52 protein-coding genes and 2 pseudogenes (1 of these 54 running past the window's edge) are annotated in these 57,671 nt (G+C 57.7%); 29 read left to right on the forward strand and 25 right to left on the reverse strand.

Annotated elements, in window-relative coordinates:
* The 5 genes from NDO75_RS06345 to NDO75_RS06365 form a co-directional block, all read left to right on the forward strand.
* A protein-coding gene (locus NDO75_RS06345; RefSeq protein ID WP_310905301.1) for a DUF4011 domain-containing protein crosses the window boundary here: on the forward strand, positions 1 to 3,134 show its 3' portion. 1,525 nt of this gene lie to the left of the window's left edge; only the last 3,134 of its 4,659 coding nucleotides appear in the window; the start codon falls outside the window, past its left edge; it ends in the stop codon at positions 3,132 to 3,134.
* 141 nt (positions 3,135 to 3,275) lie between these two features.
* The gene (locus tag NDO75_RS06350) at positions 3,276 to 3,638 is read left to right on the forward strand and encodes a hypothetical protein (protein WP_310905302.1); all 363 of its coding nucleotides are present in this window, start codon (positions 3,276 to 3,278) and stop codon (positions 3,636 to 3,638) included.
* Between the two features lie 286 nt (positions 3,639 to 3,924).
* Positions 3,925 to 6,585: a PD-(D/E)XK nuclease family protein gene (locus tag NDO75_RS06355; RefSeq protein ID WP_310905303.1), complete on the forward strand. Its 2,661-nt coding sequence runs from the start codon at positions 3,925 to 3,927 to the stop codon at positions 6,583 to 6,585.
* Complete coding sequence (locus NDO75_RS06360) at positions 6,582 to 9,461, forward strand: ATP-dependent DNA helicase (protein ID WP_310905304.1); 2,880 nt, start codon at positions 6,582 to 6,584, stop codon at positions 9,459 to 9,461. The genes NDO75_RS06355 and NDO75_RS06360 overlap by 4 nt, the downstream gene beginning before the upstream one ends.
* A 343-nt stretch (positions 9,462 to 9,804) precedes the next feature.
* A complete protein-coding gene (locus tag NDO75_RS06365; protein WP_310905305.1) occupies positions 9,805 to 11,454 on the forward strand; it encodes a multicopper oxidase family protein in 1,650 nt (549 codons plus the stop codon).
* Between the two features lie 919 nt (positions 11,455 to 12,373).
* Here the strand turns inward: NDO75_RS06365 and NDO75_RS06370 are convergent.
* Positions 12,374 to 13,162, reverse strand: coding sequence for a hypothetical protein (locus tag NDO75_RS06370; RefSeq protein ID WP_310905306.1), 789 nt, complete (start codon positions 13,160 to 13,162; stop codon positions 12,374 to 12,376).
* 97 nt (positions 13,163 to 13,259) lie between these two features.
* Here NDO75_RS06370 and NDO75_RS06375 point away from each other — a divergent pair, with 97 nt between their 5' ends.
* A complete protein-coding gene (locus NDO75_RS06375) occupies positions 13,260 to 14,246 on the forward strand; it encodes a sulfite exporter TauE/SafE family protein (RefSeq protein WP_310905307.1) in 987 nt (328 codons plus the stop codon).
* Between the two features lie 93 nt (positions 14,247 to 14,339).
* On the opposite strand, the gene NDO75_RS06380 is transcribed toward NDO75_RS06375, so the two are convergent.
* Both NDO75_RS06380 and NDO75_RS06385 read right to left on the reverse strand, forming a co-directional pair.
* Positions 14,340 to 14,924, reverse strand: coding sequence for a winged-helix domain-containing protein (locus NDO75_RS06380; RefSeq protein WP_310905308.1), 585 nt, complete (start codon positions 14,922 to 14,924; stop codon positions 14,340 to 14,342).
* Positions 14,921 to 15,232 (reverse strand): hypothetical protein, encoded by a 312-nt coding sequence (locus NDO75_RS06385; protein ID WP_310905309.1) that lies wholly within the window; start codon positions 15,230 to 15,232, stop codon positions 14,921 to 14,923. The genes NDO75_RS06380 and NDO75_RS06385 overlap by 4 nt, the downstream gene beginning before the upstream one ends.
* Before the next feature lie 278 nt (positions 15,233 to 15,510).
* On the opposite strand from NDO75_RS06385, the gene NDO75_RS06390 reads away from it, so the two are divergent.
* The 4 genes from NDO75_RS06390 (at position 15,511) to NDO75_RS06405 (ending at position 21,360) form a co-directional block, all read left to right on the forward strand.
* Positions 15,511 to 15,864 (forward strand): four-helix bundle copper-binding protein, encoded by a 354-nt coding sequence (locus NDO75_RS06390; RefSeq protein WP_310905310.1) that lies wholly within the window; start codon positions 15,511 to 15,513, stop codon positions 15,862 to 15,864.
* 390 nt (positions 15,865 to 16,254) lie between these two features.
* Positions 16,255 to 18,150, forward strand: a complete 1,896-nt coding sequence (locus tag NDO75_RS06395) for a glycoside hydrolase family 15 protein (RefSeq protein ID WP_310905311.1) — start codon at positions 16,255 to 16,257, stop codon at positions 18,148 to 18,150.
* Positions 18,151 to 18,160: 10 nt separating this feature from the next.
* Entirely contained in the window at positions 18,161 to 19,672 is a 1,512-nt protein-coding gene (locus tag NDO75_RS06400; RefSeq protein ID WP_310905312.1) for a vitamin K epoxide reductase family protein, read from the forward strand.
* 335 nt (positions 19,673 to 20,007) lie between these two features.
* Positions 20,008 to 21,360, forward strand: coding sequence for a sulfatase (locus tag NDO75_RS06405; protein WP_310905880.1), 1,353 nt, complete (start codon positions 20,008 to 20,010; stop codon positions 21,358 to 21,360).
* 594 nt (positions 21,361 to 21,954) lie between these two features.
* Here NDO75_RS06405 and NDO75_RS06410 read toward each other — a convergent pair.
* The 3 genes from NDO75_RS06410 to NDO75_RS06420 all read right to left on the reverse strand — a co-directional run bounded on the left by NDO75_RS06410 (position 21,955) and on the right by NDO75_RS06420 (position 24,635).
* Positions 21,955 to 22,884, reverse strand: coding sequence for a complex I NDUFA9 subunit family protein (locus tag NDO75_RS06410; RefSeq protein WP_310905313.1), 930 nt, complete (start codon positions 22,882 to 22,884; stop codon positions 21,955 to 21,957).
* A 330-nt stretch (positions 22,885 to 23,214) separates the two neighbouring features.
* Positions 23,215 to 24,207 (reverse strand): phosphogluconate dehydrogenase (NAD(+)-dependent, decarboxylating), encoded by a 993-nt coding sequence (gene gnd, locus NDO75_RS06415; RefSeq protein ID WP_310905315.1) that lies wholly within the window; start codon positions 24,205 to 24,207, stop codon positions 23,215 to 23,217.
* 56 nt (positions 24,208 to 24,263) lie between these two features.
* Positions 24,264 to 24,635, reverse strand: coding sequence for a DCC1-like thiol-disulfide oxidoreductase family protein (locus NDO75_RS06420; RefSeq protein WP_310905316.1), 372 nt, complete (start codon positions 24,633 to 24,635; stop codon positions 24,264 to 24,266).
* Positions 24,636 to 25,162: 527 nt separating this feature from the next.
* Here NDO75_RS06420 and NDO75_RS06425 point away from each other — a divergent pair.
* From NDO75_RS06425 to NDO75_RS06475, 11 genes and pseudogenes are all read left to right on the forward strand, one after another.
* Positions 25,163 to 25,540: an SPW repeat protein gene (locus NDO75_RS06425; RefSeq protein ID WP_310905317.1), complete on the forward strand. Its 378-nt coding sequence runs from the start codon at positions 25,163 to 25,165 to the stop codon at positions 25,538 to 25,540.
* A gap of 880 nt (positions 25,541 to 26,420) precedes the next feature.
* The gene (locus NDO75_RS06430) at positions 26,421 to 26,906 is read left to right on the forward strand and encodes a YeeE/YedE thiosulfate transporter family protein (protein WP_310905881.1); all 486 of its coding nucleotides are present in this window, start codon (positions 26,421 to 26,423) and stop codon (positions 26,904 to 26,906) included.
* Positions 26,906 to 27,373 carry a DUF6691 family protein gene (locus NDO75_RS06435; RefSeq protein ID WP_310905318.1) on the forward strand — a complete coding sequence of 156 codons (468 nt, stop codon included), beginning with the start codon at positions 26,906 to 26,908 and terminating at the stop codon, positions 27,371 to 27,373. Before NDO75_RS06430 ends, NDO75_RS06435 begins: the two co-directional genes overlap by 1 nt.
* A 281-nt stretch (positions 27,374 to 27,654) precedes the next feature.
* On the forward strand, positions 27,655 to 28,803 hold the full coding sequence (locus NDO75_RS06440) for a rhodanese-like domain-containing protein (RefSeq protein ID WP_310905320.1): 1,149 nt from the start codon (positions 27,655 to 27,657) through the stop codon (positions 28,801 to 28,803).
* Positions 28,804 to 29,212: 409 nt separating this feature from the next.
* Positions 29,213 to 29,528: pseudogene (locus NDO75_RS06445) on the forward strand (metal ion permease); the annotation flags it as partial.
* Between the two features lie 131 nt (positions 29,529 to 29,659).
* Positions 29,660 to 30,250: a MarR family transcriptional regulator gene (locus NDO75_RS06450; protein WP_345784894.1), complete on the forward strand. Its 591-nt coding sequence runs from the start codon at positions 29,660 to 29,662 to the stop codon at positions 30,248 to 30,250.
* 627 nt (positions 30,251 to 30,877) lie between these two features.
* Positions 30,878 to 31,174, forward strand: a complete 297-nt coding sequence (locus tag NDO75_RS06455; RefSeq protein WP_310905322.1) for a hypothetical protein — start codon at positions 30,878 to 30,880, stop codon at positions 31,172 to 31,174.
* A 56-nt stretch (positions 31,175 to 31,230) separates the two neighbouring features.
* Positions 31,231 to 31,581 carry an SHOCT domain-containing protein gene (locus NDO75_RS06460; protein ID WP_310905324.1) on the forward strand — a complete coding sequence of 117 codons (351 nt, stop codon included), beginning with the start codon at positions 31,231 to 31,233 and terminating at the stop codon, positions 31,579 to 31,581.
* Between the two features lie 132 nt (positions 31,582 to 31,713).
* Complete coding sequence (locus NDO75_RS06465) at positions 31,714 to 32,073, forward strand: DUF302 domain-containing protein (RefSeq protein ID WP_310905325.1); 360 nt, start codon at positions 31,714 to 31,716, stop codon at positions 32,071 to 32,073.
* A gap of 5 nt (positions 32,074 to 32,078) precedes the next feature.
* Positions 32,079 to 32,435, forward strand: coding sequence for an SHOCT domain-containing protein (locus NDO75_RS06470; RefSeq protein WP_310905326.1), 357 nt, complete (start codon positions 32,079 to 32,081; stop codon positions 32,433 to 32,435).
* Positions 32,436 to 32,599: 164 nt separating this feature from the next.
* Positions 32,600 to 32,908: a thioredoxin family protein gene (locus tag NDO75_RS06475; protein WP_310905327.1), complete on the forward strand. Its 309-nt coding sequence runs from the start codon at positions 32,600 to 32,602 to the stop codon at positions 32,906 to 32,908.
* A 792-nt stretch (positions 32,909 to 33,700) separates the two neighbouring features.
* On the opposite strand, the gene NDO75_RS06480 is transcribed toward NDO75_RS06475, so the two are convergent.
* The 3 genes from NDO75_RS06480 to NDO75_RS06490 are packed head-to-tail and all read right to left on the reverse strand — an operon-like array spanning position 33,701 to position 35,908.
* A complete protein-coding gene (locus NDO75_RS06480; protein ID WP_310905328.1) occupies positions 33,701 to 34,453 on the reverse strand; it encodes an ABC transporter permease in 753 nt (250 codons plus the stop codon).
* Positions 34,450 to 35,187 carry an ABC transporter permease gene (locus tag NDO75_RS06485; protein ID WP_310905330.1) on the reverse strand — a complete coding sequence of 246 codons (738 nt, stop codon included), beginning with the start codon at positions 35,185 to 35,187 and terminating at the stop codon, positions 34,450 to 34,452. Before NDO75_RS06485 ends, NDO75_RS06480 begins: the two co-directional genes overlap by 4 nt.
* A complete protein-coding gene (locus NDO75_RS06490) occupies positions 35,180 to 35,908 on the reverse strand; it encodes an ABC transporter ATP-binding protein (RefSeq protein WP_310905331.1) in 729 nt (242 codons plus the stop codon). Before NDO75_RS06490 ends, NDO75_RS06485 begins: the two co-directional genes overlap by 8 nt.
* A gap of 491 nt (positions 35,909 to 36,399) precedes the next feature.
* On the opposite strand from NDO75_RS06490, the gene NDO75_RS06495 reads away from it, so the two are divergent.
* Positions 36,400 to 36,621 carry a hypothetical protein gene (locus NDO75_RS06495; protein WP_310905332.1) on the forward strand — a complete coding sequence of 74 codons (222 nt, stop codon included), beginning with the start codon at positions 36,400 to 36,402 and terminating at the stop codon, positions 36,619 to 36,621.
* Positions 36,622 to 36,750: 129 nt separating this feature from the next.
* Positions 36,751 to 37,119: an SHOCT domain-containing protein gene (locus NDO75_RS06500; protein ID WP_310905333.1), complete on the forward strand. Its 369-nt coding sequence runs from the start codon at positions 36,751 to 36,753 to the stop codon at positions 37,117 to 37,119.
* A gap of 11 nt (positions 37,120 to 37,130) precedes the next feature.
* Here NDO75_RS06500 and NDO75_RS06505 read toward each other — a convergent pair whose 3' ends face one another.
* The 4 genes from NDO75_RS06505 to NDO75_RS06520 all read right to left on the reverse strand — a co-directional run bounded on the left by NDO75_RS06505 (position 37,131) and on the right by NDO75_RS06520 (position 42,429).
* Complete coding sequence (locus NDO75_RS06505) at positions 37,131 to 37,667, reverse strand: alpha/beta fold hydrolase (protein WP_310905334.1); 537 nt, start codon at positions 37,665 to 37,667, stop codon at positions 37,131 to 37,133.
* A gap of 27 nt (positions 37,668 to 37,694) precedes the next feature.
* Positions 37,695 to 38,330 carry a MaoC/PaaZ C-terminal domain-containing protein gene (locus tag NDO75_RS06510; RefSeq protein WP_310905335.1) on the reverse strand — a complete coding sequence of 212 codons (636 nt, stop codon included), beginning with the start codon at positions 38,328 to 38,330 and terminating at the stop codon, positions 37,695 to 37,697.
* A gap of 244 nt (positions 38,331 to 38,574) precedes the next feature.
* On the reverse strand, positions 38,575 to 39,780 hold the full coding sequence (locus NDO75_RS06515) for an NAD(P)/FAD-dependent oxidoreductase (RefSeq protein WP_310905336.1): 1,206 nt from the start codon (positions 39,778 to 39,780) through the stop codon (positions 38,575 to 38,577).
* 351 nt (positions 39,781 to 40,131) lie between these two features.
* Positions 40,132 to 42,429, reverse strand: a complete 2,298-nt coding sequence (locus tag NDO75_RS06520) for a copper-translocating P-type ATPase (RefSeq protein WP_310905337.1) — start codon at positions 42,427 to 42,429, stop codon at positions 40,132 to 40,134.
* A 195-nt stretch (positions 42,430 to 42,624) separates the two neighbouring features.
* On the opposite strand from NDO75_RS06520, the gene NDO75_RS06525 reads away from it, so the two are divergent.
* The gene (locus NDO75_RS06525; protein ID WP_310905338.1) at positions 42,625 to 43,119 is read left to right on the forward strand and encodes a DUF411 domain-containing protein; all 495 of its coding nucleotides are present in this window, start codon (positions 42,625 to 42,627) and stop codon (positions 43,117 to 43,119) included.
* Between the two features lie 137 nt (positions 43,120 to 43,256).
* Here the strand turns inward: NDO75_RS06525 and NDO75_RS06530 are convergent, their stop codons facing one another.
* Entirely contained in the window at positions 43,257 to 45,230 is a 1,974-nt protein-coding gene (locus tag NDO75_RS06530; RefSeq protein ID WP_310905340.1) for a PAS domain S-box protein, read from the reverse strand.
* A gap of 511 nt (positions 45,231 to 45,741) precedes the next feature.
* On the opposite strand from NDO75_RS06530, the gene NDO75_RS06535 reads away from it, so the two are divergent.
* Together NDO75_RS06535 and NDO75_RS06540 are read left to right on the forward strand one after the other, a co-directional pair.
* A complete protein-coding gene (locus NDO75_RS06535) occupies positions 45,742 to 45,882 on the forward strand; it encodes a hypothetical protein (RefSeq protein WP_310905341.1) in 141 nt (46 codons plus the stop codon).
* Between the two features lie 4 nt (positions 45,883 to 45,886).
* A complete protein-coding gene (locus NDO75_RS06540) occupies positions 45,887 to 46,870 on the forward strand; it encodes a putative sulfate exporter family transporter (protein WP_310905342.1) in 984 nt (327 codons plus the stop codon).
* A gap of 527 nt (positions 46,871 to 47,397) precedes the next feature.
* Here the strand turns inward: NDO75_RS06540 and NDO75_RS06545 are convergent.
* Complete coding sequence (locus NDO75_RS06545; RefSeq protein WP_310905343.1) at positions 47,398 to 47,748, reverse strand: hypothetical protein; 351 nt, start codon at positions 47,746 to 47,748, stop codon at positions 47,398 to 47,400.
* A 555-nt stretch (positions 47,749 to 48,303) separates the two neighbouring features.
* Positions 48,304 to 49,572 (reverse strand): saccharopine dehydrogenase NADP-binding domain-containing protein, encoded by a 1,269-nt coding sequence (locus NDO75_RS06550; RefSeq protein ID WP_310905344.1) that lies wholly within the window; start codon positions 49,570 to 49,572, stop codon positions 48,304 to 48,306.
* A gap of 707 nt (positions 49,573 to 50,279) precedes the next feature.
* Between NDO75_RS06550 and NDO75_RS06555 the strand changes: the two genes are divergently transcribed.
* The gene (locus tag NDO75_RS06555; RefSeq protein WP_310905345.1) at positions 50,280 to 51,269 is read left to right on the forward strand and encodes a sulfite exporter TauE/SafE family protein; all 990 of its coding nucleotides are present in this window, start codon (positions 50,280 to 50,282) and stop codon (positions 51,267 to 51,269) included.
* 183 nt (positions 51,270 to 51,452) lie between these two features.
* Here NDO75_RS06555 and NDO75_RS06560 read toward each other — a convergent pair whose 3' ends face one another.
* From NDO75_RS06560 to NDO75_RS06590, 7 genes and pseudogenes are all read right to left on the reverse strand, one after another.
* Positions 51,453 to 51,506, reverse strand: coding sequence for a twin-arginine translocation signal domain-containing protein (locus NDO75_RS06560; protein WP_310905882.1), 54 nt, complete (start codon positions 51,504 to 51,506; stop codon positions 51,453 to 51,455).
* A gap of 21 nt (positions 51,507 to 51,527) precedes the next feature.
* Positions 51,528 to 51,836, reverse strand: a complete 309-nt coding sequence (locus NDO75_RS06565) for a thioredoxin family protein (protein ID WP_310905346.1) — start codon at positions 51,834 to 51,836, stop codon at positions 51,528 to 51,530.
* 164 nt (positions 51,837 to 52,000) lie between these two features.
* The gene (locus tag NDO75_RS06570) at positions 52,001 to 52,354 is read right to left on the reverse strand and encodes an SHOCT domain-containing protein (RefSeq protein ID WP_310905347.1); all 354 of its coding nucleotides are present in this window, start codon (positions 52,352 to 52,354) and stop codon (positions 52,001 to 52,003) included.
* Positions 52,355 to 52,359: 5 nt separating this feature from the next.
* Positions 52,360 to 52,776, reverse strand: coding sequence for a DUF302 domain-containing protein (locus NDO75_RS06575; RefSeq protein ID WP_310905348.1), 417 nt, complete (start codon positions 52,774 to 52,776; stop codon positions 52,360 to 52,362).
* 92 nt (positions 52,777 to 52,868) lie between these two features.
* Positions 52,869 to 53,222, reverse strand: coding sequence for an SHOCT domain-containing protein (locus tag NDO75_RS06580; protein ID WP_310905349.1), 354 nt, complete (start codon positions 53,220 to 53,222; stop codon positions 52,869 to 52,871).
* Between the two features lie 62 nt (positions 53,223 to 53,284).
* The gene (locus NDO75_RS06585) at positions 53,285 to 53,587 is read right to left on the reverse strand and encodes a hypothetical protein (RefSeq protein WP_310905350.1); all 303 of its coding nucleotides are present in this window, start codon (positions 53,585 to 53,587) and stop codon (positions 53,285 to 53,287) included.
* A gap of 228 nt (positions 53,588 to 53,815) precedes the next feature.
* Positions 53,816 to 54,055 (reverse strand): annotated as a pseudogene (locus NDO75_RS06590) (multicopper oxidase domain-containing protein); the annotation flags it as partial.
* Between the two features lie 77 nt (positions 54,056 to 54,132).
* Here NDO75_RS06590 and NDO75_RS06595 point away from each other — a divergent pair.
* Complete coding sequence (locus NDO75_RS06595) at positions 54,133 to 54,594, forward strand: SHOCT domain-containing protein (RefSeq protein ID WP_310905351.1); 462 nt, start codon at positions 54,133 to 54,135, stop codon at positions 54,592 to 54,594.
* Between the two features lie 40 nt (positions 54,595 to 54,634).
* On the opposite strand, the gene NDO75_RS06600 is transcribed toward NDO75_RS06595, so the two are convergent.
* Positions 54,635 to 55,519: an FRG domain-containing protein gene (locus NDO75_RS06600; RefSeq protein WP_310905353.1), complete on the reverse strand. Its 885-nt coding sequence runs from the start codon at positions 55,517 to 55,519 to the stop codon at positions 54,635 to 54,637.
* Positions 55,520 to 55,687: 168 nt separating this feature from the next.
* On the opposite strand from NDO75_RS06600, the gene NDO75_RS06605 reads away from it, so the two are divergent.
* Entirely contained in the window at positions 55,688 to 56,941 is a 1,254-nt protein-coding gene (locus NDO75_RS06605; RefSeq protein ID WP_310905354.1) for a transposase, read from the forward strand.
* Between the two features lie 21 nt (positions 56,942 to 56,962).
* On the opposite strand, the gene NDO75_RS06610 is transcribed toward NDO75_RS06605, so the two are convergent.
* Positions 56,963 to 57,553 (reverse strand): MarR family transcriptional regulator, encoded by a 591-nt coding sequence (locus NDO75_RS06610; RefSeq protein WP_310905355.1) that lies wholly within the window; start codon positions 57,551 to 57,553, stop codon positions 56,963 to 56,965.
* Between the last annotated feature and the right edge of the window lie 118 nt (positions 57,554 to 57,671).

The following is a 57,671-nucleotide window of genomic DNA, read 5'->3' on the forward strand; positions in this document are numbered from 1 at the left end:
CGGCGCTCTCGGAACGGCTAAATGACAAGTTAGGCCTTCGTATCGAGTCGATCGATCAATTCGACGATATCGTTACGACGCTCGAGTTACTCGCCAATCGGCCAGACATCGAATGGCAACCCCGGTACTTCGAAACGGACTTTTATCGATCAGAGCGTCAGCTAACGGATTTGAAAGAGCGATGTGTTCGGATCGGTGAACTCGAAGATAGTCTCCTCAAAACATACGATCGCAGTTATCTATCGGAGGACGGTCAAGAGCTTTCTCGAGAGTTAAGTAACTATGGCATCCTCCGGTACGTTAGCCCGTCGTATAGACGACTCAAACAGCGGATCCTCGAACACGGCGTTTCGAGCTACTCTCCAGGAATCGACGAACTTCGATCGGACGCGAAGGACCTAGCGGAACTACAGACGGCTAAGGAAGAGCGTCGGGAATACGAATCTCTGATCGACCAAATCGGATATCTATACGAAGGAACCGATACCGATTGGGAGCAGCTCGAAGCGGTTCGATCGTGGGTCCAGAACGTAAAATCGATCGACTCAATCGATACCGAACGAATTCAAAACCTTCTCACGAACGATTCACTCGAAGTCGCGGACCTATTGGATACCGCGAGGGATCTCCTAACGGAGTGGGAAGAGACATCCGAGTTCTTCCGTGAATCGATAGATGTCGACTCTGTGATTACGGAGGATGGATCGAGTCTTTACGCCGCTTCTATAGCGGAGACAGATTCCCAACTCGCTACGTTCGAGGATCAGATAGGTTGTCTTAAAGATTGGATCCGATTCACACAGAGATTCGAAGAAGCAAAAGGGGCATTTGCCGGGGAATTCGTATCCGAGTACGTTACGGCAGATCATTCCCCTGATCGGCTCGTCGACGCCTTCGAGCGCCAATTCTACACTGATTGGATCAACGCAGTCTATAACGAGACAGAGCTCGGTAACTTTAGCGCAACTCAACAAGAGAAGCGACTAGACGAATTCCGGCGATTAGACAAGAAACAGCAGGAGTTAGCGAAAGTCGAGATCCAGCATCGAGTGACCAGCCGACGGCCGACTATGTCGCTCGAGCACGCCAGTAGTTCACAACAAGTACTCCTTCGTCGGGAGATCGAAAAACAACGGAATCGCAAACCGTTGCGTCAACTCTTCGACGAGGCAGGTGACATGATCACCCGTCTCAAACCCTGCTTTATGATGAGTCCGTTGGCGGTCGCCCAGTATCTCAAGACGACCTCCATCGACTTCGATGTCGTTATCTTCGACGAGGCGTCGCAGATCATGCCACACGACGCGGTTAGTAGTCTGATTCGAGCAGACCAGGCCATAATCGTCGGCGACACGAAACAGCTACCGCCGACTAATTTCTTTAATGCCTCCGTCGAGAGCGACGACGAGGTTCGTGAGGATCTCGAGAGCATTCTCGACGAGGCTGCGGCTGTCCTACCAGAGAAACACCTACGATGGCACTACCGAAGCCGGACGGACGAACTCATCGAGTTCTCCAATCAGAAGTACTACGCGGGCCGGCTTCGTACTTTCCCCGAGAACGAGCCAGAGACGCCGACAGGCGTCGAATTCGACTATTGCGAGGATGGGCTCTACGACCGAGGTGGATCCCGCCAGAACATCCCTGAAGCCGAGCAAGTCGTCGATCGAATCGTCGAACACGCGTCGGAATATCCAGACAAAAGTCTGGGTGTCGTCGCGTTTAGCGCGGCCCAAGAGCAGGCGATTCGCGATACCATCGAGAAGCGGCGAAAACAGAGCCCAACTCTCGATCGATTTATCGACGAGGACGACGCAGTTGAGGGGTTCTTCGTAAAGAACCTCGAGTCGGTCCAAGGGGACGAACGCGACGTAATGTTGTTTAGCGTGGGCTACGGGCCAGACGACGCCGGAAAGCTCTCGATGAACTTCGGCCCCCTCAACAACGATGGCGGCGAACGCCGGCTCAACGTCGCGGTCACACGAGCGAAGGAACGGGTCATCGTCGTTTCGTCGATCCAACCGAGTGAGATCGATACCAGTGGGACAGACGCACGGGGCGTCGTGGACTTCAAAAAATATCTCAAGTACGCCAAGAAAGGAGATCGCGTACTGATCCGAGACGACGAGATTACCGAAACGCTCGAATTCGACTCTTCCTTCGAAGAGGCCGTGTACACGGCTCTGGAAGACGAAGGATACGACGTCGTTACGCAAGTCCAGAGCTCGGGCTATAGCATCGACCTTGCGATCAAGCATCCCGAGCGACCGGGAGAATTTATCCTCGGAATCGAGTGTGATGGCGCTGCCTATCACTCCTCGCGGACCGCTCGTGATCGCGATCGAACTCGCCAGATGGTCCTTGAAAACCTCGGATGGACGATCCATCGTATCTGGTCACCGGACTGGGCCTCAAACGAAGACGGAGAACTACGGAAAATCCGTGAGAAGGTCGACTCAATGACGGAAGGCGACCGTCCCGAATCGTCCGTGGATATCGAGGTAGATCCTGTCGACGCCGAGACGACCGAAAATCCGAAGCACGACGGCGGCCATCCGGACTTCGTTCCGTATCAAGCCCCGACAACCGACGCGAGACCGGTAGAGAGTTTTGATGATTTGATTGATCACCGAATACGGTCGAACCTCTCGGAGTTGGTCGACGAATACGGGCCGATCGAGGAGGAACAGGCATACCGGGTTCTTCTGGATGGGTGGGGAATTAACAGATTGGGTAAACGTATTCGTCGGTCGCTGGAAAGCACGACCCGAGAGTTACACGGTCAGCAATTACATGATCACGATGGCTTCCTTTGGCCGGATAGCCCGGATGAATCGATCACTGTTCGCGTAGCGAATGGTGGTGACAAGCGGAACATCGAGGAAATCCCGATCGAAGAAATCGCGAAAGCGGCATACGTTATTCTCGACAATGGGTTGGAGATATCTAGAGAGGATCTCGTCCTCGAGACGGCACGTCAACTCGGCTATAGTCGGATTGGGTCGAATATCGAATCCCGTACCGGGCATGCAATCGATCTATTAGAGGAGATCAGTGCGGTGGATAGCGGCGATCGACTTCGATGTATTGAGGTCGATGTTGATAGTGTTCTCTACCACCAGGTCTATCACTAATTTCCACTCCAGACGACATTTCTGACATAATTGAGTCATCAAATGAATGTGTGATGATGAATTATATACCGTTGCTGGTTGCCGTGTGGGTGTGTCGCAAATTGGCAACGAAACAACCACCACAGATTGAGTTGACAGAAGATGATCACCCGTGTGCTTCGGATCGGGATCCTCACGATGGAAATAGCAGAAACCTCGAAAGAAGAGGAGTTTGTAAAGCGGTCTTTCAACGAGATGAAGCGGGACTTAGAAGAAGAAATCGAACGGATAGTGCGGGAAGTCGAAGCTAAGTTCGGAACCGACGGCGAGGTACCACAGATTTTCGACGAACATCTCGGTCCTGATGGAAAGCTTAAGCGGCAGCTCAAAGAGACATTTAGTGAAGACGGTACATTCGTTGAGTGTCTTGATAGAGAGCTTGGAGAGGATGGTGAACGCATACAGGCGGCTCTCGATCCAGACCGTGAAGGAACACCCACCTATCGCTTAAAGCAGGACTTCTAGGAGGAAATTGGTTCGCTACGGGACAAGGTAGAAGAGCAAGCAACTAAAGAAGAGATCACTCAAAAGACACCGCTAAAGGGCCACAAAACCCAGACATGGCACTCCAGGGCGTGAACTGGCTGGGATACCTCAGCTCATCCAGAAAGATGGTGGCCGGTACCGGCTCACTATCGAGAGATGACAGTTTCCCAATGACACTGCTGAGTCCTGCGCAGATCCTGCTGCATTCACGTTACAGATACCGACATACAGACTTATTGTCCGGTAATCGAACACGCTATGCATCGTGTCATTCAAGCAGTCGAAACCGATCGATCGGCTGTATCACGAGGTCGCCGACTACGACCTCGTGATCGTCCCTGACTCACCGCTCGCAGACGCCCTCAATCGACGCCTCGAGCGGGCCCACTTCGGCCCGTTCGCGATTACACCGCGACGGCTCGCGACGCGACGCCGGGAGACCGCGGAGGACCGCACTGCGTTCCTCAAGGTGATCGACAGGACCGAGCTGGGCTGGAAGGAAATAGCCTACACCGTCGGCAACGTCCTCCAGTGCTGGGAGTACCGTGGGACCGCCGACGCAATCCTCGAGTACGAGGCGTTCGACACGCCGGCGACCAGAACCGTCGTCGACATCGTTAGCTCGCTGCAGACATCCTCACGATTGCTCGCGGACTATGAGATCGACATCGGCGCAGACGAGTCGGTCGCGGTCGTCGGCCAGTCCCAATTGACGAACCTCGAACGCTCGATTCTTCCCACCGAGTACGATTCGGTCGACCGGTTTACCGAAGACGGGTTCGAACTGCCGCCGTTTCGGATCTTCGAGTCGCCGGCGGCGATCGTCGATGCGGTTCTCGACACCGTCACGCGCGACAACGCGGACGATATCGGGATCGTCCTCGATGCGAGCAGCGAGTATTCACCACTCATCGAGTCGGCGCTCGAGACGGCGGAAATTCCGTACTACGGCGGCCCCGGCTTCATGGACGATCGGGATCACCGTGCGTTCGTGCAGTTGCTGCGCTGTACGACGGCCGGCTCCGATACCCGCGTTCGCTCCGTGAAGCCACTGCTCTCGTGTCTCGATGCGACAGTGCCCGTCGAGCACGACGAAAAGCGGCTCACCGACGTCGACGATCCCGAGATCGAATGGCTCCGTGAGTTTACCGAGCAAGCGGACGCACTCACCTTCGAAGTAGCGCTGAACGCGTACGAGGAACGCACGGGACGAACGCTCGAGGCGTTCTGCAAGGAACTCGATCAGCTCGGCCTACTCGCGGAGCCGATCACGGCCAACGGGATCGATCGACTCGTCTTCTATCTGGAGACCTACGAGGTACCGATCGATCGGGACAACGAGGGGGTCCTGCTGGCGGATGCGAAATCAGCGTCGTTCGTCGACCGGCCAGTCGTCTTCTATCTGGGACTCGACGAAAACTGGACCCACGACTCGCCGAACCGGCCGTGGGTCGATCGCGACGAGGAGTACGAGCGAAACATCGACGGCTTCCAGTCGCTCCTCCAGAGCGGTGTCGACCGGCATTATCTCGTGCAGGATACGGCCGGTGGCTCACCCGTTACGCCGTGTCTGTACTTCGACGAACTGCTCGAGAGCGAGTACGAACGGTTCAGCGATCTCGAGTCGATCCGTCACGCGCGAACGGACCGGCCGACCGGTGACGGCTTCGACCGGGTGCCGCTGGAGACAGCCGTCGAACCCGAACACGTTGAGACGGTCAGTCAGTCAAGTCTGAACACCTACGCGAACTCGCCGCGGGATTACTGCTTCGAACGGCTCGTAGAGACACCGGACAGACACTACTTCGTCGAAGGGAACCGCTTTCACGACTTCGCCGAGTTCGTCGTCAATCATCCCGAGTTCGTCGACGATGCGCGTCTCGAGGAGGTCGTCGATATCATGATCGAGGAAACGCGTGCGTTTCATCGGAGCATCGACCTCGAGACGCAGCGCACGCGATATCGGATCGGCCTCGAGACGATCTGCGAGTACCTCGAGGAACACGCGCTAGTCGACACCGCGTTCCTGACGCCGTCTAGCGGCTGGGGAGCGAATTTCTTCGCGGAATACTTCGATCGACCTGTCGACTCGCCGGTGACCGAACGGTGGTTCGAAGACGACGAGCTTCGGCTCAAGGGGAAGATCGACCTCGTGCAGTCATCGACACAGTTAGTCGATTTCAAGAGCGGGAGCCGAAACGCCTCGTCACAGGTCACGAAACACGCCTCGATCGACGACCCGAGTGACAAGCCGGACTTTCAGGCGTTGTGCTACCTCACGTATTGGCGGCAGCACCAGCCCGACGAGCGCCTCGAGTTCACGTTTTTCCACTTCCTCGAAACACTCGACGACGTCGTTGCCGGCAACGACTCCCTCGAGGACTGCTTGACGACAGTGACATACCGTCCGGTCGCGTTCGACAAGTTCGTCCAATCCGAAACGGTCTTCGACGAACTTCGGGAAGACGCCGCGAACGCCTGTAACAAGACGTTCTCGAAGACCGATTACGAGACGTATCTGTCCGTCTTCGATACCCACGACATTCCGAGAACGCGGGATGCTGACGAGATAGCCGACTCCCCCTTCGGCGAGGCGCTCCTCGAACGACTGATCGACGACGTTGGGGACTACAAGTACGTCAGGAAGGGCTGTACGCAAGCGTTCAGGCATCTCTGCAGCTACCGAAAAGAGGGATACTTTGTGGAAGATCTCGATGCATTCGAACGCTTCGTCGACGAGCAACTCGAGGAATTGAACCGCTACCGTCGCGGCGAGGACCGGTTCCCGGTCGCGGGGCGTGCCGGCGAACCGAACTACCGCTACGTGGACAACCGCGATATGCTACTTACCGACCCCCGCTCCGCTCGAAGCGCCTCACAGAATTCGACTACGACCGAGGTTGAAGACGCGGAGGTGCAGCGATGACGACACCGATCGAAGAGCGATCAGCAACCGAGACGCCGTCACCGAACGACCGGCAGCAGGAACTCATCGAGAGCACAGACGGGCTATATCTCGTCGACGCCGGCGCCGGGACTGGCAAGACGTTCACGGTGACTCGTCGCTACGCGAATATTGTTACCCAGCCCGACATCGAACCTGACGATATCCTCCTGATCACGTTCACGCGCAACGCGGCGACGGAGATGAAAGACCGGATCGTCGCAGAGTGTGACTACGATATGCGGGCGCTCAACGACGCGCCGATCCAGACGTTCCACAGTCTGTGTAACGACATCCTCGATCAGCACGGCTTCCACGCGCCGTCCTATCTCGGGATCGACGACGCAATCACCAGCTCGACGCGAATCCTCGAGAACGAGACCATCGAAGGGGAGTACTTTCAGGAGTTCATCGATCGGTTCAGCGACGATCACGACGAGTACGCCGACCTCCTCCGGTGTCTCTCCGATCCGACCGAACTGCTCGATCTGCTCAACAATCTCGCGTCGAAAGGGATCTTTCCGACTGCAGACGGCTGGTATCGCAATGGCAGGGAGACTCTCGAGGGAGATTTCGAGGCGTTCAAGGAGGCGTTCGACGAGGTGAATCAGCCGCGAAACGGCGGTAGCAAGCAGTCAACGCTCCGCTCGCGGCTCGGTCGCTACGGGAGGAACAAGTGCTACCTGCCCGACGCTCCTGATCGGAGTGAGCTCCGCGGCGAGTACGGCTCGAAGGCCGTCCCCGAGGATGTCGCCGAACGAGTCTTCACCGAGGACCGCGACCACCTCATCGCGTTCGTCCACGATGTCTACTTCGAGTATCTCGAGTTCGCGCTCGGACGGAACTACCTGAACTTCTCGTTCCTCCAGCTGTTCGCGTTCGTGTTGTGCTGTGAGGACAGCGGGCTCCGCGAGGACCTCGCGTTCGAGTACGTGATGATCGACGAGTTCCAGGACTCGAGCGAGATCCAGTTCAAACTCGCGTTGCTCCTGTCGAGAACTGAAAATTTCTGCGTCGTCGGCGACTGGAAACAGAGCATCTACTCCTTCCAGTACGCGGCGGTCGAGAACATCACTGAGTTCGAATCCCGGTTGGAGCGCTTCGCCGGCGAATTGAACGACGACGCCGAACGGGTCTCGTTCCCGCTCGAACCCGTGACGACGATCGAACTCGAGCGGAACTACCGCTCGACGCAGCCGATCCTGGACTTCTCCGAGCACGCGCTCGTGACCCCAGGGAGCAGCAACGAGTCGGTCGATCAGGAGTCGGTCCTCGAGGACGTCGTCTCGCTGACCGCGACCACCGACCACGATCACTCGCGGATCGAAGCCATTCAGCACAGCGACGAGCACGAGGCGATCCTCACGAAGATCCAAGAGATCGTCGATAACGCCGAGTACGCGGTCGAAGATGACGGCGAGTTGCGGCCGCCGTCGTACGGGGATATCGCCGTTCTCACCCGAACTCGTGATTTCGGCCGGGAGTTGCTCTCGACGGCCGAAGCGTACGAGTTCCCGATGGCCTACGAGGGCGGGATCGAACTTTTCCGGACCGACCAGGCGAAGCTTCTGCTCGCATGGCTGCGTATCCTCGAAGACGGGTCGGACGCCGACCGGGGCTGGGCAGTCGTGCTTGAGCGAGCCGGCTATACACTCGACGAGATCGATTCCATCCTCGAGCGCGGAGCCTATCCCGACGAGATGGAGGCGTTTCGCGCCGAACTGTCGACACTGGAGACCCACACGGCGGTCGCGCGGCGCGTGTTCGATCGCTACGGCTACGACGGGGCGACGGCGGACGTCGTCCTCACGACAGTCCAGTCGATCCATGGGTCGACGACGATGACGCGTGGAGACCTGATTCGGATCATCGAACAGGGGATCGAGGATGGATACACCGAGGAAGTACAGGCAGCTGCGGGCGCCGATTCGGTCACTGTCCAGACGATCCACTCGGTCAAAGGCCTCGAGTATCCGATCGTAATCCTCGGGAATATGAACAGCGGGAAGTTCCCGCCGGGCGGAGGCTCCGAAGGCACAATCACCTACTCCGAGACGACCGGGCTTCGCCAGCGGAAGTGCTACGCTGACGCCCATGGTGACCCGCACGTCTACGATAACTGGCGGGCCGATGTCCTCCGCAAGTGCCGGCCGACCGAGCACGACGAGGAACGGCGCCTCCTCTATGTCGCAATGACGCGGGCGGAAACCCATCTCCTGTTCGCAGGAGGCGACGAACCGAATACCTTTCTCGAGGAGTTACCGGTCGATGTCGAATCACTCGCGCCGGCCGTTTCGTCAGTTAATGTCGATGAGACGGATCAGACGCAACTTGATGTCGACATTCCCGATCCAGCGGGGCCGGCGGGGTATTCGCCGCACTCGCTGATGGACGACAGCATCTTCGAGGGTGTATCAGGCGGACGAGGGATGAATTTCGGATCGCAAGTTCACGAGTTCGCCGAGGACTACGCGCTCGGCAAGGACGTCATTCCCGATAGTGACGATGAGAAACACATCGAGGCGTTCCTCGACAGTCTTCCAGGAGAGTTGCTCGTTGAGGAGAGAGCCTACCTTCCACTCACCGTCGACGATGAACAGATCACGCTCTCCGGTGTGATCGATCTGGTTCACGTGACGGACGACACCGTCGAGATCGTCGACTTCAAAACAGACCGCAGTCGACACGCCGAGTCCGAATATCGAATCCAGCTCAGCGTCTACTATCACGTCCTCGAAGACTGGTTCAGTGATCGGACTGTCACTGCATCGATCTTCTATACAGCTGAAGATGCCCGGGTAGAGATTGATCCGTTATCGGAGGCAGAGCTCGTCACGCTCGCTGACGACCAAGCATAAGTTCGTATAACCTGACGAACTTTCTGAACTATCGATGTCTCCAGAACGCCTCCGCTCGACCGTCCCAATGTTCGGTGGTGCAACGAATTGCGTTGGCACTCTTCATGCGGTCATCGACCATACTGATACGATGGTCTCTGTCAAATTCTCCTGAACTTCTGAACGAAACGGTGGACGCCGACCGGAGACTGTCCTGCTGATCGCTATGCTCTAGTGACGGTCTCGGCAGCCTGCTCGAACGTAGTTTTCGGCCGTGCCGAGGCTGCGTTTCTCAGACATCAATCGAGGGTACCATGAATTGTAATGCCCGTTATTTTTAACTGCAATTGTGGGCGATTCTGTGATGGACGATAACAATCGGACCGCCTTCCGGCGACAGATGTTGCGCATCGGCGGCGCGACGCTGGTCGGGATTTCGGGACTCGCGAACGGAATCGGGTCGGCGACCCTCGAGCGGACTGCACAGGACGACGACGGCGGGGCCACACGGGAAGAAACGCTGGTCGCCTTGAGCGGGCAGGTAGACGTCGGAGCGGACGAGAGCGTCGAGACGTGGCTGTACGAGGAGCAGTTCCCCGGGCCGGAGCTCCGGGTGAACGAGGGAGAGACGCTCCGTGTCTCGCTCGAGAACGGGTTGCCCGAGGGGACGACAATTCACTGGCACGGCGTTCCCGTGCCGAATCCGATGGACGGTGTTCCGGACGTCACGCAGGATCCCGTCTCGTCAGACGAGACGTTCGAGTACGAGTACGCGGCGTCGCCGGCGGGAACGTACGTCTACCACAGCCACGTCGGACTGCAGCTCGACAGGGGACTCTACGGACCATTGATCGTCGAGGAGGAGTCGCCGCACGTCGAGTACGACCGCGAGTACACGCTGCAGATCGACGATCACCTCGGGAAGGAGCCGGCGCTCGACTCGATCGAAGCTCCGCCGAGCGGCGGTGACGGAATGGGCCCCGGCGACGGACCGGGGGCGGACGGAAACAGGATGGGCTCCGGCGATGACGATGGACGGGGTGGCGGTCGCGGACCGGGTAACGGAATGGGTCCCGGTGGTGACGGCATGGGTCCAGGCGAAAACGGCGATGGAATGGGACCAGGCGGTGACGGTGGACCTGACGGCGATCGAGGACCGGGCGACGGAGTGGGACCTGGCGATGGAATGGGGCCCGGTGACGGCATGGGGCCGGGTAGTCGGATGATGAGCCAGCGACCGCCGTACGAGGGGTTGCTCGTCAACGGCCGCCTTCCGTCGGACCCGCCGGTGTTCGACGTCCAAGCGGGCGAACGCGTCCGGCTACGGTTCATCAACCCCAGCAGCGCCACGACCTATCGCGTCGGCGTCGGCGGCCACTCGCTGACCGTCACCCACGCCGACGGGCGACCGGTCGAACCCATCGAAGTGAATTCGTTCGTGATGAGCATGGGCGAGCGCTACGACGCGATCCTCGAGGCCGATTCCCCCGGCGAGTGGGCCGTCGTCGCAGAACCCGTCGTCGGCGAAGAGGACCCCGCGGAGGCGAGACTGCGGTATGAAAACGCGTCCGAGGACGAGTCCGCCGAAGGGCCGCAGTTCGGCGGTCGGGAACTCGAGTACGACGACCTCAGGGCGCTCGAGCCGCTGGATCTTGACGGGGAGCCGGACCGAACGTTCGACCTCACGCTGTCGGGCGGGATGATGGGTGGCGCCGACGCCGACGCGTGGACCATTGACGGGGAGGTGTACCCGGACGCCGACCCGCTCGAAATCAGTGAGGGCGACCACGTCCGCGTACGGATGGTAAACCGCAGTCCGGCGATCCATCCAATGCACCTCCATGGCCACTTCTTCCAGGTCGGCGATGCGATCAAGGACACTGTTCTCGTCGCACCTCACGGCGACCAGGTGACGTTCGACTTCCTGGCGGACAACCCCGGTGACTGGCTGTTCCACTGCCACAACGTCTACCACCTTGAGCGGGGAATGGCTCGCGTGTTCAAATACGACTGATCGGCACCACCACGATCAGGAGTACGGTTGCAGACCACGATCACGTCAGTCGATCGTCTGTCGCGCGCTCGTCTCAAGCGCCGGCAACCGACCGTCTGTCGAGCCGGATCATGGCGTAGCTATCGACGATGAAAAACACACCCGAAAGGTGGAAGCTGACGTACCAGAGGAGAATGCCACCTATTCCTCCGGTTAGAGGTGGTGGATACTAAGATACTGATGATCCATCTCGAATTCTGCCGAACTCTGTATCGCGATACTGGATACCGTACCAGGCGCCCTCGATTTTGCTTCGACCAATCTTGCCATCCTCCCCGCGCTGAAGGGCGGAGAGGATGTCAACTAGAGTCGAATTAGTCTTGCTTCTGACGCCAAGTATAAATTCATTGCCTTATGCAGAGGGTGATTTAAACGCATCGGAGATGTGAAAATCGACAGAGAACTGTCTCCAGTCCCGTCGACCGGAGATCAATCCTGGTGGTTACGGTATACCCGAACGAAACCGAGATCCGTAGATAAACCACGGATCGTCTTCAGGCATGACTCCCCATTGAGCGCCTCCCTCGTAATCACTTGGGCGCCTCTACGATCAGATTCACCGCGGGTACGATTCGTTTTCGAAGAAATAGCGCGATGAGGTGGTTATGAAGAGGGATTGCAGCAGGAGTTGATGTGGCCTCCTGCCAACTTTCAGTAGCACCGTGAAAGAGATACCAGTGTCTCCAAAGAGCATTGGCGATCAGACTCGATTTGTGAGTCTATCGGAGGCAACTGGAGCATCCGATATTCCCCGATCCTCGGATAGACCTAGTAAGACGGCCCACTCACGGACATCTGAAGCCAAGACCCTTCGCGATACAAACCGACCTCCATTTTTCGTCAAAGACTCGTTCATCCTAAAGATCAGCTCTGTGCCGTACTAGCGTTCCTCTGAGTAGACATCGAAAGACGTAGTGATCAACTCACCGGCAGGCTTCGCCTGGAGAAAGAGCCGATATCGACCGGCGGTAGGGAACTGGACGGCGAATCGAATGATGCCATCTTCCGGGTCCGTCTCTTTGGGATGAACATGGAGATACGCGAGGTCTCCGTCACGAAGCGCTACAAGGTGGCCGAGTGCGCCAAGATATGACTCAAGATAGGCGGCATGTCCGTCTTGACGTACTTCGAATTCAATACTGATCGTCTCACCAGGGGGTACCTTCTCTGGAGTGAGTTCAACTTCGTATCCCATTGCTTCGGTCTCATGCATTGGTCGGGGATGGGCGTCGTACTGGGCCGGGCCCGACGATAACAGGTCCACACCGAGTGTCGTTGGCTGGCCATCTACACGGATATCGACGAATGCCCGATAGACGCCGGGATCGGGAAGGGTAAATTCTACTGACCACGTTCCATCATCGGCCAGTGTCGGATGGAGATGCTGAAATCGCGTCAGATCGCGACGGACAAGGATGAGGTGAGCAAGTTGGTCGTGTGTCTCTTCAAACTCTGAGACAACATTTCCCTCTTCATCGTGTATCTGGTAGGCCCACTCCCGAGTTTTTTCGGGATCGATTCGGGTCTCAGATGGTTTAAGCAGGAGTCCGTTCGTAGCGACGGTCAGCCCACCAGGGAGTGCGTGGCTTCCAGAATCGGTATACCCTTTAGGAGGATTACGTCCGTGGTTGTTCACTGTTTGCTCCGAATCGTGGTGATCGTGAGCCATAGGAAGTGTACGTCCGCCATCGCCTACTGTTTTGCCCGCTTTACGGGAAAATGGTAGAGGAGAAACAATTGTAGTGTCTGGGACCGTGTGTGAACGTATGAGCGTTTTTGAAGTAGCTATCCCACTCGTCTTGTTGTTCGTCGTGTTCGGCTTGACGGTCGGAATTCTCTTCGGGTTTTTCGGGATGGGCGGGAGCTTTTTCGTCACTCCTGCGCTACTCGTTCTCGGTCATTCTGCGCCCACTGCCGTCGGGACCGGCCTTGCGTTCGTATTTTGGACCTCGCTCGTCGCGACTTTTTCTCATCGTGATCTGGATCATATCGACTATCGGCTCGGTGTTCTGTTGATCGTCGGGACGACGGTTGGTATCGAAATCGGGAAACGAGCACTCCTGGTACTCGTCGGCTTCGGGCTCGCGGATCTCGTGGTGAGCGTCCTCTATATCGTACTTCTCGCTGTGATCGGCATATTCGTCGTCCGTGACGGACGACACCCGGCGCTCGAAGAGGAGACGGACCTCGCGAATCAGTCCCCTCTACTCGAGCGGATCTCTGTTCCGCCGATGGTTTCCGTCCGCGGAAGCACGGAAGTCTCACTCTGGACCGTATCCCTAATCGCGGTACTGATCGGGACCCTCTCTGGCTTCCTTGGCGTCGGCGGCGGGTTTCTGATGATGCCGGCACTTATGTACGGCCTGGCGATGCCGGGAGCCGTTGCGGTCGGAACGGATATCTTTCAGATTACCATTTCCAGCGCCTATGGGGCGTTCGTGTACGGACAGCGAGGGGCGATCCATTTTGCCATGTTGCTTCCCTTGCTTCTCGGCAGTACGGTTGGAACCCGCGTCGGGTCTCTGCTGACGGAGTATCTCGATGATGCGGAACTCAGAACGAGCTTCGGCGTCATGCTGCTCATTGGAAGCGTTTCGGTCGCAAGTAAAACCGTTAGCCACACATACGATATCAGACTGCTGCACAATCTCAGTCTGACGCTTCTTCTCGGAGGTGCACTAGTGATGAGTGTGGCTATTCTCTATCGCGGGATGCAAAATATACGTGACGAGCAGACAACTACGAGACGATAATCGTCCTCTGGGATCTGACCGCACTTGCGGTTCTCCCAGTTCGACGGCGTCAATCGTAGCGCAGAACACTAGAAACTCCACATTCTTATTATGCTAATGGTACACCTTATCTTCATTATTCGGCTCTGAAGCAGTAGTGTGGAGTCGACCATGAAGATACTGCTCACCCCGTTCCGTCAGTTGATATTTGCCCCGTTTGACCCGCTCAATGAGGCCGTGTGCCTCTAATTCGAGCAGGCGACGATTCACCTCCTTCTGACTGAAACCAATATTGAATGCGATAATGGATGGGGTGAGAACCAAATTTGCGTCGTAAAACACACTGAGAATTTCATCATCCATCGGCGCCATCCATTCAGTTTGCTGGCGAACCTGAGATGGCTCACTCAATAATACTCGAGACCAATCCCCTGTACGAACATTATTTGTTATAGGGTTATAGAGTCCGAAGATGACCAGTAATGCGGCGACCCCATGGACAAGGTGGACCTGCGACGGTGCAATCAGTTCGGTGATCGGTCCGCCGATCACTGCAAGGCCTAACCCGCTGATAGTGGTGAGTACGAACTGCCGGTATGCCGTCGCTGCCGTCTCGAAGTAAAGAAGGTAGTATAATTCAAGAACAACGATGATCCCGACTGCCAAATTATACCAAACAAAGGTGGTAGGTCCGTTCATGGTTTTCCACCTGTCAGCCGATCCTGTCGGAGTTGACGATGACGGAGTGCGAGCAGACCGAGGAATATCGCAATAACCGTGTTTGCTCCGCTTCGGAGCACATGGAGGGCCATGGGGTCGAGGTCTGTGGCGAACAGCATAACGTGATATACTGCCAAAACTACTAATCCGAGCGAGAGGAGGGCGACCGCCGTCCCAAACGGCGAGTTTCGGAAGATGCTCCACAAGAGAAGTGCAAATATCCCCGCCCCAGTACTGGCGATAATCACAAACGGAATGCTAAGCATCTGAACGACCGAGTGGATCATGCTATGAGTTCCACGTCTGCTCCTCCTCAATCCATGGCATGAGATATCACCGATACAGTGATCGGCCCGTCGAGAACAAACCCAATCCCGTATTACGGTCCGGAGGCAGTTAGCTCGTGTTGACCAACCATCTCTCAATAGCAGTAATATGCTGCAAACTGAGCCTCACCGATTCGACATCCTGCCATACCCGAACGGAGTTTTGGACCTCACTATTTCGCCGGTGTAGCAATGGATGTGGATAACAAAACGGATCGGCAGCAAGCGACCGACTGCAAATGGCACTAACAGAAATCGACCACGTCAGCGAGAGTGAGGAAATGCAGGAGTGTATCGATAGCTGCTTTGAATGCGCCCAGGCCTGCGAGTGGTGTGCGGATGAGTGTGCTGGCGAAGGTGAAGAGATGGCTACCTGTCTGCGACTCTGTCGAGACGTCGCTGATCTTGTGACTATGCACGCTCGGTTCATGGCCCGCGATTCGGGGTACAGAACGGACATCGCTGCGATCACCGCTGACGCTTGCGAGGAGTGTGCCGACGAATGCGAGCAACACGACGAAGAGCACTGTCAGGTCTGTGCAGATGTCCTCCGTGAATGTGCAGAGACCTGCCGAAACATGGCTTCGGCCTGAGGTTTCGTTCACTGCGATTCGTAGCCTTGAGCGTTGACTGCTCTTGGCTGGATCGACTTGCGGAGGTCGAATCAGGGACACGATGACAAAGCAACGACCGGCTGTAACGGTACGATCGGCTACTAGCTGGTCGTGGCTCTATTCGAACTTAGCATACCGGCAGTTGGCTGCTGGAACTACGTATCCTCGGCCTTGGATGTTTAGAACTATGGTACGACATCGTCCGGAGGGCTCTCGTGCTAAGCTTTAGGAGTCGCATTGCGTGCGTCGTAAGCTGCTGCTGGTCGTCCTCGACCTTTCGTATGACGGCTGAATAGAGAACTCGATACGGCGATGACTAACGGATCGTCCGACAACCGCTGACGCAAGCGATCACGAGACTAACTCGATATGCAGTACAAATCTCTCAAGGAGTACGGTGCAATCGGTGATGGAAATACGGTTGCGCTCGTCGGTCGTGACGGTTCGATCGACTGGTGTCCGCTGCCCCACGTCGAATCGCCGAGTGTTTTCGCCGCGCTATTAGATGTTGATCGTGGCGGCCGTTTCACTGTTCAGCCGACGGGGACGTATGAATCAGCGCAGCGGTATCGTGACCGGACGAACGTCCTCGAGACGACGTTCCAGACCGGAAGCGGCGCGGCGACAGTGACGGATTTCATGCCCGTTGCCGAGGTTGCCGAATCAGGCGACCAACCGCCTGCGGTATATCGAAAGGTGGATTGCGAGGATGGCCCGCTTGAGTTCGATGTCGAATTTGAGCCGCGCTTTGACTATGCGCGAGACATACCCGAGATCGAACCGACGACTGACGGCGTCGTCGCGGCCGGTAGCGACGAACAGGCTATCCTCGCGAGTGATCTACCGCTTACGCCAACAGCCGATGGCCACGGAGTGAACGCGACGGCGACGCTCGAGGGAGGCGAAACGCGCTGGTTGGTGCTCGGCTATGACGAGGCGATCCCCCTCAAGCCGTCGCAGCACCAGGAGACGCTCGCAGCTGTCACCGACTACTGGCGGAAGTGGACACATGACTGTGACGAGACGGAATGTCCCGTCGACGATCGGTGGCATGACCTCGCAGTCCGATCCTCACTTGTCCTTAAACTCCTCACCCACCAGGAAACGGGTGCGGTGTGTGCAGCTCCGACGACCTCATTGCCCGAGGACCTCGGTGGCGTCCGCAATTGGGACTACCGGTACAACTGGATCCGCGATGCGGCCTTTACCGTTCGAGCGCTGTCTGAACTCGGTCATCTCGAAGAGGCCCGCTCATACTTCGAGTTGTGTCTCGACCACTGCCGGCATCACGACCCCGCTGCGCTTCCGCCGGTTTACGGTCTCCATGGTGGTGGTGACCTTGAGGAGCAGGTCCTCGATCACCTCGAGGGATATTGTGGATCAGCCCCTGTTCGTATCGGCAATTCAGCCCGAGAACAACACCAACTCGATGTCTACGGCGAACTCGTTCTCGCGATATACGAGAGCATCCGCTACGGTGAGCCAGTGACGGCTGACGACTGGACGGTGATGTGCGACCTCATCGACTACGTCTGCGACGGATGGGACGAACCTGATGCCAGTATCTGGGAGACTCGAGACGACCCTCGGCAGTACGTCTACTCGAAAGTCATGTGCTGGGCGGCACTGGATCGCGGAATAAAGCTCGCTAACGCGGCGGATGCTGTATCGTCCCCATCCGAGCGCTGGCAGACATGCCGCGAGGATGTTCGTGAAGCGATTCTTGAACGCGGCTGGAGCGAGAGCGCAAACAGCTTTGTACGGTCGTTCGGCGACGACGATGCGCTTGACGCAGCAAATCTTCTCGTTCCAGTCGTCGGCCTTCTCCCACCAAATGACGACCGCGTGCAGGGTACAATTGATGCGACGATCGATCGCTTGACCACCGACGACGGACTCGTCTATCGGTACCACGGTGATGATGGACTCCCCGGAAAGGCGAGTCCGTTTACCGTCTGCTCGTTCTGGCTCGTCACTGCGCTTGCACTCTCGGGGCGAATCGATGAAGCGATTGACCGCTTCGAATCCGTCCTCAAACGCACTAATCCACTCGGCTTACTGGCCGAGGTAGTCGATCCTGAGACCGGTGAACAGCGTGGTAATTTCCCGCAGGCGTATAGCCATGTCGGCCTACTCAACAGCGCACTCTATCTGTCCGACGCGGACGGCTCGAGCGACGCGTCGCCGGCGCCGCTCGGAACCGACGGAGCCGACGGAATCGACTCGAGCACGGAGATCGTCCGTCAGCCGAACAACAACGAGTGAGAGACAGACAATGAGCGACACAGACCACGACTCGACCGACGAACTGACCGCGGTGACGACCGACGCGCGAGAGCGCCGTTCGCGACCCGACGGCGGCGACGGAAGCGGAGCGGACGGCTCAAACGGGAGCGGCGGAAACGACGGTGGCGACGGAAACGGCGACGACGGCGACTCGATGCGGCCGGGCGAGATGATGCTCAAACACCCAGTAAAGGAGACCTGGGTCCAGTATGCCGTCATCTCGCTCGGTATCTGGCTCATCGGGAGTACGCCGGCGCTGGACTACGGGAGCGCGCTGATGGTCTGGAACAGCGTCGTCAGCGGGCTCCTCCTGATCGCGCTGGCCGGGCTCACGATCTACCGCGAGAGCGGGTACGCCAACTACGCCAACGGCTTCGTGGGCCTCTGGCTAGTGTTCGCGCCGATCGCGTTCTGGGCACCGACGGCGGCGGCTTACGCCAACAACGCCCTCGTGGGGACGATGGTGATCACGTTCTCGGTCCTGATCGTGATGCGTTCGGAGATGGACGGCCCGACCGTTCCTCCGGGCTGGTCGTACAACCCCTCGACGGGCGCACAGCGCGCGCCGCTGATCGCGCTCGGAATCTTCGGGTTCTTCGCCTCGTGGTACATGGCTGCCTTCCAGCTGGGCTACATCGAGAGCGTCTGGGACCCGATCTACGGCGCGGGCACGGAGCAGATCCTCACTTCGAAGGTGTCGAAGGCCTTCCCGGTCTCCGACGCTGGCCTCGGGGCGGTCGCCTACTCCGTCGAGGCGCTGATGGGGTTCATGGGCGACCGGCGGCGCTGGCGGACGATGCCGTGGATGGTCGCCTTCTTCGGCGTCGTCGTGATCCCCCTGGGCTTCATGCAGGTACTGCTGGTCATCATGCAGCCGATCATGGTGGGGACGTGGTGTACCCTCTGTCTCCTGTCGGCGTTCGGTATGCTCTGGATGATCTCGCTGACCGTCGACGAGGTCGTCGCGATGGGGCAGTACCTCGTCCGGCTGATGCGACAGGGTGACAGCCTCTGGACCGCCTTCTGGATGGGCGGCACGTTCCCCGAAGACGAGGCCGGCGTCGGCGACGGCGCGATGCGAGAGATCGACGATGCGCCCGCACGCGAGCCGTTCTGGGGCGTCTCGACCCCGTGGGCGCTGCTGGGCGCGATGGCGCTGGGCGCGTGGCTCATGCTCTCGCCGACCGTCTTCGGGACGACCGGCTTCATGGCCGACAGCAGCCACCTAGTCGGCTCGCTGGTCGTCTCCTTCACCGTGATCGCGACCGCTGAACCCGCGCGTGCGCTCCGATTCCTGAACATCCCGCTGGCCGCGTGGATCGCCGCCGCCCCATGGTTGTTCGACGGCGTTCCGACGCTGGCCGCGATCAACGCGGTCGTCGCCGGGGCGCTCATCGTGGTCCTCAGTGTCCCTCGGGGCACGTTCGAGGACCGCTACGGCGGCTGGGAGGAGTACGCCACCCTCGAGACGGTCAATCGATTGAATCCTTTCAGAAGCTAACGATGGCAAGAGACAGTGATTCGGAAGTCATCGTCATGGGTGGCATCGGCCGGCGCCGGACGAGCCACCGCTTACGCGTTCGCAGAAGGCGGAGCAAGGATTGGTTTCTTAGCTCGGAGCGAGGACGGCCTCGAAAGTGCATGCGAGGACGACGAACTAGGTTAGTGGTGAGGGAATTATCCCAACAGATGGCGCTGATCCAGTCGAAATTGGGACCGCAGCCGAAACTCGTTGAAAACGATCCAATTTGCATAGGTTCTCAGTAGAATGCAGCAATCCCATTCAATTTCTTACCAGAGTCACCCGTGTATATCGGTGTTCCAATTGTGAATTGAATAATGACGTCTCCACCGAACATCATCCTCGTCCATTCGCATGACCTCGGGCAGTACCTCGGCTGTTACGATGTTGATATTGCAACACCGAACATTGATCGGTTGGCTGAGGAGGGTGCACGATTCCCGAATCACTTCACGGCCGCGCCGCAGTGTTCTCCAAGCCGTGGTAGCCTCTTCACTGGACTTTATCCGCACCGTCACGGACTTCTCGGATTAGCACACACAGAATGGGAACTCGATGTCGAGCGAACGCTACCGTATCGGCTCTCCGAGCGCGGCTATGAGACCCACCTGTTTGGACTTCAGCACATCTCCGAAACACCAGATGATCTCGGCTACGATGAAACGCATACAGCGGGATCACTCTCCCCAGATGTCTCCCCCGAAGTCCACTCGATTAACCGTGCAAGGGATGTCGCAGAGACGGTCGAGTCATACCTGAACGCGGACCTACAGTCGCCGTTCTTCGCGTCAGTCGGGTTTTTCGAGGCACACCGCCTCGAGATGGGAGAAGACGAAGAAGAAGGTGACGTACTCTACGGGTTTGGTGACCGCTACGACGGGGATGATCCAGATAGTATCGAAGTTCCCTCGTTTCTCCCCGACAAGCCAGGTGTTCGCGAAGATCTGGCAGCGATGCGGGGGATGGTGTACGCTATCGATGACGCCGTAGGGACAATCTTCGATGCCATCGAATCAGCTGGCCTTGATAACGAGACGCTTGTGATCTTTACCACGGAACACGGCATTGCTTTTCCGCGGGCAAAGGGGACGTGCTACGATCCTGGTATCCAAGGGTGCTTACTACTGTGGTGCCCCTCTCTGATCGACGCAGGAACGGTTCCAGAACACTTGGTGAGTAACGTCGATATTCTGCCGACTATCCTTGATCTCGTAACTGACGAAGTACCGGATCAAGTCGATGGCCATAGCCTCATGCCGATCTTTGATGCCGATATGATGTACTATCCTCGCGACGAACTCTTTGCCGAAATCACATGGCATGACATGTATAATCCAATGCGTGCGGTCAGGACGGATCGGTTCAAGTACATTAGACGGTTCTGGCATCTCCCACGGACGTTCCTTCCGAACGATGTCTATGCGAGTCTCGCCGGCCGTGAGGTCCGCGGCCGTTACGGTCGACCGTCGCGAGCATACGAAGAACTCTATGATCTCAAATTAGACCCCTACGAACGGGAAAACGTGGCTGACGATGAGGCATACGCGCAGGTTCGCACGAAATTGCTGTCGAAGCTCAGTACGTGGATGCACGAGACGGACGATCCCCTACTCGATGGACCGATCGTCCCAGAAGACTACGACCGAATGTTCGATGGCATCACGTAATGTGTTGAGACATACGCAACGGCGTATTCCCACGAGCACGTGTAGAAATCATAGAGTCACCGAATCATTCCAATATCGGATATGAATTTGCCCGCTGTCATCGGTCGACTCAGAGCGTGTCTCATCACCGTTGCTGGCTGTTGGGCACTTTCGTTGGTCGTTAGCCCGTTGAGCGCCTCTGTGATAGCCGCCAACAACCCTGAATCTTTGTATTCACCCACGCCCCTCGTATCAGGCGAGGCGATACTTGGACTTCATCGGCTTGTACGGTTCTCGTGGATACGCAGATACGTTCCAATTTCGGTGAAGTCAACGGAGTGCTGTTCCGGTCAAATTCCCTGGCAGGTTCCTTCACCCAGATCTCAATTAATGATGCCGCCTAAGCGTCTTCTCGAGCGGGGTCAGTGTTGTATCGTTTCTCCCGCAATTCACCCGCTCTCACTATATTCTCACTGTTCCTGTATAGTTACTCAATCGAAACTCTATAGCTGCTTAGATTGCTGCTGTAGAGTTACTCTTGTCCATATGCGGTGTTCCTTCTAATAGTATTGTTTTCTTATAATATCTCCAGACGTTATTGATCGGGTCCCGAAATTAAGGGGTGCTAGCTGCCATCTGTTGTTGCTCGGACCCATTCTGTTCTCCAGCAAGGTACGTTGAAAGCTCTGTTAAATCAGATTTGTCGAATCCGAATCTGCCGATATCGTTGCGGTCGGCTACGTTTGTCAACTGTAGCGCACGCGCCTGATTGATACCTAGCGGGATCTGTGGAATCGGATCCAGCGCGTACAGTGTGATCGTTGCTATCAGCATCGGCACGGGAACGATTTCCACTGATTTTCCGTCGGCCTTATACAGTAACCGAGTCACTTCGGCGAATGTCAGCACTTCTGGCCCCGCGAGTTCGTATACCTCGCCAACGTGATCGTCACTTTCGACTCCGTCTGCAAACATTTTTACACAATCGCCGACCCATATCGGCTGAAATTTCGGCGTTTTGCCACCGTCGGGGAGGACTGTTATATATGGTGTTGTATATTGCTTGATGAAAGTGAACGTCTCACTTCCCTCACCGAAAATGAATGACGGTCGAAAAATAATCCAATCGAGGTCTGAACACCGAACGACCTCTTCACCAAGCCCTTGTGTTCGCCAATATGCAATCTCTCCGTTCGGATCTGCCCCCAGCGAACTCATTTCGATGAACTTAGTGACACCGTGTTCTTCAGCGGCTTCAACGGCATTGATAGAGCCGCCGATGCAAACGCTGTCGTGGCTGGTCTCTCGTGGTGGTTGGTGCAGTGGGGGGAGTGCCGCGAGATTTACCACGACGTCTTTTCCTTCAAACGCACCCTCAATGGAGTCGTAGTCAGTGACGTCTCCTTGAGTCAACGTTACCTCGTCCGGTAAGACCGATGGATCCGGTGTTCGTGAGAGGGAAGTAACGTCATGACCACGATCGATAAGTTCTGAGCAAAGGTGCTGCCCAACGAATCCATCCCCGCCGGTGATGAGCACGTCCATGTATTCAGTACGCAGAGGTCTTCTGTAAAAGCACAGCGCGCACCAGCCATTAGAGAGAGAGCAAATTAAAAGGAGACCGGCACCTAGAACTGCTGTTGTTCGACACCATCATCGGCGCCGATATACAGCTCATCAACCATTTTAACAAATAACCCGTGGTCCTGGGCACCAGTGATCAACGCCAATTAGACGGTACGATCTTCTGGATGTTCGAGTGAGCCGAAATCGCTGATCTTGGGCCGTCTCGATGCTGCTGCTTCGTCATTTTCCCAACTGGAGGATGTACGACTGTCCTCGGGACATTCGAATTCTTTTGCCATTGATTTTCCTCTAGCGGGTGTTTCCGTCGTCAACTTCCTCTTCGAGTTGCATTCTCGATCGATTTTCGACTCGGCTCGTCCGCCGTTCCTCGGCGATGCTTTCGTCACTCCCGAATGGATGATCGCCAAAACCATGTCGCATGAGCGCGATGGCCCGATACGCATTGTCCTGTCCTTCTCGAGATTTGAAGAGTTCCATTACCGATTGGGAGATCACGGGAATCGGCGTTTCGCTCTTGATCGCCTCTTGAACGAGCCAATTGACCTCCCCAGTATCTTCTACGTAGTTCGGAATGTCCTTGAACTCCTGTTCACGGAGTTGTTGCTCCATCAATTCGACCAGCCAGCCACGAATGACGGACCCATTCGACCAGTTGTGGAAGACCTCGTCCAACTCAATCTCGAAGTCACTGTCTTCCAGCAGTTCGACGCCCTCGCCGATCGCCTGAAGCATCCCGAACTCAATGCCGTTGTGGACTAATTTCACGAAGTGACCGCTTCCGGACGCACCGGTATGGACGTATCCGCCGTCAACGGAGAGTTCCTCTAAAATCGGCTCGGCGATCTCAACGCCTTCCTTGTCGCCGCCAACCATGAAACAAGCTCCGTGTCGCGCACCTTCCGACCCACCGCTCGTACCACAGTCGAGGAAGTGAATGCCTTGCCCATCTAGTTCTGCTGCGCGCCTTATCGAGTCCCTGAAAAAGGAATTCCCCCCGTCCATGACTACATCACCGTCGTCCAGTCGTGGCCCGAGTTCATCGGGAACTGCATCGACTATGTCACCAGCCGGAACCGACACGTAGATCACTCGCGGTTGAGCAAGTTCGTTAACGAATGCGTCGTACTCTTCCACGAGTTCGACTCCCTTCTCTCGTAGCTCCGGTTTGTCGCGCGAGTGTTTCTTCCCAACTATACGGATTCCGTTTTTAACAGCCTGTTTTGACAGGTTTCCGCCAATCGTTCCAAGTCCGATTACACCCATCTCGGTGTTAGATGTCATAGAAAACTCCTCATAGCAACACGAGAAGTGCGATATTATAGTCCAAGCCAGAGAATTCAGCCGGTTAGTCCGCGGTACTTAGAGATATAGTGGTATATCGTTTCACGAAGCCGTGGGTAGTACGGAAGGCGGCGAGCGACTGTAAACAGCGGATCGAGAACTGGATACATCTGGACGAGCGTTTCCTCCATAGCTCGTCCGCAGAAATACACTTCGTCGTCGGTAAGCAGGTGTGCACAGGCTTCGTAGCATGGTGGAAGACGAGCCCGTTGTGTGGGAGTCAACTCCGAAAAGCCGACAGATTCAACGTTACTGTGTCGGACGGCCAACGCAGCCGCCAACGTGCAGAAATTACACGTGTCATCGTATACTAACAGTGGAGGGGGCGACTGCGTAGACGAGAGACTAGATGCGATTCGTTGAAACATACGTCTCTTTCAACAGGCATCATGATGAGGCCATTGCTGGCTCACGTCACGTCGATCGACTTCACCACGCAGTGTCCTTCGAGTGTTTCTTATATCGCAGTTGCTAGTTTTCCGTACACGAACGTGGCCGAGAGCCGGAACCGCCAGTAAACCATGATGGGCTAAACGGTTGTTGCAGAGGAGCTAAATGGACACGCGGATTTCTCAGAAGTAGTCTGCGACCTCGGCCTCACCGATCCACCTCAGAGAGGATATCTGGGATTACTGCGACTCACTGATTGTCCATCGTTCACTCACTATTGAGCCACAGGTTTGATTATAAGAAGGTCTAACCTCACCGTTTTCCCGCTCGTCACATGGTTCTGGATAACAAAGTGGGTTCTCATCGTAGCGATGAGATGCGATGGCGATTTCCCGTGCCGAGTTGTCGCGCGATACAACACCGTTGAGATTCGTCGGTAGAGCGATCACTGTACGTAGAGCACCGACTGACAACGCGATCACGAGACGACCGCATACAACAGACAATGAGTACGACAACGAAATGGCTCGCAGGAATTAACAGCCTGCTTGGCCTCTGGTTGATCGTAGCACCGTTTATACTTGAGGCGCCGACAGGGGACCTCTGGAACGATGTGATCATCGGTAGCTCGATCGTCGTTATTGGCGCTTACAACTATTACAGGGCGACGAACCAGCAGTCAGTGAGTACTGGCGGAGCCACACTCAACGTGTTGCTCGGCCTCTGGCTCATCATCGCCCCGTTCGTCTTCGGGGTCGGTGGTGCATTACTGTGGAGCGATGTCATCGTCGGCGTCTCCGTTGCGAGCCTCGCTGCTTACAACGCGTACGCCGCCGGTAGTTCAGAACGAGAACGAACGGCCGCTGAGAGTAGTCAACTGTAGTCCTCCACAGAAACACAATTAGATACTATTTATAATATCAGATTAGTGTGGACGTATAATCGAGACCTCGTTATCCCCAATAGACGGTCCTCAAGAACAATCGAGCCTTTTGATAGGAAGAACGTCGGGTTCAGTCTGCAGACGGTGACTTCCGCTGCAGGTGTTTCTCAAACGATCTCAGAGCTATGATGGAACGAGCGTGGCGGAACGATTCGCAGAGTCGATCCGAAGGAGCTGTGTTCCATCATCGCTCCCCTCCGTCGGATTGTACATCGTTTGGATGGCCTGTCCGGTCCAGAAGGTGTAGTAATGATGCGAAGTTCTCGATTCAAACGAGTACACCGTCAGGCGAGAGGACACCTATCCCAACCACGGCCCTCAGAAAGTCAGGGTGTCAACGCCACAGTTTACACAGACTGACGCGATAGAGCCCAGAAGCATCCCAGATAGATCAGTGAGACTGGAGAAGCCGATGGGGCGCAGTTATGAGCCGCATTGGCAACCGTGATGGCCGTAAGCCGGGTATAGAGGTCGATGACCGAGAATGCTGTCCAGCCGTCGACTTGGCATGACACCGTATTCGAGATGCCGATGTGCTCGAGTCCATCTTCTCCGGACGCCACTCGAGCCCATTCTCGAACGGAAGCGGCCGTTAGCCGGCGATGATATTGTGTTGTATTGGAATTCAGGTACCATTCTTATTTCGCGCAACCATGTTAGATTCCCCAGTGCCAGTATCCAGTTCCGCCGAGTTCAACAGGAACCATCGCTCGCAACTCGTCGATATCCGTTCGCTCGGAATTCCCTCGAACACGCGCATCGTCAGTCGAGTTACGCTTTCGGGAGGGAGTGGGCCGTGATCGCGGTATCACCCGCGATAATGTCCGCGCTCTCGATAGCGGCCAACCCGTTTCCCCGGGGAATCGATCACTATCTCATCGGCGGTCTGTTCGTCGGCCTCGGCATTACCGTCATCTACCTGGGAACGGGAATTCTCGCCGGAAACAGCACGTTTTTGGAGACGACGCTGTCGTACGTCTCCGACCTCCCGCGGTTCCAGCGCGAGAAGTACGTCGCGTCTCGCGACTGGCGGGTCGTCTTCGCAGTCAGTATCGTCGCCGGCGCGGCCGTCTACGAGTTCGGGTTCACCGCCGGCGCCTTCGTCACCGAGGTGCAGTGGTGGCGGTTGCTCGGCGGAGGAATCCTCGTCGGGATCGGCACCCGAATCGGGAAGGGGTGTACGTCTGGACACGGTGTCTCCGGCATCGCGTCGCTGTCCCGAACGTCGATCGTGAACGTAGCGCTGTTCATCGGCGTCGCCGTCGCGATAGCACTCATCGTCGCCGCGCTGGGGGTGACTCCCTGATGAGTGACGACGGCCGCGGGCCGCTATTCATGGCCCTCGTCGTCGCCGGCGGACTCTTGCACGGGTTTGGGCTGGCGTATAGTCGGATGGCCCGCCCCGAAATCGTACTGGACTTCCTCCAACTCGAGGACTTCGGACTGCTCTTCGTAATGGGCGGTGCGGCCCTCGTAACGGGCCTCGCCATTCGGTTGGGAACGCGAGTCCTCGAAACGGCGCCGCTGACGGGAACGCGCTATACCGGCCGTGAGAAAGGGTTCGATAGGAACGTCGTCATCGGTGGCGTCGTCTTCGGTGCGGGCTGGGGACTCTCGGGCGTCTGTCCGGGGGCCGGCTATGCGAGCCTGGGAATCGGCAACTACCGGATCCTTTGGGCCGTCGGCGGGATGTTCATCGGTGCCTATGTTCAGGGTCTCTGGCGTGCACACCGACGGTCGACGAGCCGTGAGACGGCGACCACCGGAGATTGAGAACGGGCTCAAGGGGAAGACGAACCCCTGATTTCCTTCGAGACGGTCGTTCCGGCCGACGGTATCGTCGACTACCTCGAGGACCATTCGCCGACCGAATACGAGGAGACGGAACACGTTCGGACTCCCGACGACGGCGGGAGAGTACTGCGAATCGCGGCCAACTCCGACCGAGACCCTTCCCTCGGATCGATCGTAGTCGTATCGATGGCCGTGGACGCTCATGCAGGGACGAGAACTATCCGTGGCCTCGCGTCAGATAGTATTGTAGGGTAAATTCAATGGTAAACCAGATTTCTCCCGAGCGACTCGCGGAGATGATCGATTCGAACGAGGCGTTCACGCTCGTCGATACGCGGCCCGAGGACAGTTACGAGGGGTGGCGGATTCACGGTGCCGAGAACGTCCCGTTCGGCCCCGACGACGAGATCACAGACGCGAAACTCGAGCGTGTCGAGGAGGCCAGAGATGGCGATTCGGTCGTTGCGATCTGTGGGAAAGGGCTCACGTCGACGCCGTTCAGCTTCGAACTCGAGCAGCACGACTACGACGACGTGGCCGTCGTAAAAGGCGGCATGGAGGACTGGAGTAAAGTCTACGAGGTCGTCCCCGTCGAGACCGAAAGCGACGACCTCGTCGTCGTCCAGTTGCAGCGGCGGGCGAAGGGCTGTCTCGGCTACGTCGTCGGCTCGAAATCCGCCGAATCGGCGGTCGTCGTCGATGCGACCCGGCAGACGGACCAGTTCAAGATCGTCGCCGAGGAGGCCGGACTCACGATCGAGCGCGTCCTCGATACCCACGTCCACGCCGACCACATCTCGGGCGGACCGAAGCTCGCGGACGAACTCGACGTACCGTACCACCTCGGGGAACACGCGAGCGACCGGGACGTTGAGTACGACTACGAACCGCTCGCCGACGGTGAGAGGATCGAACTCGGCGGGATCGAGATCGAAGCGCTCCACACGCCAGGGCACACGACCGAGATGGTTAACTACCTCGTCGACGGCGAGGCGCTGCTGACAGGCGATACGCTGTTCGTCGAGTCCGTCGGTCGGACGGAGCTTCAGTTCGGTGACGAAGACGCAGAGAGCGGCGCCGAACTGCTGTACGAATCGATCCACGACACCATCCTCGAATTGCCGGATGAGACGCGGATCCTCCCGGGACACGTCTCGGTCACGGAGGACAACCGATATGAGGTCGGCTCGCCCGGCGACCTGATCGGCGCTCGATTAGGCGAGCTCCGCGACGAGCTCGACCTACTCGGCCTAGACGAAGACGAGTTCGTGGAACGATTGGTCGAGAACGCGCCGGAGAAACCGCCGAACTACGAGCGCGTAATCGAGATCAACACCGGATCGGAGTCACCAGAGGACGAGTCCGAAGCGACGGAACTCGAGCTGGGGCCGAACAACTGCGCGGCCTAACTTCCTTCCGCTACACCGAATCGCCGAAAGACTCTGATCGGACCGTCACGCAATCCGATCTATTCTGCGGAACTATATCTAGCCTACACCGAATGAAGACGTCGGTGTCTACGACGTAGATAACCGTCGCGTATCCCTGTTGGTGTACTCACGGACAATATCTCGAGCGATTCCAGCGCTTTGAGGTTGATTTCCGTACGTACAGTCATTATCGGACTTCGTCGTCTCCGCTATCGGTGGTTTCAATCGTCACCCCAGTCATCAACGTACAGACGACTTCCAGCCTTTTGGACGATGTGACCTCTGGTATGGGAGGTTCAAATCGCGCTGGCCAACACGGATTGCCGACTGACTGAGCGATGTCAGTCTCATATCGGCAGCTCTCGTTGGAGGCTCACGCCAGACCTTCGCCGGTGGACAAACTCCGAGCGAACAGATATTTTTCGAACTCAATCACGCGTTCTACTAAATATGATCGCGTTTGCGCGTTCTGGATTCCTCCTCTACGTCTACCGACGTGGACTTGTACACCCAGCCAGTACTGCGGCCCCGTCTGCGGGATGCGGACCAACGACAGTGGTCCGAGCGTCTCCCACGATGGAGAGCCGTTCCATTTCTGTTCGAAACAGTGGAAGCGGTCGTTCGAGAACCTCCCAGTAGAGTTCTCCCACCGGCACCCCCAAGTATCAGCAACAAGCACTTCCCAGAGGCAGAAGCATCATTGAACGCCGCGTCTCGATACCTGGCATGGAAGCCGAGACCCTCGAGTCTTGTTGCAAGCAATCAAAACTGCTACAACGACGGCTTGCCAATCATCGCGTATGAATGGACATCAGGTGAAAACGAGGTGGGAGAGGTGAATCAGCGTCGCGCCGATATAGTCGTCAGTTTCCTCGTCGCTGCTATCCTCGTTGTCGGCGGTGCGCTCGGCTGGCAAGCGTACCGACAACAGCAGGCCTTCGAGCAAATGGGCTCAATGATGGGTATGTCGATGGGTTCAGTACACGGAACAAACCCGCTCTGGTATTTCCTCGGGACCCTACTAGTCTCTGCCGTCATCAGTGGTGGATATCTCATAGTCCGTGACGAACTCACTAGCATAGACACTATCGACCGCTCACGGCACGAGACAAAGGAACCGAACGAGCGAGAGAGCAGTGAACCACCGGCGATTTCCGTCGAATCGACTGGACCAATCAATCCGGAAACTCAGCCAGAGGCTCGCGTATTAGACCTCTTGCCGGACAACGAACGCCGGATTCTCGAACCTGTCCTCTCCTCGCCCGGTATCACACAGATCGAGTTGCGGGACCGCTCGGACTTCTCGAAGAGTAAGGTGAGTCAAACTGCCAGTGACCTCGAGAAGCGCGGACTCCTGTACCGTGAGCGCCAGGGGCGGACGTATCGGATCTATCCGAGTGACGACCTCCAGCAGAGTCACGAGTGAACTACTTCGGGGACGAACCCGCGCCGATGAGGAGTTCCCCACCGTCCGCAGCTCAGTGCTCCTTCCAGGGCTTGACAACATTACTGGTGGGGGCGATCTGTGTGAGAAATTCGATCTTCTCAGGCCCGACAGCGCCACGAGATCGGTATCGCCATCAACACCATCAAAGAGTCGTCGACGATGAGAGCAATGTGACGGACTCGAACTAGGACCGAAAACTGTGTCGCCTCGAGGATAGCGTCCGCTCTCCCATCGCAGACTCCACCAGTTGATGGGGGCGACTATCCGCAGACTCCACCAGTTGATGGGGGCGACTATCTTCGGAACGCTCGCTGGCTGTGCCAGTCAGCTACTGGGCACCGACGGTGATGGAGATCTGAGGAGACACACTCCGCTTGGCAGCCACGTCCGAGCCAGGTTGCTGATTTGTGTACTGACGTTCGTGTGGTCTTCTCCTGGAAGAGAACGGGCAAACTGCCAACCCGCCGAATTCAAGCCACATGAACGGTCCCTTCCCTGAAAAACGATTAGATCGCTCTATAAACGCCCTTGGACGTTCTCCTGGACGAGTTTACACCCATCGCGATAACTCCCGGGCCGTCCTAGGAGTAACTGAGGAGAAAGACAATGACCAACTTCAAACTCGGCCACTGGCTGCTCGTGGCGCTCGCGATCGTTGGACTGGCGTTCGCCACCCCTGTGGTTAGCGCACACGGCAACGCAACGACCGCTGACAACGCGCCTCCGTATGACGGGACCGCCGCCGATTGGGTAGACTGGATGGAGACGCACATGACCGAGCACATGGGCCCTGATGGCGTTGAGTGGATGGAGTCGCACACGGGTGTGACCGTCGACGAGATGGCCCAGAACATGGCTGACCACGACTACAACGGCGGAATGGGCGGTCAGGGTCACTGCTGACGGTCCTGACCGTTTCAACTACTTCAATAGAACAACGCAACTCATAATTCACGATTATGACAGAATTCACCACTACTCTCGGACGCACTGCTCGTCGATTCGCGATATTCGCCGTCCCACTGCTCATCGCAACGACTGGATCGGCTACTGCCCACGGAGGCGGAAGCTACAGCGGCAGCATGATGGGCGGCTGGGGGATCTTCGGGGGTGGCATGGGTCTCTGGGGACTCCTCTGGATGGGATTGCTCATCGCGGCTCCGCTCTACCTCGTCTTCGCGCTCGCGAGGCGTGGTGGAGATAACACTGACGAACGCTCGCTGTCGGTCCTCCGAGAACGCTACGCCCGTGGCGAACTCACCGATGACGAATTCGAACGCCAGCGTGAACAACTAGACCGTTCCGGATGACCCATCCGGTATCGGTCCAGCGCGGATGATCCCATCCGTGCTAACCGCTTGGCCCCCGTATTACATCCTCAAACGGGGCCCTCAATTGCATTCTATACACAATATAGGTCTGGTTTTGGGAACTTCGATCAGGTGACCGAGACGTCGATCGACGCGCTCAAAGACGAAGGATTCGGCGTCCTTTGCGACATCGATGTCCGGGCGACGCTCGAGGAGAAACTCGGCGAAGAGTTCCGCCAGCACCGCATCCTCGTGGCGTGCAACCCGGCGCTGGCACACGAAGAGATCGAACTCGGCGCGCTCCTCCCGTGTAACGTCATCGTCTACGAAACCGATGATGGCGACGTTATGGTGAGTGCAGTCGATACGCAACAGTTGGTCGGTATCGCCGACAACAAGGCGCTCGACTCAATCGCGAACGAGGTCCACGACCGGTTCGAACGCGTCCTTGTCAGCGTCGCTGACGAACTCGAATCCCCATCGGAGGCCTAAGATAGATGTCGTCATCAGAGCAACTTGACACCACGACCATCGTCCTCCTCCTCCTCCTCGGGGTAATCATCGTCTTGCCGATGTTCACAAAGGGGATGGGATTCGGCGGGATGATGGGGTACGGAGGCATGATGGGTGGGTATGGAACGACTAGCGGCTGGTGGCCACTCGTCGGAACGCTCGTCCAGTTGGCCTTCCTCCTCGTTTTGCTCGGTGGTGGCTACCTCATCTTCCGCCGCGTGACGGAATCAGAGCCGTCTCGGAATCCCGCGATAGAGGAGCTTCGTACTGCGTACCCCCGTGGCGATCTCTCCGACGAAGAGTTCGAAAGCCGTCGGGATAAACTCGAACGCTCTGAGTGAATCGATCCCGACCTCGAGTGTTTCCCCAAGCCCGGAGTGTGCAACTCGGACAACCGCTCCGGGGCACCCTCCCGTCAGCGATCTTCGAATCCGAACGTTGAGACCGACTCAGCTTTCGAACACTAACAGAAATGTGCAAAAGGCACACGACCATACTAGCCACTATGACCGAAGTACTTCTCTTCACCCAGGAAACGTGCGGGGCGTGCGCAACGCAGCGAGAGAAAAACGAGGGTCTCGAGGACGCATATTCAGACGTCGAGTTTCGGGAAGTCGACATCCAGACCGATCTGGAGACGGCCGAGGAATATGGCGTCCGGAAGACGCCCACGACACTCGTGTATGCGAACGGAGAACAGACGGAGGAGTTCATCGGTATTGTCGATCGAGACGAACTGGAAGCGGCTATCGAACGTGCAAACCAGCAATCGACCGGTCTCGCGCAACGGCTCGCCAACATCGTACGAGAATAACGGGACCCAAATAAACTACAGTAGACGCCAGTAATTGGGAGCACTCGGGGCTAGCACAGTCGCAACGGTGGGACTCACCAGTCAGTCAGGGCATCGGGGAGCTCCGTCGTCAGGATGCGACTGAGCTCTACGTCGAACCCGGCACGACCGTTCGCTTCAAGATAGCTGCCGGAACGCTCGGTGACCGCCTACGAGAGCCAGATTCCATCCAACGCCAGCATATTTAATAGTGGAGTCATCTGGTCGGGCAGGTGAGAGCACACGTTCGAGAAACCGGGGACGTACGACTCCTACTGCCCCCGCACAAGTCGGTGGGAATGGTCGGTCGTATCATCGTCGGCAGTCCCGGTGGCCCGGCCAAGGAGAGTTCAATTCTGGATGGGGACGTACCCGGCGGCGAGACGATCGTCGAACAGGGCGTGATTCCGCACAGATCTAGCATCGAAGACAAAAGGGATTCCGGTGACGGAACGATGGTGCTTGAGATAGGGTCTAGTCCGGAGATGATGAGCGGCCGGAACGGTGGATGGGGTGGCGGGTCACTCGGGATGCTGAAGCTAGCTATTGGACTTCTTTATTTGTCATTGGTTCGAGGCTACGCACCTTCCGAGAGTGATGATTCTGCAATGGATACTCTCGAACGCCGGTACGCACGAGGTGAGATCGACGAAGAGGCGTTCCGCCGTCATCGGGAACGGTTGGATGACGAGAGAGAAGACGAGTCAGCGTACCCTCGAGACACGACGGTCGTTAGGTTCTGTCTAGAGGTATACTGCTCGTTCGATCGCGTGGTTACGTTGTCCGAGTCCCTCGATAGTACACCCATACGGCGAGGATGGAAATCACAAGAAGATAACCAAATCCCCAACCGAGCGACGTCGCAGTGTCCAGGTCCGTTGTGAGACCAGTATCGACCATGACGCGGACAGGATGGTAGCCCGGAAAGAGTTTCATCCACCACTCGGGCTCGGACTGAACGAACAGCGGGTCTTGGAAGAGTCCGATATCGATCATCGGGAGGATTAACATGATCCACAGGCCGGCCAGTCGGTTGAGGACGGCACCGACGAGCATCCCAATGAGCCCATAGGTAACTGAAAGGACGAGCATCGCGGCGACGAACCACCACAGTTGCTCCGGCTTGAAATCAACGAGCATCACACCGACGGAGACGCCGACAACGACGAGTGTGATAACAGCAAGGACGCCGAAGCGCGCGGCGATCACTTGCCGTGCTCGATAGCCAACGACCGCGAGGCGACTGTCCGTGTCTCTCGCCTCGCGCATTAGAAACAGGCCGGCCAACCCGGCGATGAACGTACTCGTGATAGGAGTCATAATCACGCCGTGGACGTCGGGCATCCCGCGCATCACGGTTGTCGTCTCACCGTCGACGAGCGTTCGCACCGGCATCTGGACATCCTGGGTGACTGCGAAGGCGAGCGTGATGAACGCCACGGGCAGAACGACCAGTAGAGCCACCAGCACGTAGTTACGGGCGTGTTCACGGAGCCCAATTCTGAACGCTGTGGCGGTACGTCTCATGCCGACCACCCACCGGCGGTGCGCATCGTTGTACTGAACACGGCGGTCACGAGGATGAGCAACGCTAGTACGTACCCGCCGACGAAGACGAGATCTCCCGAGGCGAACGTGCCGTCGAAGGTCGCCGATTGGAGGAGTTCCTTCGGGTGGTACAGGGGGAAGTACTGCACGAACTCGGGCACGTCAGCAGCAAGAGGACTGTCGCCGCTGAGGAACGCGTCCATCATCGCGAGGAAGACAACGACAAGTGATCCCTCGAACAGTCGCGGGAGAACTGCACCAACGAGCGCGCCGACGAACGCGTAAACGAAGCCCGCTAGCGCGAGGAACGAGAACACGAGCAGTGGGTCCTTGATGTCGAGAGTCAGCCAGAGGACGCCGAAGTTTACGGCGGCAACGACCACCGTGACGCCCGCGAGCGTCGCAAGTCGAGTCGCGAGCAGCGTCCGGGGCGAGTACCCAGCCTGGACGAGTCGCCGGTCGGCTTCCCGTACACTGATCATCTGGACTAGTCCCATCAGGCCGGCGATGATGGCAACGCCGAAGATGGCACCGAGAAGTCGCCCGAGATCAAGCGGAATCGCTTCGACGGTCGGCATCGACGGTAGTCCCGCCATCGCCTGCCCCCATCCCTCGATGACCACAAGCGGGAGCACCAGGGCCAGGATAACGTTCAGAGGCGTCCTGAGAAACGTACGGATGTTCGCCCGAACGCCCACGACGAACCTATGCATCGGTCCCACCCTCCTGGTCGCTCCGGAGTTCGCTCTCGGTCTTCTCGTCGGTTACGTCATAAACCAGACCGTCTCGTACCTCATAGATGCGGTCGAGGCGGCTCTGCTCCTCGATGAGATGGGAGATCATGACGACAGCAATACCGTCGTCCGCGAGGTCCTGAGCCATGTCCCAGAATCGCAGGTAGGTTTCCCAGTCGAATCCGGTGTAAGGTTCGTCGAGCATGAGGACGTCCGGGTCATGCATCAGCGCGACACTGAGATTGACCTTCTGTCGGTTCCCGCCGCTGAGTTGGTCGACCCGGTAGTCGAGGTACTGCTCAAAGTCAAGGTCGTCCGCGAGTCGTTGTTTCGCCGCGTCGATCTCCTCACGACTCATCCCGTAGCCCGCGCCGAACAGTCGGAACGTTTCTGAGACAGTCAGCCGCTCGTAGAGCAACGGCTCCTGCGGACACCAGCCGACGGTCCCAGTCCGTTCAACTGTGCCCCTATCCTGGTTAAGGACGCCGACAAGGATCTTCATCAGCGTGGACTTTCCTGAGCCATTTTCGCCGACGATGCCGACGATTTCTCCGGCACGGACCTCGATATCTGCACCGGTGAGAACAGGGGTCGAACGCCCGAACGGGAGTCGTGACCCGTAGGTTTTCTCCAGGCTATCGCCTCGGACGAGCGTCTCATTAGCAGTGTCCGTCTCCGAAGGTGGTGTGGTCGTTCCCATGGCCAGAAAGACGTTCTACTCCTTCAATCGAATTGTTGTTAGGAATCGAAAGCGTTCTCCCGCTAACTCACCTCGATATCGTCTATTTGTCCGGATATAGTAAGAAACAGTCGGCGGCCCGATCCCATTTTGCGATCAAAACGGGCGTAGACTTAGTAGGTCGTCGCGAAGAACGGCCAACTCTCAGGTGCCAAGCGCGGTGATTGATGCGGACTGCGAGTCAACGTTCGAGTAGCCATGGTTCGATGCTACATTTGTAATTCGCGGTGCGCCAGCGACGACGAGATGTTCATCTGCGAGCACTGCGGGTGCTGCTGCCACCGGTACTGTATGGCGACACCGATATCTGTCCGAAGTGTGTGGGAGAGCCAATGATCGGGGAAATCGGATTATAACGGTACAGGTACGCTGCCGGCGCTGACAGCCCGGAGTCAGAGTATGGATTTTCAGCCGGGGAAACATTTTCCTTGGCTCTTCTCCGTAGCAAAGGTATGTCTACGACTGTTGAACTCCCCGATGTGGATGAGGCCTGTGCCTACTGTGGGTCGTGTATCTTCGACCATGATCCGATCTGTGTGCGCGACTGTAACGACGACTGTGGGTCGCCGGTGTACTTCTGCAACTACGCGTGTCTCGCGACCTACGTGGACGAAAACAGCCTGACGACTGGGAACGCGTGCGAGTGGGTGCCCGACGATCCCGACTGCTGTTGAGTGGATTCGCCTCAGTGAAAACACGGAGCAACGTATCTACTGTTCCCCAGATCAGGGGTCATCACTGGAGCAGTGCTGGCAGCCGACCAGCTTTATTGACACGGTTGACGAAGTCCCTAGCGGTTCACCATGTCCACCGAGCGTACCTCCAACGGCCTGCTTCGCATCGTCCTGATCGTCCTCGCGGTGATCGTTCTGTTCCCGCTGTTGATGATGGTCTTCGCAATGCCGATGATGGGGATGATGGGGTGGTGGTGGGGAGGCGGCATGCCCGGTGGCCTCTCACCCCTATGGGGGATCGGGATGATGCTCGTCTGGCTCGTGATCCTCGTGGGCATCGGCTACCTCCTCTATCGTGGTCTCGTCGGCGGTGTCGGGTCATCGATGACCGGCGATAGGGCACTTGAAGAGCTCCGAGTGGCATACGCTCGCGGCGATCTCTCCGATGAGGAGTTCGAGGAGCGGCGTGCGAAACTAAACCGCGAGAAGTCACCATAGCACGATCGTGTCTACAACGGTACAGTGTCGGAGATTCTTGACTGCGCTCGGAGCCGGAGTCGGAGTCTTTCCGGATGAAGTGCGGCATATATCGTACTAATCGCACTGCCCATACAATAACCGAGTACGTTAATCGCATCAGTTCCAGTCCGTTCTCGGACGATATCGTCGCAGCTGTCGATGTACTGGTTCACGTAATCGCCCAGCGTCAGCAGTGCGTCGATCAGCGAGCGCCAATCGATGGGGTAGACATTGAATCCATCATCCAAAAATCGGCGTACAACGCTCTTGTCAGGAATATAGGGACAGTTAATCAGTGCATAGACTACGAGTAGCGGCATGTCATGCGGGTCGTCAGTAAGTGGCTCATAGTGCAGGATATTGAGTTTTTTCTCGGAGTAGAGGATCTTATTCGGGGTCTGCCCAACCTCAACTGAGTTAAGGTCATCGTGTTGAGTAGTTCTGGGAGGAAGTGTGTATTCTCGATAGTATCTGCTCCGTGTGAGTATTCTGTGCTGGAAGTCCAGATGTCCTGTAAACGGGTTCACGACTCTTAATTTACCTGTTTGGACGCATCACTCTGGGAGAGGGTCGATCAGCACCGTTGCCGTCCCATCAAGGACGATCTCGTCAGTGTCATTTTCGATGCGCGTGGTGAGTCGGTACCGGTCGTCTTCGAGTTCGTTGACAATTTTACACTGGGCCGTCAGCGTGTCACCGATATCGACCGGGCGACGGAACTCGAGATTCTGCGAGAGGTAGATCGTTAGGCCCGGAAAGCACGCGAGGGCCGCACTGATGAGTCCCGAGACGAGCGTCCCGTGGACGATACGACCGCCGAAACGAGTTCCCTCGGCGAACGAGTCGCTAAGGTGAAGCGCGTTCGTATCCCCGGTCGCCTCGGCGAACATCAGTACATCGTCGTCGGTGAGCGTCTTCCGGAACTCGACGCGATCGTCAACGTGTAACGATCCCGGTTCGGCGATGAACAGGTCGAATTCCCCACCCGCACGACCGTAGGGCAAACGCGGTATCGGAACACTGCTTGCCTCGCTCAGATGTGGATGTGGCTCGTCGAGGAATCGCTTTGGGTGCTCTTCAAAGAAGTCTTGGCAGTCAGTTGAACAGAAGTAGTACGTCGTTCCCTCGTACTTGGCAGTGATCTCATCTCCGTTACTCGCTTGCATGCCGCAGACTGGATCGACGGGCATACTAACTGTATTACCGGATTGAACATAAGTATCGGTCGAGCAGGACCACTGTCTGCCACCGTTTAATTCATGCTACGGCAACGGGGTCCGTCAATAACCGACATCAGCTCTTCCCGAACCCTATCGACAAATCGTACGGAGGAAACTAGGGACAAACCTCCGCGTGGTTTACGCCGAGTAGCGGAAGAACGTCTGTGAAGCGGACAGTTCCTACGTAACCGAAGCCTGGAATGCGCGTGCCTGTCTACTGGACATGCCGCAGTAAGGCCGGTGCCTTCAGGAGGTCCTTCGGCCTGAACGGATAAAGGGACATAAGATCGCGAATCGTTAAGTCGTACCGTTGCAGTCGTCTCGCTTGCTCATCGGACAATCGACCGACGTTCCGGACGAACGCGTTCTGCTGATCGGCGTCAAAGTCGTAGAGCAGTTCCCCGACTATCCGTTGGATCTTCCATTTCGATCCCCTCTCCCTGTTCCATCGCTCCTCGTATGCCGAGAGTGTCCCGCGAGAGGTATCTCCCTCGTAGAGCGCTTCTAATACGATATCGGCCGCCATCTCTGCGGACTCCATTCCGGGTCGAATTCCCTCGCCGAACAGGGGATTGAGGCTCGAAACCGCATCTCCGATCGCGACGATGCCGTCTCCCGCCCGTCGATTGATCGAGTTGTCGGACTTGACTACGCCCGCGTGTACGGCATGGATCTCGTCGACTTCCCAGCGTGAATCGGCCTCTGCCCAGTGGCGGACATATGAATCGATTTTCTCCTTATCCTCGGGCCGATGCTGTTCATAGAAGTCATTCACCCAACAAACGCCGGTTTTAAAAACCTCGTCACCCGCTGGGAAGACCCACGCGTATCCTCCGGGGGCGAAGTCGTGATCGAATCGGAACAGCATTGAGTCACAGTCGAAGGCTCCTCGTGCCTGGAACTCCATTCCGATCCCCCGCTGCGCAGCCTCGGAATCCCACATCCCGAGCTGGGTTGTCAGTACGCCAGCGGGACCCGTTGCATCGACGACGATATCTGCGTAGAATTCTTTGACGGAACCGTTCTGGGCAGCCCGAACACCGACTACGGCTCCGTCTTCGAGGATTGGCTCGGTAACGCGCGTCTCGGTGAAGATGGTAACATCCTGTTCCTCGGCATCGTCACCAAGAAACTCCAGGAACGCGGGAAAGTCGAGCACGTAGTTCGGAATCGGGAGGCGTTCGCTTGCTTCGGGCCCCTCGAAGACCACGCTGGAAGTGGTATCCAGTATGACGGACTCTGGAATGTCGTATCCCTGTACGACCTGGTGGAAGGTACCGCCGGTTGACTTGTCGTTGTCAGAGAGGTGTGCGTTCCGCTCGAGGAGCACGACCGAATACGTAGACCGGTGTCCGAGTTCTCTTGCAAACTGGAGGCCTGCCGGCCCACCGCCAGCAATGATGACATCATATGCTGCCATCCATGACTACAGTATATAGCCGAAATGAGGAATAGTCTCTGTCTGCTGGAACGCGTCCCCGGAACGATTTCGCAGCATCAGATACGATTCGAAACCGATTATAGTGTCGTATTGATCCGCAGTTCGATCGCCAGATAGGGCGACGCAAGAAATGATGCACAAGGGTGAACAAGCGACTCGAGTGCAAAAGACACCATCCGTGCTCGCCCTTTCGGCATCGCTACTGCGGTAGTACTCGAATTGAATTTCAGCGACTCCTTTTCCCAGAGAAGGTTTGAGCCGTATAGTTGCCAAGTTCCTACCAGCCTCTTCATCCACCAGTCTCTTGTTCTGCCGCCGGTCCGTGACCGACTAGTCTGCCGGTTGGGCCTTCCCTGTCGGCGAGACACCGGGGAGACTCGGCACGGAGAGATCGACCCGACGGAGCAACTGTGCGTTGATCGCGACGATAACCGTACTCAGTGACATGAGGAGTGCGCCGACCGCCGGCGACAACAGGATGCCGATCGGAGCGAGCACGCCCGCGGCTAGCGGAATGGCGAACACGTTGTAGCCCGCGGCCCAGACGATGTTCTCCTGCATCTTCCGGTAGCTCGCCTTGCTCAGTTTCACGAGCCGGACAACGTCCATCGGGTTATTCTGAACGAGGATGACATCGGCCGACTGAACGGCGACATCCGTTCCGCTTCCGATGGCAATGCCGACATCCGACCGGGTCAGTGCGGGCGCGTCGTTCACGCCATCACCAACCATCGCCACGAGTTTCCCTTGGTCTTGGAGCTCCTGGACCTTTTTGTCCTTATCCTCGGGCAGCACTTCGGCGAAGACCGTGTCGATACCCAGTTCGTCGGCCACCGCATTTGCCACATCTCGAGAGTCGCCGGTCAGCATCGCCACTTCGATGCCGAGTTCATGAAGTGCGTCGACAACTCGGTAGCTCTCCTCACGGATCACGTCGGCCATGGCGAAGGCGGCTATCAGGTCCCCTTCCCGAACGAGATAGACGACGGTCTGTGCGTTCCCGCCGGCCTTATCGGCGAACGTTCGTAGGGAGGACGGAACGTCGTTCTCGAGGTGGTCGAGGAGGTTCGGACCGCCGACGTAGAGTTCGTCGCCATCGACGTTCGCTCGGACTCCTCGTCCTTTCATCGCCTCGAAATCGTCTGCAGCGGGTACGTCGACGCCTCGATCGGCAGCCGCTACCCGAATGGCCCGTGCGATCATGTGCTCCGAGTCACTCTCGACCGCCGCGGCGAGCGCCAGCGCGTCGTCCTCGGTGACGCCGTCGACGGTCGCCATGTCGGCCACGCCGTGTTCCCCTTTGGTGAGCGTTCCAGTCTTGTCAAAGATGATCGCGTCCAGATTCCGCGCCTCTTCCATGGCGATGCGGTCTCGAACGAGCATCCCGTTGCGCGCAGCCAGCGACGTGTTGATCGCAACCACGAGCGGAATGGCGAGCCCGAGCGCGTGCGGACAGGCGATGACGAGGACGGTGACGACTCGTTCGATCACCGTCGCGTTGAACGACACCGCGACGGACCACGCAAGAGCGGTCACGACCGCCGCGCCGAGTGCGACGTAGAACAGCCAGCCAGCGGCTCGATCAGCGAGTACCTGTGTTCGTGACTTGCTCCCCTGGGCCTCCTCGACGAGGCGCATGATCCCCGCGAGCGTTGTCTCCTCGCCCGTTGCATCGATCTGGACTCGGAGGCTTCCGTCGCCGTTGATGGTCCCGCCGATCACCTCGTCGCCGGGTTCCTTCGAGACGGGGCGTGACTCGCCCGTGATCATCGACTCGTTTACCTCCGAATCGCCGTCCTCGACGACGCCGTCGGCGGGCACGCTCGCGCCGGGACGGACGAGAACGAGGTCTCCCTCCTCGAGTTCGCTCACTGGCACCTCCTCCGTCTCGCCGTCTTCGGTGAGCCGTTCGGCGGTGTCCGGCATGAGTTTCGCCAGTTCGTCGAGTGCGCTGGAGGCACGCCGAACCGAGCGCATTTCGATCCAATGGCCCAACAACATGATGTCGATGAGCGTGACGAGTTCCCAGAAGAACGCCGATTCCGTGGGAACGACGACGCTCGCGAGGCTGTAGACGAACGCGACGGTGATCGCCATCGAGATGAGCGTCATCATCCCCGGTGACCGGTCTTTCAGTTCGGGAGCGGCCATCCGAAGGAACGGAACTCCACCGTAAGCGAAGACGATCACTGCGAAGACGGGATTGATCCACTCGCTGCCGGGGAACGCGGGGACGGAAAAGCCGAGCCACTCCTGCAGCGCCTCGCTGTACAGCAGGACAGGGATCGAGAGCAGGGTTGAGACGAAGAATCGCCGACGGAACATCGTCTCGTGGCCCTCGTGCATCCCGCCGTGGTCGCCGTGCCCGTCGCCCTCATGTGCTTCGCCGTGGTCGTGGCCGCCGGCTCCGTGATCTTCACCGCGTTCGTGCCCATGCCCCCCGCCATGCTCGTGACCGTGTCGGGATTCGACCTTGCGTTTCGCTTCGTCGGCGTCTTCGGCCTCCTCCTCGAGCATCGACTGTTCGACCCGCGACTCTTCGTCGGTCTCGGACGGGCCGTGATCGTGATGGTGGTGGTCGTCGCCGGCCGGTTCCTCGCCATCCGGTGGGCGTTCGTGATCGTCCATGCGTGCACTCTTACGAGCCAGTACGGCATCCGGCGTGATGGATGTATGGTGTCTCCGTAGCGGGATCCCATGTGGTATCGTTTTCGTGGGTCTCCGAAGCGGCCGGTAAATGGGTGATTTGAGCACTCACAGTCGTTCCTGTGTCGCAGGAATTGACTCGACCACGTTTAACCAGACCCGGCCTATCTGAGCGTAATGGGAGCACAGTGGACCCGTCGACGGCTGCTCAGCGTCGGTGGCACCGCCGGGTTAGTCGGTATCGCCGGATGCGCAGGCGGTGGCGACAGGAATCGGTGGAATATCGAAGAGCCGATCGCCGTCACGACCGTCCGCCAGTACAACTCGCCAGGGTGTAGCTGCTGCGAACAGTACGCGTCGTATCTCCGCGACAACGTCGACGGTACGATTACAGAGACCGTCCCTGACGATATCGACGCGATCAAACGCGAACACGGTGTCCCAAGCGATCTCCGGAGTTGTCACACGCTCACCGTGGGCGAGTACGTCGTAGAGGGACACGTCCCCGCCGAAGTGATCGCGACGCTGCTCGGAGAAAAACCCGATATCGATGGCATTGCACTCCCGAGGATGCCAGCCGGCGCACCTGGAATGCCGGGCCAGAAGGAATCCTCGTTCGTGATCTATGCGCTCGGTGGTGGTCAGACGGGAACTGAGTTTCTTACCCTGTGACACATACTAACGCTTTAAATTCCGGTAGTGCCGTCTCTGAGCACCGTCGTCTACGCCGCATAATGGACGTCACCTCGGTGAGCTAGGAGCCGAGAAAATAGCCTCGAGCAATCAAAGCATCAGTACGATACCGTCGGTCAATTGCTTTTCTCGCCCATTTCCACCGACGGGAGGGTAAACGAGAACGCCGATCCTTCACCGGGTTCAGATTCGACCCAGATCTCACCGCCATGACGTTCAACGATCCGCCGGCAGAGTGCCAGTCCGATGCCCGTCCCCTCGTGTTCCTCGTGAGAATGCAACCGTTGGAACACCTCAAAGATGCGATCCGTGTCTTCTGCGTCGATCCCGATCCCCTCGTCTTTGACTGAGATTACCCACTCCTCGCTCCGCCGGTCGGCCCCAACGTGAACCCGTGGTGGTTCGTCGCCGCTGTAGGTGAGGGCGTTGGCGAGCAGGTTCTGAAACACCTGCCGCAGTTGGCTCGCGTCACCCTCGACGTAGGGGAGATCCTCAGCGGCGATTTCGGCGTCGGCCTCCTCAATCTGGAGCTGGAGATCTTCGAGCACGTCATCGAAAACTGCGTTTAGATCCGTCGGCTCGAACGGATCGCCCCGCGTTTCGACCCGGGAATACTCGAGCAACGCGTCGATCATCTCACGCATTCGCTCGGCCCCGTCGACGGCATAGTCAAGAAATTCCTCACCATCTTCGTCGAAGGCGTCGCCGTAACGTTTCTCGAGGAGTTGCAGGTAGCTGGTGACCATTCGGAGCGGCTCCTGGAGGTCGTGTGAGACGACGTATGCGAACTGTTCCAGCCGCTCGTTCGACTCCTCAAGTTGGCGCTGATACTCACGGCGCTCTGTGATATCCTGAACGACGAGCATCCCGGCGAAGGTCTCATCGTCGGCGTTCCTGACTGGCAGGGTCTGATTAAGCAGGTGTCGATCGAGGTATTCGGTCTCAAACGTATTCAGCTCGCCTGTGAAGGTGGCGCGGAAATAGGGCTCGACTTGATCGATGAGTTCCTCCGGATAGAGGTCGTAGACGCTGCGCCCGACCCGGTCTTCAGGGTCGACGCCTTCCGCTTTCAGAAGCTGGCCACCCACGGCCGTGTAACGCAGATCCTCGTCGAACAGCGCGACCGCACCGTTCGGAAAGTTCTCAGCGAGCGTTCGGTAGCGTCGCTCGGACTCCTCAAGAGCCTGCTCTCGCTTCTTGCGTTCGGTGATGTCCTCGGCGATTCCGACGACGCGGTTTTTCCCATCGTTACGGACGAGAGTGGCCTGAACGTCAAGCCATCGAACCTCACCGTCGGTCCTGACGACACGGAATTCCTCGTCGAATCCCTCGTCTGGAAGGGCATCGTATGCCTGCGCGACACGTCGGCGATCGTCGGAGTGAATCGCCTCGAGAAACGCGGTGGGATCGTCGTATAGTGACTCACGGTCACGGTCGAAGATCTCCTCGTAGGCAGGGTTAGTGTAGAGGACCTCCCGCGTCTCGGAGTCGGATAGCCACACCACTTCGTCGAGATTCTCAGCGAGCATCCGGAACCTCGCCTCGCTCTCCTCGAGGGCCCGCTCGCGCTCTTTGCGCTCGGAGATATCACGGGCGACGCCGATTCGTTTGTCTTCGTCATCGGGCACGAGTGAAAACGTCGCCTCTGCGGGAACGAATTCACCGTCTGCCGTTCGCAACATCGTTTCCATCACTGGCTCGCCGACTCGTCCCTTCGACAGCTCCGTTTCCACTTCTCTCGCTCGTTCGATAGTCTCGTCGTCAGCGACCAACGAGACGTGTGATCCAAGCAGTTCTTCTCGGGAGTAACCAGTTAGGTCTGTGTACGCATCGTTGACCATCATGAAGTGGCCGTCCTCGTCAACTATGTAGATCCCATCGTTGACGGTTTCGACGATCGTCTTGTATCGTTTGAGCTCCTGGCTGTAGCGTTCGGCTTCGTCCCGTCGTTCCTCTGCATTCAGCGCGCGAGTCTGTGCCTTCGCGTTTTGGAAGCCCGTGGCACACCCAGCGATGCTGGCAAGCGCCGTGAGGATGAGCACGTTCTGGATGATGTTGTCGAATTCAGCGATGAGCGCAATAAGGAGCAAAATGGCGAGTATTACGCCAATCGCACCGAAACACCATTGGACGATAGTCTGGAAGCTCTCAGGCCGAATACTAGTCTGCGGCAGCCAATAGCTTGCCGCGAGGAGGATGAATCCAGAACCGCCGACCAGGATCGCGAGCAGTGTGATGTGAGCGAGTGGTTGAGTGCCAGGTACTAAAAGCGGCCAGCCGGCGGCAAGCACAATATAGAGTCCACCGAGTATGAGAAGGACCCACCTCCCGCTAACACGAGATGTTCTCTCTGGCATGGACGCTGTTGTCCTTACCTGGGGACAGATTAAGATACTCTTTGTGATTTCCTAGGCGTAACCGCGATATCGATCACATCGTAGTAGGTGCAAGCCGACAGCAGATCATTTCTAACGGCCCCTCTCGAGCAGGCGACTCCCTCGTTACTATCCGGCGTTCCCGTCTTCTATTGTGGCAATATTTTCCGACACCTACGACAGATTCGGCAATCATTAACTGTGATGGCGTCTGGACCCGGTATACATGTCGATCGATGGATGGCGGTCGGTCGTCGAACCCGGGGCCGCTCGCTGGTCGAGGCTGGAACGCGGCTGGAAGAGCACTATCGTGGCTGGAACGGTCGTCGCACTGGTCAGCACGCTCAAGATCCAGATCCCTTGGTAACGAGATGACCGTTCGTCGTCTCCTGCCGGGAGTGCTTGCCCTCTGCCTCGGCGCGGTGTTGGCGCGGACGCTCGCACTGTTGCTCGGTGCCAACGATCTTTTACTCGCCATCGCACTCGGCGCTGTCACGACGAACGTCGTCGGCGTTCCAGCACGACTCACGCCCGGACTCGTGACTCACAAGTTGTGGCTTGGAGCCGGGATCGTCTTGATGGGCGCGTCGATATCGGTCGCAACCGTCCTCGAGGTCGGTAGTCGCGTCTTCCTCGTCGTGATTGCCGTCGCTCTGCTCACACTCATCGTTGTAGAACTCCTCGCACGAACTGTCTTCGGGCTATCTGAACGGCTCAGTTCGCTGCTCGCGGCCGGTGCGAGTATCTGCGGTGTCTCGGCGGTTGTCGCGGTCGCCGGTGCCATCAGCGCGCGCGAAGATCAGGTCGCCTACGCGGCGGCGACGGTCCTCTTGTTTGACGCGATTACGATCGTCGTCTATCCGATCATCGGCGACCTGCTGGCCCTCTCGGGGACGGTCTTCGGTATCTGGGCCGGCGTCAGCATGTTCTCGACGGGGCCGGTCGTCGCAGTCGGGTTCGCCCACTCGGAGGTGGCCGGCCAGTGGGCGACGATGACAAAGCTCTCGCGAAACGCACTGATCGGCGTCGTTGCCCTCGCGTACGCGAGCTACTACGCTCGGTCCGGAGCCGGGAGCCGTCCGTCGGTGCGGACGCTCTGGGACGAGTTCCCGAAATTCGTTCTTGGAATGCTCGCGCTCGCGCTCGTCGCGAGTACCGACATTCTCTCTGCGACACAGCAGGCGTCCCTCGAACACGCCTCGAACTGGCTGTTCCTGCTCGCATTTGTCGGCCTCGGAACCGAGATTCAGCTGGCTGATCTCCGGAACACGGGGCCCGTGCCTGCCATCGTCGTTCTGCTGGCGTTGCTGGTCAGCAGCGTGGTCTCGCTCGCAGCGTTGCTACTGGTGTTCTGAAGCGCACTTTCGTCAGTGGTTGGTGCAACAACGATCAGACATAGACGAGGAGGTAGAGACTAATCTGAGTCATTCCGCTCGGCCGAACGTCGAGCCGTTCCTGTACCGCTCGCGGTTTCCAGAGACTATGTTTCGAGAAACACAGTAGGCGGCCAGCGGCGGCTGTTGGGTGCTATAGTCTGTATATGGGGACGAGTGACGATTCTAAACTACTTAGAATCGAAGTACTGTTTATATGGGTCGGGCCGAACATATTCACTGTCGCGTGCCCACAAACCACGTGACGTATCGGCGTCCAAATGCACAGGCACCCTACATTACTGACCATCCACCTGCTGTGTGACTGCGGGCGCGGCACGATCCTGTGACAACCCCACCACCGCGCCCAGGCTTATACAGAACAGTTGTGATTTGGTTCATTGGTACTGTCGTTTGCTGCATCGAGGAACAGAGTGGTTGAAGACTTCGATGGGGGTGTCTCCTACCCGAACCTTTTCAGAAAACCAAGTCTCGTAGTGGTGACGCCGTTAGTCACTTGACAGTAGTTGCCCGAAGGCTGGAACGTCGTCCGTCTGACCATTGAGATATGACTCGAGTTCGTCGAAGACATCCATCAGTACGACCTCATCCTGATCGTAGCTGACAACATCGTGTTCGGCGAGCCGTGGGAGGTGATTATGGTGAAGTTCGATAGCGATACGCTGCTGCGTTTCTTCACTGATGTTCGCTGGGCGCGTGTCTTGCTCTCGAGCAGCGAGCTTGCGAGCGAGCTCGTCAATCTTCTGTTGACCGTTACGGTTCAGCAGGGACAGGAGATGGAGGCGCTGGGAATCGGAAAGGAGTGCGTGGACAGTATCGTCGCTGAGTTGGGACGTCATTGGTAACTCTGTATTGTGACCGTACTTAGTCAAGATTTACCCCAACGTGATTTGGATCGACAGTAGCAGACGCTGTATAACACGTTAACCTTAATTTCAGGCTATATCAATGCTCACTGGTAGACGATGTAGAGGGACGTACGAGTGTCTTGTGTGGGTTGATACTGGCAAAGTCAGGATGACGGTCAGTTGTTCGTCGAGAACGTGTTACGGAGTGGAGTAACTCGGACTGGGCACCGCCAACTGGCGATACTGGGGTGCGTGCTAGGACGTACGTGACGACGATTCACACTCGTGCAGTTGACCCTGGGTTCCGGGCAACCGTGAGTGTTATCATGGAGTGACTACCGGAGTACAGGACGAATTTCGTGAACAACTCAAACCCGAGGGTAGCGTCGTCAGTCCCGACGCTGACGATTCAAGGTCGGACACCGAAGAACCGGGCTCCGGAGGAGTCACGGGTGTTCAACCAGTCGAGAACAGACCGGTGTTCGTCTTCCCTACCAATCCTCAGTAGTTGAGTGTGAGCGTGACGCGAACGCAGCGTTGAACGTCTTACGCGGGCGGACGATCCCACACGTCAACCGCCACATCCAGTCCCGCCTGGCGAAGCCTGTCAGCAAGCGGGTCACCGATACCTGAGGCCGGCGTGAGAATCCCACCCGCGAGCGGTGAGTCGGTCTGGTCGCGTACCAGGCACATCGCAGCTTCGCTGAGCATTCTCGCGGTCGCGCCGTACCCCGGATCCCAATCGGCGCTAATCTGACTCTCCACGACGAACGGGCCGTCAGTGGCGGTCCCACGGCCGAGTACGCGAACGGTGAAATACCCGTTTTCGATCTGTTCTCTCGTCGGCCCCTCGCCCGGCTCCGGGAACACGAATCGACGGAGTCCTTCTCGTATCGGTCCGAACGCCATCCCAGCAGTAGCGACCGTGAGCCCCGCCCAGACAGCGGTTGTACGTGCCAGGCCGCCGAGGCCGTCGCCCAGGGGCAGCACTTCTGTGCACTCGAACTCACGTCCCCACGGATACCCGAGTAGCGCGTTGCTGCGTCGAACGACCCGTTCGTTTATCATCGCCATCGGCGACGGAGCCGTCCACACCGATCGGAGTAGATCCTTTTTCGGTCTGGACTGTGCGCCCGGATCGACGCCGTCGCGCTCACCTTTCGGTGCCAACGAGTAGGGGTTCCGAAGCGTCTGCTGGGCCAGCGGGTCGGTCGACGCGGCACGAAACACTTCGATTGCACTGGCCATCGTGCCACCGCTCACGCTCCCGCGACTGTCCTCCAAGTAGATGTGTGCCATATCACACGGCGTCCCGAACTCGTCGATGGCGAACGATTGAACGAGTTTCGTACCGAGATCGCTTGGGATCGAGTCGAAGCCACAGCTGTGGACGATTCGAGTGCTTGCCTCGACTGCGTCGTCGTGGTATCGGTCGATCATCTCCCGCACCCAGTTCACCTCGCCCGTCAGATCACAGTAGTCCGTTTCGGCGGCGATGCATGCCTCGACAAGTGGTGTGCCATACGTCGTGTACGGGCCGACCGTCGTACAAACGACACGCGTATCTTCGGCGATGGCGTGAAGACTTTCCGGCTCGGTCGCGTCGCCGAGAACGATCGGGATGTCATCCCACGCAGAACGCCGTTTTCCGAGTGCTGTTTCCACTTCTTGGAGTCGTCTCTCGCTGCGACCGCCGAGTGCGAGCGAGAGCTGGTCCGGTGTATACTGGGCAGTGAGATACTCGGCGACGAGGCGGCCAGCGACGCCAGTTGCCCCCCAGATGACGAGGTCGTGCTGCCGGTCAGTGTTCGACACAGGTATCGGTTGCAATTAGCGATCCATGGCCTCAACTGTTGGGTGGCGGCCAGTGCGATTGCTGCTTTTGAGGAGTGCGACGTTCACAAGCGGGAACGAGTGCTACCGATCGATAAGCGCCCAGTCTGTTGGCTCAACCCCGGCACTAATCGCCCAAACGGTTCTCCTGAATGAGATCGCTGGCGTCATCTTCGGGTGGTTGTACTGGCAGCGGAGCCTCGAGGCGGCGACGGTGGCCCACGCTACATTCCACGTCCCTCTGGTGGTGCTCTCGCTCGTACAGGTCGCGCTGCTCTGATGGCGTTGTATCTCCCAATTAAACAATCGAGTACAGCAGTTAGTACAGTCGCTATACAGCATCGCTCGAGCCCGTCGCTGGTCGTCTTATTGTCTCACTCGATATGGAGTAGGTGAAACACCGCGAGCGGCACGGAAAGTGGAAAACGCCCGCTCGCGGGCATGTGTGGGGTTCGGGGGGTGTGTCGCGCCGTGGAGTACGCGACAATCGATTCAAGGCCCGCGAGCTGTTTCAATCCAACGCCAACAATCTGTGGTACTCGAATTTTTTCACTTGTCATACCACTGCCCTAGTCCATGATATAGCATAGGGCCGTGACGGGGTCACGAACCGTTGCAAAAGGTGGTTCATGCTACATTCAAATGAAAGTGAAGAAACAACTGTGGCGTCTGCGATTGTACGTGGCTGTATGAGTCTCTTCGAATTGACCCTCCCGCTAATCATGCTTTTCGTCGTGTTTGGCTTGACCGTCGGTATTCTCTTCGGGTTTTTTGGGATGGGTGGCAGCTTCTTTGTCACTCCTGCGCTTCTCGTTCTTGGTCATTCTGCCCCGACTGCCGTCGGGACTGGACTCGCCTTCGTCTTTTGGACATCCCTTATTGCGACTCTCACTCACCGTGATCTCGGTCATATCGACTACCGGCTCGGTCTGCTGTTGATCGTCGGGATGACAGTCGGCATTGAAATCGGGAAACGAGTACTACTGGTACTAGTCAGTTTTGGACTCGCTGATCTCGTAGTGAGCGTATTGTATGTCATACTGCTTGCAGCAGTTGGCGTGTTCGTCATCCATGACGGGCGACATCCTGCACTCGAAGAAGAGAGAACTATCGTGAGTCCATCCTCGAGAGCCCTCGAGCAAATTTCCATACCTCCGACTGTTTCTTTTCGAGGAGGCACAGAGATCTCAATCTGGGTCGTGTTACTACTCGCAGTGCTCATTGGAGGCCTCTCTGGATTTCTTGGTGTCGGTGGCGGATTCTTAATGATGCCAGCACTCATGTATGGGTTAGCACTGCCAGGGGCTGTCGCCGTTGGCACGGATATCTTTCAAATCACCATTTCGAGCGCCTATGGGGCGTTCGCATACGGACAACGGGGCGCAATTCATTTCGCCATGTTGCTCCCCCTGCTTATCGGTAGTACAGTCGGAACCCAGATCGGAGCGACGCTTACTGATCATCTCGATGACACAGAACTCAGAGCGGCCTTCGGTATCATGCTACTCATAGGTAGTATTTCGGTTGCGAGTAAGACCATCAGCCATACGTATGGCATTGGACTACTGCATGATCTCAGCCTGACTCTGCTTCTCGGAGGTGCACTAGTGATGAGCATGGCTATTCTCTATATGGGGATACAAAACATACGCGAAGAGCGGTGGGCTGCGAGACGATAAGAGAGGACCTCAATGACAGGACAGCCGTCGAGAACTTCGGCGTCACCGAGTGTGCTCCAGCCGCTACCTCGAAGCGAACGGTCGTGCCGGGGTCGCCGTGGAGCTCGATCGGGTCGAAGTAGTTGTTGCCCATCCTAACGACGGGCGTCTCCTGTGCAGCAGCTGGCCGGGTGAGTCCTGCACTCACGCTGCCCCGACTCCGAGCGCTCCCAAAAACTGGCGTCTACTGTAGGTCATTATCTCATTGTTCGGTTTCCGTCATCCGCGTAGGATGCTGGCGAACCTTTGCGCGATTCCGGTCGATTGCTGGTCTGCGCTCTCGATAGCTGCCTCCAGGTCGTCCCGCTCGACGATTCCGATGAACTCGGCTGTCTGTTCCCCGTTCGCGTACACGAGCGTTGTGGGCGTCTTCCGGACGCCGTACTCCTCGGCCGTCTCAAGATCACTCTGAATGTCGACCTCTTGGAACTCGACGTCCGGATACGCATCCTCGAGACCCTCGTTTTTCTCTCGCTGCGTTGCGCACGCCCCGCACGTCTCTTGGGTGAAGAGGAGTACTTCGGTCATAGTGGATAGTATGGCCGTGTACCTTTTGCACATTTCTGCTAGTATTCGAAAGCTGAGTCGGTCTCGGTGTTCGGATTCGAAGGTCGCTGACGGGAGGGTGCCCCGGAGCGGTTGTTCGAGTCGCACATTCTGGACTCGAGGAGACACCCGGGGTCGGGATCGATTCACTCAGAGCGTTCGAGTTTATCCCGACGGCTTTCGAACTCTTCGTCGGAGAGATCGCCACGGGCGTACGCAGTACGAAGCTCCTCCATCGCGGGATTCCGCGACGACTGCGATTCCGTCACCCGGCGGAAGACGAGGTATCCCCCACCGAGCAGAATGAGGAGGAAGACTAGCTGGACGAGCATCCCGACGAGTGGCCACCACCCGCTGGTCGTTCCGTACCCGCCCATCATTCCACCATATCCCATCATCCCGCCGAATCCCATCCCCATGGTGAGCAGGGGAAGGACGATGATCGCCCCGAGGATGAGGAGGATGATGGTCGTTGTGTCGAGTTGGCTCGACGAGGACATCGATATCAGGCCTCCGATGGGGACTCAAGTTCCTCGCCGACGCTGGTGAGGACGCGTTCGAACCTATCGTTGACCTCAGTCGCTATCGAGTCGAGTGCCTCGTTGTCGGCGATACCGACCAGCTGTTGCGGATCGACAGCACTCACCATAATTTCGCCATCGTTGGTTTCGTAGACGATGACGTTACACGGGAGAAGCGCACCGAGTTCGATCTCCTCGTTCAGGCCCTCGTGGGCCAGTCCCGGATTGCACGCCCCGAGGATGCGGTACTGTCGGAACTCCTCGCCGAGTTTTTCCTCGAGCGTCGCCTGCACGTCGATGTCACAGAGGACGCCGAATCCTTCGTCTTTGAGTGCGTCGGTCGTCGTCTCGACTACCTGGTCGAAGTCACCGGACACTGGCTCTTGAATTGTATATGTCATCCAATATAGTACGCTATTAGCACACTTAATAATGGGGGCCCGGAGCGGTCGCGGCGAGTGGGGTTCACGTGCTGGAACGGATTCCCGAAGCGTCATCCGGCCCGTTCCAGTTGCTCGCGCCGCCGTTCGAACTCGTCGTCCGAGAGCTCACCGCTCGCGTAGCGCTCTCTGAGGACCGACAGCGGCTGTTCATCGGTACCATCTCGGCCACGCCTTGTGAGCGCCAAGACGAGGTAGAGCGGGATCGCGATGAGCAATCCCATCCAGAGGAGCCCCCAGAGACCCATCGTTCCGCCGAAGAGGCCCCAGCCGCCGCCCATCATGCCGCCGCCGTAGCTACCGCCACCGTGGGCGGCAGCCGTTCCGGTCGCCGCGACGAGCAGGGGGGCAGCGAGTAGCGTAAGTCGACGAGCGGTGCGTCCGAGGTGAGTGGTGAGTTGGGTCATTGTCGTGTGGTGGTGGGTGAGTTGTTGAGGTCGTTCGATACGTTCGGTACGGTCAGGGACCGTCAGCAGTGGCCCTGCCCGTACATCCCGCCGTTGTAGTCGTCGTCAGCCATGTCCTGGGCCATCTCGTCGACGGTCGCACCCATGTGCGACTCCATCCACTCGACGCTATCAGGACCCATGTGCTCGGTCATCTGCGCCTCCATCCAGGCCGCCCAGTCGTCTGCGGTCGCATTCCCATCGTACGGGGGCGCGTCGTTAGCAGTCGTTTCGTTGCCGTGTGCGCTGACCACGGGCGCGACGAACGCGAGTCCGATGATCGCGAGCGCCACGAGCAGCCAGCGGCCGATGGTGAAGTTGGTCATTGTCTTTCTCCTCGGTTACTCGTAGGACTGCTTGGGAGTTATCGCGATGGGTGTGAACCCGCACAGGAGAACGTTCGAGAACGTGTATAGAGCGTTCTAATCGTTTTTCAGAAAAAGGACCGTTCATCCGGCTCGAATTCGCCGGGTTGGCCCGCAACCCGTTCTCTCCCGAGACAGGACTACGACCACATTCCGGTGTGAAAATCCCGAACCAGGGTTTCAACCGAGTCACTCGACGTATTTCACGACACTTGCCGTCCCTGCATCGAGATGGTATAGATTGTGGCAGTGGAACAGCCAGTCGCCCAGGTTGTTCGCGAGGAAGTCGATGGTCACCTCGCCCATGTGGGGCGGGACGATCACGGTGTCCTTGACCGCGTCGCCGACCTAGAAGAAGTGACCGTGGAGGTGCATCGGGTGAAGCACCGGGCTGCGGTTCACCATCCGGATCCGCACGTGTTCGCCCTCGCGAACGATCGGTATGACCGCGACGAGTGCCCCGAAGTACCGTGTCGCTTTTGGTGGTGAAACTGTAACAGTATTGTATGGGGGATACAATACAAAGAAGTAGGGTAGGTCGTCTCTGGATGGTTGGCCTGATAGTGTTCGGTGGCAGCCTCCTCTTTGCCTCCCCGAACATCGCCTGGTACTGGTTGCCCTTTGCGCTTCTCGTCGTGGCCGGTACGGCGTGGGTGTTTGGAGATCGCGAATCAGCGAGTCAAACGAGGAGTTCCGAATCGAATCCGGGCACGTCGGCTGATAAGGAACAGGCTCTAGGGACGCTCAAACAGCAGTATGCAGTTGGCGAAATCGACGACACGGAGTTCGAACGCCGACTGGAGACACTGCTGGAGAACGATTCGATAGCGGACGTCGAAAACCGAATCGACGTCGATTCCGAAACGGCGAGCGAGGCCAAACGGGCTGAGGAGGAACCCACGAAACGGAGTCCCCATCACCGCCAGAAGTGCCATCGCCGTGGGAAGCACCATCACGGACGACACTGAGTAGTTGGCCAGCAGTTCCATCTCCCCTTTTTCCGTGCAGTCACTGCGAAGTGCTCGGTCTATAGTACTCCTTGAGCCATCTCGCGATTCCGTCAAGGTTGGGGAACAACGTTCGGTGATTGATATTCGCTTGGTCCAGTTTATCGCGAAACTCGTTTTTACGCTCGGCAGGAATGATAAGTTTCCAGTAGAGTTCCGGATGATCTTTGAGCCACTCGTTCATTGAGGTTCGAGGATTCGCCATACTGGAGAAGAGCGCCGCCTGATTGACGATGCGTTGATCGATCGATGGTGGCTGGAAGAAAACGATGTAGTCCTCATCTCCTTGTTCGGAGAACTCCTCAAGGACATCTCTAACATCGAGCATCGGAAGCGTGCGTCGGTCGGCTAACTGTCTGTCGTTCTCTCTCGTCTGCTCAATGACCCGCGTCATGAGATCGTAGAGCATCGTGGCGTTGAACATGTTCGTTCCAAGCTCATCGAGGAACTTCTGGAAGTAATCGGGCAGTCGCTCGTGAGCCGCTTCGTAATCAACCACCCAGACGACACCGTCGGTGTCGGCTGAACCATCCGTCGCGAAGTATGCGGCGACCGCCGGCGAGTAGGTCCAATCGAGGAGCCGCGTCGGGAGTCCGTGGTGCTGGGCGAGTGCCATGAGGTGGAACGGCGACTCCGGTTGATCGATGTCTTGGCGGGCGTACTGCCGGAAGTTCCGGAGCAAATGGACTTCGAGGTCCCACTGTTCTGAATTGCCGACAAACCGTTGGAGCGACGTCCGGAGATCGTGATCGGTGTCGGTCATGCCGCGGAACACGTACGGCGACCGATGGCGTCCGAGCTCCTCGTTCCACGAGTCCCGGAACAGGAGCCGCTGGAGCGTCGCCCAGTCGTCGGCCACGAACTCGTTCTCCTCCGTTTCGTCCATGGATGCTAGTCGTTCTCAAGGTGTATGTATGGTTGCTTCAACTGATGCGGTAGCGCGGAGTCCCCTTCCTCAAGGAACGAGCGAAGCGAGTGAGTAGGAAGGGGAGGAGCGCGTTTGTATTGGACACAAACGCCAGATTATAACTAGCCACCTGCCTACATTGAATATGTGGTAGACGACTACGTGCGTCGGACGGCAATCACCCGCCTCTCGGTAGACGGTGAGCAACGCGAGTTGCTTGAGGAAACTATCTCCGAGTGGAAGCGTGGTTGCCAAATCGCCACGGACATGGCGTGGGGCAACTGTAACACAAAAAGCGACGTACAGCCCCTCGCCTACGACGACGTGCGCGAACACACCAACCTCGGGAGTCAGCACGCGATTCTCGCCACCCACCAAGCCGCACAAGCCATCACTGGGTGTATTGAACGTCGGACGAAAGGCAAGAAGGTGAGCAAGCCGACGTTCACCGCACCCACGGTGAAGTACGACACCCGGACCATGACGCTGTTCGATGACGGCACAGTGTCTCTCTCCACCACGGAGAGTCGTGTCCGGTGTGAACTTGCTCTGCCCGACGCCGACGATGGCTACCAACGGCAGTACCTCGACTCGGACACATGGAGCGTTACGGAAAGTACGCTCACCGCCCGTGATGGCGACTACTTCTTGCATATCGGCTTCCGCCGACCCAAGAACGACACCGAGCGGAACACCGTCGAGGACGGAACGGTCCTCGGGGTTGACCTCGGTATCGAAAACCTCGCCGTCACAAGCACCGCCTCCTTCGTCAGCGGGCGAGAGTTAACACACGACCTCCGCGAGTTTGAGAAGGTGCGCGCCGGACTCCAACAGACCGGGACGCGAAGCGCCCATCGAACACTCGAACAGTCGAGTGGCCGCGAGCTTCGATACATCCGCGACGTACTCCACCAAGCGTCCAACGCGATTGTAGATGAAGCACTCCGATACGAGTGTGACGTGATCGCGTTCGAGGACTTAACCCATATCCGCGACCGCACGGGAGCGTCGTGGGGTCACACGTGGGCATTCCGAACGCTATACGAACAGGTGGAGTATAAGGCCGAAGCAGAAGGTATATCGGTGAAGCAAGTGGGTTCGGCGTACACATCGAAGCGGTGCGCCGAGTGCGGATTTACCGCTGACGAAAATCGCCCGACTCGCACCGACTTCCGATGTGTGAAGTGCGAGTCGGAAGCGAACGCGGACTACAACGCAGCGAAGAATATCGGGATGCGGTATGTCCGTCGGGGCCAACAGTCGTCTCGGCGGACGGGCAACAGTCAGCTTGCCCTGAAGTCTGGGACTGTGACGCCGAGTGGCGGATTCACCGCCCACCCGGAAGGGTTTGACGCCGAGTCCACGGACAAGCCCCACCCTCACAGCGCCGAAGGGGCTTAGGGTGGGGTAGTTGACCTGGTGCTAACTCTGACTCTGCCGCAGGTCGTCACTCGGATAAATCCGATACGTCCGTCCTTGGCGCTCGCGGTACAGCAGGCCGCGCTTCTCGAGAGCACTGACCGTCTGGCTCACTTTACTCTTCGAGAAGTTCGAGCGATCCCGCAATTCAACCTGGGTGATGCCTGGCGAGGAGAGGACTGGCTCGAGAATCCGGCGTTCATCGTTCGGGAGAAGGTCAAGAACACGGGCTCGAGGCTGTTCTTCTGGATTGATCGCGCCATCCGATTGAATGTCACCTTCCGGCGAGCCGTTGACCTCCATGTTGGCCGCGCTTTGTGACTCGTTCAGCGGTTGATCACTTGCATCAGCTACTGAGAGATCGTCACGGACGGCAAAATATAGTCCACCGAGGATAGCGGCGACGAGCAGTGTCCCGAGGACGTACCAGAGCGGATTCGTCCCGTGGACAGCCCCCATCGATGTCCCCATCATCGATCCCATCTGGTCAAAGGCTCGCTGCTGCTGGTACGCTTGCCAGCTGAGCGCTCCACCGATGATAACGACGGCAGCGACGAGAAACCCGACTACTGCATCGACCTGCCGACGATTCATCCATTCCACCTCGATTGACCGGAGTACTTGTTCATGCTTGATAGTAAGCAAGACGTCACTGTACCAGTTGTGATTGGTCGAAGCAAAAATCGAGGGCGCCTGGTACGGTATCCGGTAT

Source organism: Natrinema sp. 1APR25-10V2, assembly GCF_031626495.1.
Taxonomy (GTDB): Archaea; Halobacteriota; Halobacteria; order Halobacteriales; family Natrialbaceae; genus Natrinema.

Coding starts and splice junctions, on each gene's coding strand:
- NDO75_RS06350 (WP_310905302.1), top strand. CDS start 3,276: ATGATCACCCGTGTGCTTCGGATCGGGATCCTCACGATGGAAATAGCA.
- NDO75_RS06360 (WP_310905304.1), top strand. CDS start 6,582: ATGACGACACCGATCGAAGAGCGATCAGCAACCGAGACGCCGTCACCG.
- NDO75_RS06365 (WP_310905305.1), top strand. CDS start 9,805: ATGGACGATAACAATCGGACCGCCTTCCGGCGACAGATGTTGCGCATC.
- NDO75_RS06370 (WP_310905306.1), bottom strand. CDS start 13,162: ATGGCTCACGATCACCACGATTCGGAGCAAACAGTGAACAACCACGGA.
- NDO75_RS06375 (WP_310905307.1), top strand. CDS start 13,260: ATGAGCGTTTTTGAAGTAGCTATCCCACTCGTCTTGTTGTTCGTCGTG.
- NDO75_RS06380 (WP_310905308.1), bottom strand. CDS start 14,924: ATGAACGGACCTACCACCTTTGTTTGGTATAATTTGGCAGTCGGGATC.
- NDO75_RS06385 (WP_310905309.1), bottom strand. CDS start 15,232: ATGATCCACTCGGTCGTTCAGATGCTTAGCATTCCGTTTGTGATTATC.
- NDO75_RS06390 (WP_310905310.1), top strand. CDS start 15,511: ATGGCACTAACAGAAATCGACCACGTCAGCGAGAGTGAGGAAATGCAG.
- NDO75_RS06395 (WP_310905311.1), top strand. CDS start 16,255: ATGCAGTACAAATCTCTCAAGGAGTACGGTGCAATCGGTGATGGAAAT.
- NDO75_RS06400 (WP_310905312.1), top strand. CDS start 18,161: ATGAGCGACACAGACCACGACTCGACCGACGAACTGACCGCGGTGACG.
- NDO75_RS06410 (WP_310905313.1), bottom strand. CDS start 22,884: ATGGACGTGCTCATCACCGGCGGGGATGGATTCGTTGGGCAGCACCTT.
- gnd (WP_310905315.1), bottom strand. CDS start 24,207: ATGACATCTAACACCGAGATGGGTGTAATCGGACTTGGAACGATTGGC.
- NDO75_RS06420 (WP_310905316.1), bottom strand. CDS start 24,635: ATGTTTCAACGAATCGCATCTAGTCTCTCGTCTACGCAGTCGCCCCCT.
- NDO75_RS06425 (WP_310905317.1), top strand. CDS start 25,163: ATGAGTACGACAACGAAATGGCTCGCAGGAATTAACAGCCTGCTTGGC.
- NDO75_RS06430 (WP_310905881.1), top strand. CDS start 26,421: ATGTCCGCGCTCTCGATAGCGGCCAACCCGTTTCCCCGGGGAATCGAT.
- NDO75_RS06435 (WP_310905318.1), top strand. CDS start 26,906: ATGAGTGACGACGGCCGCGGGCCGCTATTCATGGCCCTCGTCGTCGCC.
- NDO75_RS06440 (WP_310905320.1), top strand. CDS start 27,655: ATGGTAAACCAGATTTCTCCCGAGCGACTCGCGGAGATGATCGATTCG.
- NDO75_RS06455 (WP_310905322.1), top strand. CDS start 30,878: ATGACCAACTTCAAACTCGGCCACTGGCTGCTCGTGGCGCTCGCGATC.
- NDO75_RS06460 (WP_310905324.1), top strand. CDS start 31,231: ATGACAGAATTCACCACTACTCTCGGACGCACTGCTCGTCGATTCGCG.
- NDO75_RS06470 (WP_310905326.1), top strand. CDS start 32,079: ATGTCGTCATCAGAGCAACTTGACACCACGACCATCGTCCTCCTCCTC.
- NDO75_RS06475 (WP_310905327.1), top strand. CDS start 32,600: ATGACCGAAGTACTTCTCTTCACCCAGGAAACGTGCGGGGCGTGCGCA.
- NDO75_RS06480 (WP_310905328.1), bottom strand. CDS start 34,453: ATGAGACGTACCGCCACAGCGTTCAGAATTGGGCTCCGTGAACACGCC.
- NDO75_RS06485 (WP_310905330.1), bottom strand. CDS start 35,187: ATGCATAGGTTCGTCGTGGGCGTTCGGGCGAACATCCGTACGTTTCTC.
- NDO75_RS06490 (WP_310905331.1), bottom strand. CDS start 35,908: ATGGGAACGACCACACCACCTTCGGAGACGGACACTGCTAATGAGACG.
- NDO75_RS06495 (WP_310905332.1), top strand. CDS start 36,400: ATGTCTACGACTGTTGAACTCCCCGATGTGGATGAGGCCTGTGCCTAC.
- NDO75_RS06500 (WP_310905333.1), top strand. CDS start 36,751: ATGTCCACCGAGCGTACCTCCAACGGCCTGCTTCGCATCGTCCTGATC.
- NDO75_RS06510 (WP_310905335.1), bottom strand. CDS start 38,330: ATGCCCGTCGATCCAGTCTGCGGCATGCAAGCGAGTAACGGAGATGAG.
- NDO75_RS06515 (WP_310905336.1), bottom strand. CDS start 39,780: ATGGCAGCATATGATGTCATCATTGCTGGCGGTGGGCCGGCAGGCCTC.
- NDO75_RS06520 (WP_310905337.1), bottom strand. CDS start 42,429: ATGGACGATCACGAACGCCCACCGGATGGCGAGGAACCGGCCGGCGAC.
- NDO75_RS06525 (WP_310905338.1), top strand. CDS start 42,625: ATGGGAGCACAGTGGACCCGTCGACGGCTGCTCAGCGTCGGTGGCACC.
- NDO75_RS06535 (WP_310905341.1), top strand. CDS start 45,742: ATGTCGATCGATGGATGGCGGTCGGTCGTCGAACCCGGGGCCGCTCGC.
- NDO75_RS06540 (WP_310905342.1), top strand. CDS start 45,887: ATGACCGTTCGTCGTCTCCTGCCGGGAGTGCTTGCCCTCTGCCTCGGC.
- NDO75_RS06545 (WP_310905343.1), bottom strand. CDS start 47,748: ATGACGTCCCAACTCAGCGACGATACTGTCCACGCACTCCTTTCCGAT.
- NDO75_RS06555 (WP_310905345.1), top strand. CDS start 50,280: ATGAGTCTCTTCGAATTGACCCTCCCGCTAATCATGCTTTTCGTCGTG.
- NDO75_RS06565 (WP_310905346.1), bottom strand. CDS start 51,836: ATGACCGAAGTACTCCTCTTCACCCAAGAGACGTGCGGGGCGTGCGCA.
- NDO75_RS06570 (WP_310905347.1), bottom strand. CDS start 52,354: ATGTCCTCGTCGAGCCAACTCGACACAACGACCATCATCCTCCTCATC.
- NDO75_RS06575 (WP_310905348.1), bottom strand. CDS start 52,776: ATGACATATACAATTCAAGAGCCAGTGTCCGGTGACTTCGACCAGGTA.
- NDO75_RS06580 (WP_310905349.1), bottom strand. CDS start 53,222: ATGACCCAACTCACCACTCACCTCGGACGCACCGCTCGTCGACTTACG.
- NDO75_RS06585 (WP_310905350.1), bottom strand. CDS start 53,587: ATGACCAACTTCACCATCGGCCGCTGGCTGCTCGTGGCGCTCGCGATC.
- NDO75_RS06595 (WP_310905351.1), top strand. CDS start 54,133: ATGGGGGATACAATACAAAGAAGTAGGGTAGGTCGTCTCTGGATGGTT.
- NDO75_RS06600 (WP_310905353.1), bottom strand. CDS start 55,519: ATGGACGAAACGGAGGAGAACGAGTTCGTGGCCGACGACTGGGCGACG.
- NDO75_RS06610 (WP_310905355.1), bottom strand. CDS start 57,553: ATGAATCGTCGGCAGGTCGATGCAGTAGTCGGGTTTCTCGTCGCTGCC.